Below are 43,945 nucleotides of genomic sequence, written 5' to 3'. Positions count from 1 at the left end.
GCCCGGTGAGGGTGCCGTGCGCCGCCGCCGTCGGGGCGGGCCGGGAGGGCCCGGGCGTCAGTTGACGAAGAGGGCCGGGCTGCCGGCGACCGAGGTGTCGAGGACCGGGCCGTAGGTGGCGCTGAAGTAGCCGGTCGCGAAGCACAGGCTCGGCCCGGAGGCCAGGGCGAACGGCTGGCCGGTGAAGCCGATGGTGTTGCCGGTGTTGGAGGTGGTGCCGTTGATCCCGGTGGTGTTCTGGTAGTTGCAGTTGATGCTGCCCAGGATGGTGTTGAGCACCACCGTGGTGCCCATCACGCCGGCCGCGCCGGGGGTGAGCTTGACCGGGTTGCCGGGGCCGTCGCTGACGGTGTTGGTGAACGGCAGGCTGGTGACCGTGACGCTCTTGACGCCGGTGACGCCGATGACGTTGGAGGTGCAGGATCCGAAGGTCTGGGTGTTGAGCTGCTCGGTGGCGCTGCCCGGCGCGGCCGGGTTGGAGGTCACCGTCGCCGAGAAGGAGGAGGCGGCACACTTGACGCCGGTCGTCCCGGTGGCGCTGTTGTAGAAGGTCGCGGAGGTGCCGGAGACCAGGTTGGCGGTCAGTACGTCGCCGACGGCGACGGCCGGGCCGGTCGGGCTGCCGGTGGTCAGGACCGCGCCGGCAGCCTGGGCGGGGGCGACGGCCGCGCCGGTGAGGGCGAGTGCGGCGAGGGCGGCGGTGGCGAGGGTGCGGCTGATGCGCATGAGGGTGCCTCTCTCCGTCCGACGGACGGGTGGGGGAATCCCCGCGTGCGGGTGTGGTGGTGTGCACGACGGGGGAGGTGCATGGCGTACCGGAGTGCTTCGTACCGGAGGGCTTCGTACCGGTGGTTCGGCGCCGGTGGCCCGGTGCCGGGGCGACGTCCCGCGGGCTCGGCACCGGCCGGCGTGCGGGCGGGCCCGGCGCCACGGGCCCGCCCGCTCGGTACGGCGGTGCGGACGTACGCAAGGGTGGGCGTACGGCGGTGCGGTGGTACGGCATTGCGGTGGCACGGTCCTGCGGTGGTGGTGCGGCGTTGCGGTGGCACGGTCGTGCGTACGGACGGCGGCGTGGAACACCAACGGCACCGCGCCGTTCGGTCGGGGACGTGCGGTGCCGTGGGGCACGTCGACGGCTGCCGCCGTCGCGCCCCGTCTCCGCCGTGGTCCCGTGGCCCGGGCGTCGCCCGGGCTCCCCGGAGCCCCCGGAGGTCCGGCCGGTGGGGGCCTGCTGGCCCACCGGTTGGAAACCTGTCAGTGTTGTAAACCCGGTGTTCCATCAATGTCAATACAGGACACAGGAGTTGGTGATGGATCGGAAGAACCTCCGTGGAGCCGACGTGGTCCTGCTGCCGGGCGCCCGGACCGGCCGCGATCCGGCCCGCTCGATCAAGCCCGGGCCGCGCCGGCTGCCCGCCGGCGTGGTCGCCGCGACCCAGCGCGAGCGGCTGCTGGACGGCCTGGTGCGGACCGTCGCCGAGCGCGGCTACCAGCACGCGACGATCAGCGACATCTGCCGCGCGGCGGGCGTGACCAGGCCGGTCTTCTACGAGCTGTTCAGTGGCAAGGAGGACGCCTTCCTGGCCGCGCACCGGCATGGCACCGGTGTGGTGATCCGGCGGATGGCGGCGGCCTTCACGGCCGAACCCGACTGGTGCCGGGGCATCCGGAAGGCGCTCGGCGCGATGCTCCAACTTCTCGCCGGAACACCGGCGTTCGCCACGATGGCGGTGATCGAGGTCGAGGCGGTCGGCTCGGCGGGCCGACGGGAGCGGGCCCAACTGCTGACCAGGTTCCGGGCGTTCTTCGATGAGGTGCCCCAACTGCCGGGCGGGGTCGACTCGAAGGAGATGGTGGACTCGGTGGTGGGTGGCGTCTACAGCGCGATCTACCGGTGGATCGACTCCGGCCGGACCGAACAACTGATGGAACTGCTACCGGTGTTGAGCATGTTCTGCCTGTCGCCGTTCCTCGGTCCGGCGGAAGCGGCCGAGAGGATGGGGGTGCGGGACTGGCCGAAGCGGGTCGCCGATTGGTGAAGATCCCTTCGTGCACCCGTATTGACCCGGCCAATACCGGGCAGTAGCTTCCCAGTTACTTACCGCGTGCTGACCGGACCCGCCCCGCTGCCGAGGGGCGGACGGCCCGGTCGCGCCCGGGGAACGCTGTCCGCGCCAGGACAACGTGCCAAGTGCCTGCAGACCCATCCACCCACAGGGAGCACACACATGGCCATGTCCGAGGACGCCGCCACGGCGGCCGAGACCCCGCAGACGCCGAGCGGGCCGAGAAGAGGACGGGTCCGGCTGAAGCGCACCGCCCTGATGGCCGTCCCGGCCGTCGCCGCCGGGGGCGTCCTGATGGCGCTCACCGCCCAGGGCGTGCTCGCCGCCCAGTTCTCCATCTCCGGAATGCCGTTCACCATCACCGCGGACAAGCTGGACGGCGAGGGCTTCGCCCAGTTCGGCGCGCTGGACTCGATGATCCCCGACAGCCCCAACGCCGGCTCCACCGGCGGTCAGGTGCTGGTCGCAGTGTCGGCGATCAAGAAGGCCGAGATCACCAACCTGTGCCAGAGCGTCGACCTCGGCGGCATCAACCTGGTGATCCACGCGGGCGACGGCGGCACCCCCGTCACCGCCTCCGACCTCACCACCGACTCCGACCTGCTCTCCGGCGACGCGGAGTTCAAGAACATCGAGATCGGCGGCGACGCCAGCACCTACACCAAGGCCGGCCCGGTCGGCAAGGGCGGCGCCGGTGTCTTCGGCCAGCAGGCCGACCACGTCACCCTGACCCACCTGAACCAGCACAACTACGCGAGCACCGCCGTCGGGTTCAAGCTGCCCAACCTGCGGCTGAGCTTCAGCTCCACGGGCTGCTGACCATGACGGAGTCCGTACCGGAGCCGGCCGGCACCGGCGAGGGCACCGCGGCACGGGCCGAGGGGGTGGCCGCCGAGGGGACGGCGGCCGCGCCCGCCCAGGCCGCGGCGGCCACCGCCGCCGAGCCGACCGCGCGCCCGACCAAGCGCGACTGGCGGGGCAAGCGACCGTTCTGGGGCGGGCTGCTGGTGACGCTCGGCGGCGCCGAGATCCTGTTCACCCTGAAGGCCCCGCTGCCCGTCATCCTGCACATCGGGATGCAGGGGCTGGCCGGGTACCTGGTGCCGGCGGTGATGATGCTGTGCGGCCTGCTGATCCTGTTCAATCCGGCGCAGCGGCTGTTCTACTCCATCCTCGCCGTGCTGGCCTCGCTGGCCAGCTGGCTCACCTCCAACCTGGGCGGCTTCGTGATCGGGATGCTGCTCGGAGTGGTCGGCGCCTGTCTCACCTTCGGGTGGCTGCCCGAACAGCCGCTGCGCCAGGGCCGGCAGCGGCGGCTGGAGCGCCGGGAGACGCACCGGGCAGGGGTCTGACGACGGCGGTGCCCCGGGTCCTGGTGGTGGGAGAGCACCGGGGCGTGGGGCACCCGCCCGTCGCACCCGTTCCTTCGCGGCCGTCCTGCCGCGCGTGTCCTTCGGCGGCTGTCCTTCCGGGGCCGTGCCCGCCCATCCGGGGCTGTCCTTCCGGGGCCGTGCCCGCCCATCCGGGGCTGTCCTTCCGGGGCCGTGCCCGCCCATCCGGGGCTGTCCGGTCCGTGGTGGCCGAAAACCATCCCGGTCCACACGTACCAACGCAAGGGGTCGATGGTCCCGGGTTCCTCCGGGGCGATCGGCCCTTCTCGCGCTCGGCGGCCCGGCAGTTGACTGGGCGGGACATGGACAACAGCAGCATGAGCACTGGCACCGCCACCGCCACCGCCGAGTACGACCGCCTGATCGCCCGCCATCACGCGATGCGCCTGCGACGCCAACTCCTCACCCCCTCCTCCTCGGGCGGCGGCGACTTCGGGTACGGCGCGTACGGCGAGGACGGCGGCTACGACGGCGCCGCCGACCAGCACCTGATCCGGCGCGACCTCGACCTGATCTCCCCGCTCGCGGACCTGATCGACCACCTCTACGCGGTGATGTTCAGCCATCGCCCGTATCTGCGACCGCTCTTCCCCGTCTCGATGGAGTTCCAGCAGTTCCACCTGGAACGGATCTTCCACCACCTGATCGACCACCTCGACCGCCCGGCCGAACTGGAGCAGACACTCCGCCAACTCGGCCGCGACCACCGGAAGCTGGGCGTCCGGCCGGTGCACTACGAGGCCTTCGAGGAGGCCCTGTGCGCGGCCGTCCGGCACCGGGCCGGCGAGCGCTGGACCGAGGACCTGGAGGGCGCCTGGGTGCGGATGCTGCGCTTCGCGGTCGGCGCGATGGTGGCCGGCGCCGACTCCGCGCTCACCGAACCCCCGTACTGGCACGCCGTGGTGACCGGCCACGAACGCCGCCGCCCCGACCTCGCCGTGCTGCGGGTGCGCACCGGCGAGCCGTACCCGTACCGGGCCGGGCAGTACGGCACCGTCGAGCACCCGGCGCTGCCGCACACCTGGCGGCAGTACTCGATGGGCTGCGCCCCGCGCGCCGACAACGAGCTGGAGTTCCACGTCCGCCGCACCGGCCCCGGCGGGGTCAGCGCCGCCCTGGTCGAGCACATCGCCGTCGGCGACCGGCTGCGCCTCGGCCCGCCGCGCGGTAGCCTGCTGCCCGACGACGACGCCCGCGACCTGCTGCTGGTCGCGGGAGGCACCGGCCTCGCCCCGATGAAGGCGATCATCGAGCAGCAGACCACCCGCCGGCCGACCGGCCGCCGGGTCCACCTGTTCGTCGGCGCCCGGGAGCGCGCGGACCTCTACGACTGGCATTCGCTGGCCGAACTCGGCCTGCACAAGCCGTGGTTGACCGTCACCCCGGTCACCGTCGGCGAGCTCGCCGACACGGTCGCCTCGGCCGGCGACTGGCGCGAGCACCTGGCCTGCGTCACCGGGCCGATCGGCATGGTCGGCTCCGTCCGCACCCGGCTGGCGGCGGCCGGGCTGCCGTCCACGCAGGTGCGGTTCGACCAGGCGCTGTACCGGTGACGCCGGCCGGACGGCCGGCGGACCGGCGGCCGCCGACCAGGCGGCCGTCCGCTCCGTCGGCGGGTCAGCGGTAGCAGTAGGAGTCGGAGGAGGCGTCGCCGCCCGCCAGGTGGGTCTGGTGGACGCGCAGGCCCCGGAAGTCGGCGCCGTGCGGGAAGAAGCGCTCGTCGATGCTCAGCCCGCCGGCCTCCGGGTCGGCGTCCAGCTTGACCATCCAGGGCTCGATGCCCTCCGGGTAGAACTGGTCGTCCCAGGCGCCGTAGAGCGAGTTGGTGAGGTACAGCCGCCGACCGTCCCGGCTGATCTCCACCATCTGCGGCGCCCCGCTCAGCGGACGGCCGGGCTCCGCCGGGTGCGGGGTGCGGGCGGCGATCCCGCCGAGCCGCACCGAGCCGGCCAGGCGGGGGTGGAACGGGTCCGAGACGTCGTACTGGAACAGCTCCCCGGTGCCCCACGCCGAGACGTACAGCCAGCGGTCGTCCACCGACAGGTTGATGTCCGTGACCAGCGGCGGCACCGCGCCGAACGGCTGCAGCGCGGGCGGCAGGTCCTCGGCCTTGGCCGGCTCGGCGGGGATCTCGATCACCTTGCGCGCGGTGAACGCCGGCCCGTCCCGGTACCAGAGCCACACCGAGGAGGAGAGGTCCTCGACGTTGGTGACCACGCCGACGAAGCCCCACTCCGCCTGCGGATCGTGCGCCGGGCGCAGCTCCAGCACCATCTGGTACTGGTCGCCGAGGTCCACCCGCTGGAGGTGGCGCCCGGAGTCCAGCTCCCAGAAGTGCAGCGCGTGGCCGTACTTGCGCCCGAGCAGGAGGTCCGGCACCACGCCGTCCTCGACCATCGACGGGGTGCCCCACTCGCTGGTGATGCCCACGTTGGTGCCCAGGTGCCACCAGACGTCGTACGCGAAGTGCTGCGGACCGCGCTCGGTCTCCCAGGGGCGAAGCACCTCGAAGGTGGTGTGGTCGAGCAGCGCCACCCCGCCCGGCCCGTCCTCGCCCTCGGCGCCGCCGAGGCAGGAGAGGAAGACGCCGTCGGGGCCGCAGTGCAGGGTGTGCGGGCGCGAGTAGCCGGCCTTGGCGGCCAGCTCCTCGGCCTCGATCGTCTTCACCAGGCGCGGGCGGACCGGGTCGGGCCGGGTGTCCAGGACGTGCAGCCGGGAGGAGCGCAGCCCGGGCAGCAGCAGGTAGCGCCGCTCGGGGTTCTCATGGCAGGCGTGGGCGAGGGCGCTGGAGCAGGCGTTCCAGCCGAAGTGGTGCAACTCGTCGCCGAGCGTGGGAAGTTCGGCGAAGTTCAGAACCTTCCCGTAGCTCGCCGAGTCCGGATCGGTGTCGACGCTCAGCAGTGCGTCCGGCTGCTGCCCCGACCGGTCGAACCCGGCCACGTACGCCAGCTTCTCCGGCGGAGCGGCGATCGCCTCGGCGGCCGAACGGTAGAGTGACGGATCGGTATGCCCGTGCTGCATGCAAACTCCCCAACTCGCCTGGTCTGTCCGGGAAGCGTTCCACAGAACCACCGGCGCACAGGAGGCGCACGAGAAGCGGCCGGGAGGCGCGGGCGGCTACCCTGACCGGGTGCACAACAGCATTCGCGGGGGCAGCTTCCACGGCCCGGTCGTCCAGGCGGACACCGCGCACGTGACGGAGGGCAGCACCTGGATCGCTCTCCAAGCCGTGTTCAAGGACCTCGGCCGGCACGAGGAAGCCGAGGAGGCCCGTCGGCAGGCCGATCGTGCCACCGACGACGCCCACGCAGCGCTCTCCGAAAGCATTGCGATCATCACATCGCGCCAGGTCGGAGATGTCGGGGTCGACAACGGCTGAGCCAGTACAGTCACCCTCATGGAGTTCCGTGAAGACATCCTGGGTGCCCCCTACGAGGCCGCCGAGCTGACGCTGCGGCCGGACGACGAGGGGGCGGTGTGCGCGACGCTCGTCCGCCGGCCGGTGCCCGGGGCGGACCGGGCCGTGCTGTACATCCACGGGTACAACGACTACTTCTTCCAGACCAACCTCGCGGACCACTACACCGCGCTCGGCTTCTCCTTCTACGCCCTCGACCTGCGCAAGTACGGCCGCTCGCTGCGCCCCCACCAGTCGCCGAACTTCGTCCGCGACCTCACCGAGTACGACGAGGAGATCGACGAGGCCGTCCGGATCATCCGCGAGGTGGACGGGCACCGGCAGCTGCTGCTGAACGGGCACTCCACCGGCGGGCTGATCGGGGCCCTGTGGGCCGGCCGGCGGGCCGGGCGCGGGGTGGTGGACGGGCTGTTCCTCAACAGTCCGTTCCTGTCGATGCCGGTCGGGCCCGCGGTCCGCACACTCGGCGGGCCCGCCGTGACGGCGGTCGGGCGGCTGGCGCCGACCCGCGTCCTGCCGTCCGCGCTCAACCCGCACTACACCCACAGCCTGCACAAGGACCACCAGGGCGAGTGGGACTTCGACCTCACCCTCAAGCGCCCCGAGAGCTTCCCGCTGTACGCGGGCTGGCTGTCGGCGATCCACCAGGGCCACCGGCGGCTGCACCGGGGACTGGGCATCGACGTGCCGGTGCTGCTGATGGCCTCGACCCGGTCCATCTCCACCACCACGTGGCACAACGCGCTGCACCACGCCGACGCCGTGCTGCGCGCCGACGACATCGCCGCGCAGGGGCCGCGGCTGGGCCGGCACGTCACCGTCGTGCGGATCAAGGGCGGCATGCACGACCTGGTGCTGTCCGGTGCGGAGGCCCGCGCCGAGGTGTTCGCCGAACTGGACCGCTGGCTCGCCGCCTACCTCGACGTCGAACCCGTCGGGGAGCACGCGTGACCTTCCCGCAGCACGAGGGTGCCGAGCACATCGAGCAGGCCGAGGCCGACGAGCACGACGAGCACGACGAGCCGGTGCCCGTCGGGCGGCGGACCGACCTGGGCTTCGCCAAGCTCATGCCCGACCTCGACCGGGACGGCGGCTGGCTGCTCACCCTGGACGGCACCCCCCAGTCCTACGTCGACCTCGCCGACCCGACCCACCTGGAGTTCGAGTACACCCGGCGCCTCGGCCACCTCGCCGACGCCCTCGCCCCCGCCGGACAGCCGCTCGACGCGCTGCACCTCGGCGGCGGCGCCCTCACCCTGCCCCGCTACCTGGCCGCCACCCGACCCGGCTCCCGGCAACGGGTGGCGGAGGTGGACGGACCGCTGCTGGAACTGGTCGCCGAACAGCTGCCCTGGCAGGGCCCCGGCGCGGACATCACCGCGACCGTCGGCGACGCCCGGGAGGCCCTCGCCGAGACCCCGGCCGGCTCGCAGGACCTGGTGATCGCCGACGTCTTCCACGGCTCGCGCACCCCCGCCCACCTCACCTCCGTGGAGTTCCTGCGGCTGGCCGCCGCCGCGCTGCGCCCCGGCGGCTGCTACGCGGCGAACCTGGCGGACGGCCCGCCGCTGGCCTTCGCCAAGGCGCAGGCGGCGACGGTGCGGGCGGTGTTCCCGTACGTCTGCCTGGTGGCGGAGGCGCCGGTGCTGCGCGGCCGCCGGTACGGCAACATCCTGCTGGCCGGCTCGACGGCGCCCCTGCCGGTGGCCGAGCTGACCCGGCTGCTCGCCGGCGACATCTTCCCGGCCCGGCTCACCGACGGGGACGACCTGGCGGACCTGGTCGGCCGGACCGCCCCGGTCACCGACGCCGAGGCCACCGACTCCCCACCCCCACCGGACGGCGCGTTCAGCATCGGCTGAGCCCAGGCCCCGCACGCACGGCGGTCGGAAAACCGGTGGGCCTCCTGCTTCCGCCCGGGTAGCGTGCGGGGACGATCCCGGAGGAGGCGAGGCGATGCGGCCGTTGCTGCTGGTGGACGTCGACGGACCGCTGAACCCGTGCGCGGCGAAGCCCTACCGGCGGCCCGAGGGCTACGAGACCCACCGGTTGACGACGCCGCGCTGGGAGGCGGCCGAGCGCCGTCGGCTCACGGCCTGGGGCCTTCCCCACAAGGTGCCGAAGCCCCTGCGGGTCTGGCTCAACCCGGCCCACGGCCCGGCCCTCGCGGCGCTGCCCTTCGACCTGGCGTGGGCGACGACGTGGCAGGAGGAGGCCAACGCCTTCATCGGCCCCTTGCTGGGGTTGCCCGCCCTGCCGTACATCCCCTGGTCCGAGCCGCGGCCCGAGCCGGGCGGCGGGGTGTTCTGGAAGACCCCGCAGATCGTCGCCTGGGCGAAGGGCCGCCCGTTCGCCTGGGTCGACGACCTGATCACGGACGCCGACCGGGCCTGGGTGGAAGCCCACCACCCGGGCCCGGCACTGCTCCACCACGTCGACCCGAAGGCCGGCCTGACGGTCCAGGACTTCGCCCGACTGACGGACTGGTCCAACGCGCTCGGCTGACCGCACGAGCGGCCCGAGCCTTCGAGGTCAGACGGGCGGCGTCAGGTCGCTCTCGCTGATGGTGTACGTGAGCGGGGGGTAGACGAAGTCCGTTTCCGTGTTCTCACGGCGCCGCAGTCGGTAGAACTCGTGCCTCTGCTCGTCGTCGGCCGACACGAGGCGCTCACCCTGGGGGAGGCGCGCCTGTCCGTCGCGAAACCGGACGAGTGTTTTTGACGTTCGAAAGGTTACGCCCAGCCATTGGTTGTCCGCCGTGCGGGCGGGCGGGTCCAGGACGATCTTGTGTCTGAGTCGCCGGTTCGAGTCGACGGAGAACGCGACGATACTGTGGTGGGCGAGGGGGATCTCGAACTTCCCACCATCGGGCCCCTTTGATTCGAAGATCAGCTTCCTCGGCGGGCTCGCGTCGGGATGCTGGTAGCAGGAGAAGACGGCGATGAACGACTCGTCGGCCAGATCGAGGGCCTGGTCGGAGTGGCCGCCCATGGTTGCGTAGGCGTTCGTGTAGCTCTCGATGAGAGCGTTGTTGAAGCCGACCGAAAGCGCCGCCCGTTCTTGAACCTGTCGTGCCAGCCGTTCGTGCACCGCCCGGAAACGCTGCGTCGGGCTGCTGTAGCGAGTGGTGGTCCGTACGAGGGGCGCATCACCCGCCTCGTCGATCCTGGCGAGCACGGCGCCTCGGCGGCCCTTTCCCACGTCTTCCAGGCGGGCCGACGCGGACAGTTCCGCGAAGAGGTTCCCCTCGGTGGGCAGTGTGCACGAGAGGATCTCGTCCGAGATCCTAGATGCGGGGGGCAAGGTAGTCTCCCGTGTTCATGCTGAAGAGGAATTCGTCGCCGTAGTCCATGAAGGACGAAGTCCTGTTCTCCTCGGCGTACAGCCTGCGCAGCTCGTCCATGCCGGCCGGTGTGGGTGGCTCCAGTTCCACCGGTTCTCCGTCCCGTTCGAGGAACGTGCGGCCGTCCTTGTGGACGGCTTCGGTGTTGGAACAGCGCACCACGTAGCCCAGGCGGGTCGGGAGCAGTTCGGCGTCCAGCGACGAGGGCCGGATCTCGTGGGTGTAGAGGCGGTTGGTGGACAGCGGCATGAAGAACACGGAGCCGGGGTGGAGGGTGACGGTGAACTGCGGGGGGAGTGCGACCCCGTCGAGTTCCGCGGTCCGCTCCTTGAGGCGGAAGTGGAGTCTGGTCAGCCCGCTGGCGCCCTTCACCCCGAAGTCGTAGGCGTCCTCGGCCAGGGGCTGCAGCTTGTCGAGCCGGTCGTAGAAGGTGCAGAAGGCCATGATGCCGTTGGCGGGCATGTCCTTGGTCTTGTCGGCATGGGCCGAGATCTTCGCCTTGGACTGCTTGCGCTCGGCCGTGGCAAGGGTGTTGTGGTAGATCTGCGCGAGGACGTGATTCAGCGGTGCCTGGTTCCGGAAGACGGCGGCGGCCTCGCGGTTCAGCGCTTCGACGATGCGCGTGTCGGTCGGGCGGAAGCTCTCGGTCGGCCCCGAGAGATTCGTGGAGCACCGGAGCAGTCGGAAATGCAGTTCGTCACCGTTGCGCGTGACGGGCGTCAGATAGATCCCGCTGCGATGGGCCGCGCCGGGCTTGGTGGACTCCGTCAGGGACTGGAACGCGTGCTCCGTACGGATCCGCCCGAAATGATCGTCGCCGAGTCCGAAAAAGCGGCGGTAGTACACGCCGACGCCGTGTACGCGGACGGGGACCCGGCCGAGGTCGACGAGGCTCCAGGGTTCGTCGACGTCCTCGCGGTAGCCGTGCGACCGCTCCCGGATGACGAATACCCGCGCAGCCGCGGCCAGTTGACGGCCACTGATCCCGGATACGTCGCCACACAGGTAGACCGTCCTCCGGGCGAGGTCGGGCGAGCCGGAAGCAAGCTCCTCCGGCGTGATCGTGGACCCGAAGAAGTCCCTGATCACGTCGTTGTCCTGCGACATCGAAGGTGCGACCAGGATGTTGCCCGCATCCTCGATTCGGGCTTCCGTCGGCTCTGTTGTGTGCATCAAACGGTACCTGTCATTCGCGGATCCTGGTGGATTCTCAAACCGTGGACATGGCCATGGCCCGCACTCATTCATTCAATTCGGGGTAGTGGCCGCGCTGGTACGTCGACAGCTGGGAGACGGCGAGCTCTGCCTCGCCGCGGCAGATGACGCAGACGCGGCGCCGGTGGCACGCGGGGCAGTTGACCCGCCCGCGGGTCTCGTCGGGCAGCCAGCCGCGTCCCCCGCAGTCGTAGCACCAGCCCAGGCCTTCGCACTCGTAGCAGAGCACGAATCCGGCCGTGACGGTCTCGGCCGTGCGCACCGGCTCGGGCCGCTGGAACTCCTCCGGTTCGTACAGGGCCATCGCCGGTGTCTGCCCGCTGAACCACACGGTGGAGGTGTGGTCGACCGTACGGATCTCGATGCTGCAGCCGTCGCGGCGGCCGGTGACCACGATGCGGGGCGTTCCCTTGGCGTCCTCCTGCGAGGTCGCGACCGCCCAGCCCGCGGAGTGGAGCAGCGCGGCCGCGCGAGCGGCGGTGTCGGCGGCGCCGGCATGCGCGGGGCGCTTCCCCGTGCTGCCGCTGGCCGAGTACTGGTAGCGGAGCGGTTCATGCCAGTCGACGACCTGTGGCGTGTCGAGCAGCGGCAGGCCGAGATCGCTGCCGGGGGCCAAGTCGTCGATCAGCTCGACCAGTTGTGACCGCAGGGCCAGGCCCAGCCGGTCCAGCTCTTCCCGCGCACCCGGTACGGGCCCCATGACGCCCCCTCCTCGCCCGGCGGTGCCGTCGCCGGGCGGTCCGTTCGATCCCCGGGAGTCTATGCGGTGTTCGTCTCACCGGGCCCGGGACTGCGAACGGTCGCGGGCCGATGCCGTCCACCGCGTCGGCGACCGCGGCCCGGGTTCGGAGGCGCGGGGACTGCCGCCCGGGCGGCGCGTCATGGACGGTGGGGGCCGAGCCGGGCGAGGAGGTCGTCGGCGCACTCCTCGGCGAGTTCCTCGGCGTGTTCGGGGAGTTGCGCGCCGGCCCGCAGGTGGCGTCGGACCAGCGAGAGCGGCAGCTCGATGAGGGCGAGCACCACGCGTTCGACGGACCGGGGGTCCTCGGTCGGCGACCCGGCCCCCAGCAGTACGGCGAGGGCGGCGAGCGCGCCGTGCACAGTCCGGTTGCCGAGATCCGCGCGCAGCCGGTGTTCCTCCGACCAGTCCGCGCGTCCGAAGTCGTCGGGGCCGTAGAGGAGCAGGGCCGCCTCCTGCGGGTGGGCCCGGGCCCATGCGACCACCTGACGGGCCGCCGCCCGCGCGGTCTGCCGCGCGTCGGTGGTCGTGGCGAGCGGCAGGGGGGTGAGGTCCTGGCCGAGTGCCGTGCCGAAGGCCGCGAGGTAGCCCTGCTGGAACCGGTCGACGGTCCGCAGCCAGAGTTCGGCGAGCAGGGCGCTCCGTCCCGGGAAGCGGTAGTACACCGAGCCGCTCGGGGCTCCGACCTCTCCCGCGACCGCGGCCATGGTCACCGCGGCCGGGCCGGACTCGGCGGCCAGCCGGACGGCGGCGTCGAGAAGCTGGTTGGAGTCGAAGCGGGGTGGTCTCGCCATGAGTTGGAGGGTACTCTCCACAATAATTAGAGAGCAGTCTCTATAACTGCCCGGAAGGTGAGCCGATGGCTGTCCACAACGTGCACGAACGCCTGCTGCCCGCGAAGGAGACCGTGGTGGGGGCGCTGATCGACACCCTGGCCGGCACCGGCGACCTGCTGTGGCCGCAGGACACGTGGCCCTCGATGCGGTTCGACCGTCCACTCGCCGTGGGCGCGGTCGGTGGGCACGGCCCGGTCCGCTACACCGTCGACGCGTACGTCCCCGCGACGTGGGTGCGCTTCGGCTTCACCGGGCCACGCGGCTTCCACGGCTTCCACGAGTTCACCGCCACGGCCGTCGACGAGCGGCACACCCTGCTGCGCCACACGCTCGTCCTGACCGCCCGCGGCCCGGCACGACTCGGCTGGCCGCTCGCCTGGCGGCCGCTCCACGACGCGCTTCTGGAGGACAGTCTGGATCGCGCGGAGAGGGCCTGCACGGGCACGGTGGCCCGCCCGGCGCGGTGGAGCCCGTACGTACGGTTGCTGCGCGCGATCGTTCGCTGATCGCCGGCCCGGGCCGGTCCGCCGAACCCGCCGCCCGGACAGGTGAGTTCCGCGGAGCCGGGGTCGCCGTGAGCCGGCCCCGGCGGGTCGGAGCCCACGGTCGCAGCAGCGGCTCGACGGTCAGGTGGCTGTGGAAGAGCTCGTGACCCGTGCGCGTGGACCCGGACACCTGACGGATCGGCGGGTCCTCACTCGAGGGGAATGACGAGGACGGCCTGCGGTCGTCGGGTGGCGAGCCGGATCGTGCGGCGCCGCACCGGTCGGCGCGTCGACGGGACGGGAGGGACGGACGGGGTGTCAGAATCGGCGGGTTCATGCCCATGACGGGAACGCGGCCGGAACACCGGCCGGAACGTGGCGGGACCACGGCGGAGACGCGACAGGACCAGGTCCGAAGGAGCGAGCGATGAGTGGCGGGGTGCGGCCGGAGCTGGGACAGGTGTCGGAGACGGCGCTGTGGACGCTGTGGCACCGGGCGGTGGAGGCGCGGCGGCCGGACACCGTGCTGCCGGACCCGAAGGCGGTCGAGCTGGTGGGCCGGATCGACTACCCGTTCGCGACGCGGTTCGGGGAGAACGCCTTGGTGAGCCAGCTCCAGGCGCTGCGGGCGGCCTGCTTCGACCGCGAGGTGTCCGACTTCCTGACCCGCTGCCCGCGCGGCACCGTGGTCGGGCTCGGGGACGGCCTGGAGACCCAGGCCTGGCGGGTCGACAACGGCCGGGCGAACTGGCTGTCGGTGGACCTGGCGGAGACCGCCGCGCTGCGTCGGCAGCTGCTGCCGCCGGACGAGCGGCACCGGATCGTCGCCCACTCGGCCACCGACCCGGGCTGGATGGACGGGGTGGACCCGGCGAACGGGGTGCTGATCAGCGCAGAGGGGGTGCTGATGTACCTGCGGCCGCAGGAGGTCCGCGGCCTGATCGCGGCCTGCGCCGAGCGTTTCCCCGGCGGGGCCATGGTGCTGGACGCGGTGCCGCGCTGGTTCAGCCGGCGGGCCGTCGAGGGCAAGCTGCGGGACCGGTACTACCAGGCGCCGCCGATGCCGTTCGGGATGGACGCGGACGAGTGCGGTCTGCTGGCCACCGCGCACCCGGGGGTCGTCGACGTGCGGGAGGTGTACCCGGAGGGCGGACGCCCGCCGCTGAGCACCCTGCTGCCGCTCGTGCGCCGGATCAAGCAGCGCCCGTCCGTGGTCGCCCTGCGTTTTGCCTAATCTTGAAGAAACGCTGGTCAACCTGGAACCATGGTGTCGGGGCGCACGTCGTAACCACGGGTGATCGGCCGGGGGGACAGGCCGCCCGGCACGTTAGGCTCGCTCTGGGGGAGCGGCCTGGGTGCCGCCATCGGACGAATTGCCGGGACGGGCACGCTGCTCCAGGGGGAGGGCGGCCCGTCCCGTCCTGCCACGGAGGGACTGGCCTTGCACATCGACGCCTGGATCGAGGGGATTCCGCCGACGGCGGTGTACGCCGTTGTCGGTCTGATCATCGGGCTGGAGTCGCTGGGCATTCCGCTGCCCGGCGAGATCGCCCTGGTCACGGCGTCCCTCATGGCGGTCAAGGGTGTGGTGAGCCCGTGGGGCGTCGCCATCTGCGCGATCGCCGGCGCGATCATCGGCGACTCGATCGGCTACTCGATCGGGCGCAAGGGGGGCAAGCCGCTCTTCGAGAAGCTGGGACGCAAGTTCCCCAAGCACTTCGGGCCCTCCCACCTGGCCACCGCCGAGCGCTCGTTCCAGAAGTGGGGCATGTGGGCGGTCTTCTTCGGCCGCTTCATCGCCCTGCTGCGCATCTTCGCCGGTCCGCTCGCGGGCGCGCTGAAGATGCCGTACTGGAAGTTCCTGATCGCCAACGTGCTGGGCGGCGTGGTCTGGGCCGGCGGTACGACGCTGCTGGTCTACAAGGTCGGCAAGAGCATCGAGCCCTGGCTGGCCCGGTTCTCGTGGGCGGGCCTGGGGGCGGCGCTGGTGATCGGCCTGCTGTCGGCCTGGATCATGAAGCGCCGCGCCGCCAAGACGCACGCCAGGATCGAGGCGGAGGAGGCGGCCGAGGCCGCCGCCGCGGCGAAGGAGCCGGTCGCCGACTGACCACCCCGCCGGCCGGCCCCCCGGCCGGCCCCCGGCAGGGTCCCGGTCGATCGTCCGACCGGTCCCGGACCGGTCGTCCACCACCACCGTCGTGGTGCCCTCGGGCCCTCGGAGTAGCATCGGTCGGGTACTGCCGATCTTGCACTCCGGAGGGCCCGATGTCTTCGCAGCCGACCTGGGACGCCGTGGACGCCTACTTCTCCGAGCGGCTGGTCGGACACGACCCGGTGCTGGAGCAGGCCACGGCCGCCGCCCGCGCGGCCGGGCTGCCGAACATCGCGGTGGCCCCCAACCAGGGCAAGCTGCTGCACCTGCTGGCGCTGACCCTGGGCGCGAAGCGGATCCTGGAGGTCGGCACGCTCGGCGGCTACAGCGCCATCTGGCTGGCCCGGGCGCTGCCCGCGGACGGCACCCTGATCACCCTGGAGCTGGACCCCCGGCATGCCGAGGTCGCCCGGGGCAACCTGGCGGCCGCCGGGCTGGCGGGGGTCGCCGAGGTGCGGGTGGGCCGGGCCGCGGACTCGCTGGCCGAACTGGTGGAGCAGGGCGCGGACCCCTTCGACCTGGTCTTCATCGACGCCGACAAGCCGAGCAACCCGGAGTACTTCCGCCGGGCGCTCCAACTGACCCGGCCGGGCTCGCTGATCATCGTCGACAACGTGGTGCGCGGCGGTGCGGTCGCCGACCCGGCCGGCACCGACCCGGCGGTGGTCGGCACCCGGGCGCTGCACGACCTGATCGCGGCCGAGCCGAGCGTCACCGCGACCTCGGTGCAGACGGTCGGCAGCAAGGGCTACGACGGCTTCACCCTGGCCCGCGTCCGGGGCTGAAAGTCCAGGGCTGAAAGTCCGGGGCTGAAAGTCCAGGGCCGAGACCCGCGCCGCCAGGGCGTACGCGGGCCCACCCGTACCACCGGCGCTCATGCGCGCCCACCTTCACCACTTACGCCCACCTTCACCACGCGCGCTCACCCGCGCTGACCGGAGAACGGAGACATCGTGCGGATCGGACTGCTGGGGACCGGCCCCTGGGCGGAGCGGGTGCACGCGCCCGTCCTGGCCGAGCACCCCGGGCTGGAGTTCACCGGCGTCTGGGGCCGCCGACCGGAGGCGGCCGAGGCGCTGGGCGCCGCGCACGGCGTGCCCGGGTACGCGGACCTCGACCGGCTGCTGGCCGAGGTGGACGCGGTCTCCATCGCGCTGCCCCCGACCGTGCAGGCGGGTCTCGCGGTACGGGCCGCCGAGGCCGGCTGCCACCTGCTGCTGGACAAGCCGGTCGCGCTGACCGTGCCGGACGCCCGGGCCGTGGCCGAGGCGGTGCGCGAGCACAAGGTCGCCTCGGTGGTCTTCTTCACCGTGCGCTTCGGCGGCGAGCAGATCCCGTGGATCGAGCGGCAGGCGGAGCTGGGCGGCTGGTTCACCGGCCGCTCGGACTGGCTCGGCTCGGTGTTCGCGCCCGGCAGCACCAGCCCGTACGCGGCCTCGCCGTGGCGGGTGGAGAAGGGTGCGCTGTGGGACGTCGGCCCGCACGCGCTGTCCGTGCTGCTGCCGGTGCTGGGCGACGCGACCCAGGTGACGGCGGCGGCCGGCCCGCTGGACACCGTGCACCTGGTGGTGCGGCACGCCGGCGGAGCCTCCAGCACGCTCGCGCTCAGCCTGACCGCGCCGCTCGCGGCGGGCGGGACGGGCATGGAGCTGCGGGGTGAGCACGGCGTGGTGCAGCTGCCCCCGCGCGGCGAGGGCCCGGTCGCGGCCCTGCACCGGGCGCTGGACGCGCTGCGGGCCTCGGCCGCCTCCGGCGAGCCGCACCCCTGCGGGGCGGACTTCGGGCTGCGGGTGGTGGAGATCCTGGTCGGCGCCGAGCGTTCGCTGGCGAGCGGCGGCCCGGTGGAGGTCTGAGCGGTCGACGCGGCCGGGCCCGGGCGAGGACCGGGCGGGGACCGGCGGTTCGGACGGACGTCGGGTAGGGACCGATGGTTCGGAAAGGCGCCGGGCGGGGCACGGGGGTGCCCCCCCCGGCGTCGTCCGTCGGATGCCGAACGGCGCGGCGTAGCGGACGGTGCCTGCGGGCAGCGGGTGGTCGGCGTCCAGGGAGAGGGCCATCAGCGCTTCGTCCGGGACGTCGATGGTCAGGCCGATGCCGTGGGCGCCGGCGCGCAGTGGACCGCTCAGACCGGCGGCACCGGCGGCACCGGCGGCAGCGACGGCCCGGCCGGCGGCGGGGCCGAGGACGGCCGGCGGTCGGCGGGGCGGGCCGGCGGGATGACCGGGGCGCGGAAGTCGCGCGGGCCGGTCCACAGCGCCGGGACGGCGTCGCTGCGGCGGGCCAGTTCGTACGCCAGGGCCTCGTAATTGACCCGCCAGCCGTGGAAGTGCGCCCAGGCCTCCTCGACCGGGCGCTCACGCGGGAAACCGGCCGCGGTGATCATCGCGACGGCGCCCAGGTACTCGGCGTAGGTCAGCCGGATCGGAATGTCCGGGTCCGGGTCCGTGTCGAAGTCGATCCGCAGCGAGCGGGCGATGTCGCGCAGCGCGGTGAAGCCGGCCCGGAGCACCAGCCGGGCCTCGGGCGGGGCCGAACGCGGGCAGAGCGCCAGGTGCAGGGCGGCGGCGTCCATCACGGCGATCAGTCCGACCACCCAGCTGCGGTTGGGCTGCGGGGAGCGGAAGGAGAGCAGCACCGGGTAGTTGGAGTGGCTCTCGCCGATGTCGGCGGCCAGCCGCTCCCAGTCCCGGTAGAGCTGGGGGAGCGCGGTCTCGGTGTCCACCAGGGACTGGCGGGCCAGCAGCTCGGGGCCCCAGGCGGGCTCGCCGGCCCGGGACTGCAGCAGCGTCACCTCGGTCTCGCGGCGCTGGTAGGCGGCGTAGAGGGTCGGCAGGTAGGAGATCTGGAGGGCGATCACCAGCGGGCCGCTGGCGGCGGCCAGGAAGTCGATCGCGGAGAGGTGCAGCCGGTCGCCGCTGGCGAAGCCGAGGGTGAACAGACTGGACCCGGCCTCGCGCACGGCCACCGACCAGCTGAGCTCCGAGGTGCCGTGCAGCAGCAGGGTGTAGGCGGTGAGCATGCAGCTGAGCCACACCCCGAGCATGCCCAGCAGCACCAGCGGCGCCAGCCAGGTGAGCGCCCGGTCCTGCGCGTGGTAGCCGCGGCCCGGTCCGGCGACCAGCCGCAGCAGCCCGCGCAGCATCCGCCAGAGCCGCATCACCAGTGACGAGTAGAGCCCGCGCGGAACGACCAGCGTGCGCAGGATGCTGCCGACGATCAGCAGGAGCAGCATCGCGCCGAGGGCGGTCTGGATCATCCTCATGGCGTCATTCTGGCGGTACGCCGGGGCTGTCGCGGACCGGTGCCCGCGCGGGTCGGCCGTCGGCCGTCCGTCCCCCTGCCGTCCGCCCGCCGTCCGTGGCCCGGGCGCCCCGGTTCACCGCACCGAGTATGACCATGATCACACCAAGGCGAGGCATACGTACTGATGTTCCCACCGCGTCTATGTGTACGGAGGATCACGCCCACGAGCGAATCGGAGACCGGACTGTGCGTGCCCAGCAAGACAGCGCCGCCGAAGAGGAGAAGCCCGGGCGGCGACGGTGGCGCTTCCCACCGCGTCGGAGGCCGTTACGGGCGTGGCGCCCGCTCCGGGGGAGGCGCCCGTCCCCGGGTCCGTCCCCGGACCACTCCCCGAGCCCGTCCCCGGACCACTCCCCGAGCCCGTCCCCGAGCCGGTCAACGGACCCGTGCCGGCCCCCGGACCCGGGCGCCTCCCCGCGTTCACCCCTGCGCCGGTTCCTGCGGATCGACTACCCGCGCCGCGGACGGCGCGGAGTCCGCCGCTGGCTCCCCTCCTGGCGGCAGCAAATGCTGGTGGCCGGGACCGGGGCGGCGGCGCTGACGGGCTGGCTGGCCTGGTTCTACACGAACACCGCCGTCCCGGCGGACCTCAACTCCTTCGCCACCCAGCAGAACAACGTCTACTACTGGGCGGACGGCACCGAGATGGCCCGGATCGGCCCGACCAACCGGCAGGAGGTGCCGCTCGCCCAGGTGCCGGAGCCGGTGCAGTGGGCGGTGCTGGCCGCCGAGAACGAGACCTTCTACACCGACCCCGGCATCTCCGTGACCGGCATCGGCCGTGCCGTCGTCCAGATGGTCACCGGCGGCGACACCCAGGGCGGCTCCACCATCACCCAGCAGTACGTCAAGAACATCTACCTGAACCAGCGTCAGGACATGTCCCGCAAACTCAGCGAGATCGCCATCGCGATCAAGCTGGACGACCGGATGAGCAAGCAGGACATCCTGGCCGGCTACCTGAACACCAGCTGGTTCGGGCGCGGCAGTTACGGCATCGAGCGCGCCGCGGCCGCCTACTACGGCAAGGACGTCTCCCAACTCGACCCGAGCGAAGGCGCCTTTCTGGCCGCCCTGTTGAAGGGCGCCGGGCAGTACGACCCGGCGATCAGCGCGGCGAACCGGGAACGGGCCGAGGAGCGCTGGTCCTGGATCCTGGACCGGATGGTGGAGGTGGGCAAGCTGTCCGCCGCCGAGCGCGCCCGGTACACGGTGTTCCCCGAGCCCAAGCCGCAGCCGAAGTCGGCGGGGCTGAGCGGCCAGATCGGGTACCTGGTGGACACGGCCCGCGCCTACGTGGAGAGCCACAGCGACATCACCCCGGCCCAGTTCGACCTCGGCGGCTACCAGATCCGCACCACCTTCGAGAAGCCGAAGGTCGACGCCCTGGTCGCCGCCGTCCAGCAGGGCACCGCGGGGATCGACCCGGACAACCGCGAGTCCGACAAGCTCCTGAAGGTCGGCGCCGCCTCGCTGGCCCCGGACGGCCGGGTCGTCGCGCTCTACGGCGGCCCCGACTACCTGAAGCAGGGCTTCAACAACGCCAACACCACGACGGTGCCGATCGGTTCGGCCTTCACCCCGGTGGTGTACGCCGCCGGACTCGGCGAGGGAGTGCAGCGCCGGCGCGGCGGCGACCGCACCCCGGTCGCGCCCACCACCACCTACAACGGCGACGACGGGGTGAACGTGATGACCCCGGAAGGGCCGTACTGGGGACGGGACGGGAAGATCGTCAAGACCGCCAACGACGGCAAGCGGAACTGGGGCAGCGTCACCCTGCGGAACGCGGTCGAACAGTCCGTCAACGGGCCGCTGATGCAGCTCGGCATGGACGTCGGCCTGGACAAGGTGCAGAAGACCGCCACCGACCTCGGCCTGCTCCCCAACAGCCTCGGTGAACTCGTACCGGCCCTCGGCGTCGGCAACTCCACCCCCAGTGCCCTGCGCACCGCCGACGCGTACGCCGCCTTCGCGGCCGGCGGCTCCCACACCGACCCGTACTCGGTGCTCAGGATCTCCCGCAACGGCGTCCAGCTCCCCCTGCGCCTGCCCGCCGTCACCCAGGCACTCACCCCGGCGGTCGCGGGCGAGGTGGACGCGGCACTCAAGGGCTCCGTCCGCGACGGGGCCGCCAAGCCGGCGGCGGAGGCCGGCCCGAACCTGGCCGCCAAACCCGGCACCACCGCGGACCGCACGGCGGGCTGGTTCGTCGGCTACAACGGGCAGCTGTCGACGGCGGTCACCGTGTTCCGCGCGGACCTGAAGGACATGAAGCTCCTCTCCCTCGAAGGCCTGGGCGGCGCCACCCCGGACACCTCCGACGCCACCGTGCCGGCCCGGATCTGGACCGCCTACATGAAGACGGCCACCGGGCAGTAGGCCGGGCCGCCGCGGGGACCGTGCTGTACGGTCCCCGCAGCCGACGTCCGGTCGGGCCGGCCCGCGGACCGGGCGAATTCCGGTCGACCGGGCGTCGCGGCAGTGTCCATTCTCCGGACAACGGCTGGGGGCGGGGAGCGGTGGCGGCGGACGGGTACGTCGAGTTGGTCTGTGACGGGGGGCCCATCAGCGTCGTGGTGACCGATGCGGGGCCGCGCGTGCTGGAGGTCGCGAAGGCCGTCAGGCGTCGGACCGGGCTCAGCCTGTGGCACGGCAAGGCCCTGCTCGGTCGGCTGCCCGCGATTGTCCTCGACGACGTGACGTCGGACCTCGCCGAGGCCGTGGCGGCCGAGCTGCGAGCCGCCGGAGCGACCGTCGAGGTGCGGTACTGACGAGGTGCGGTACTGACGAGCTGCGGTACTGACGAGCTGCGGTACCGCCGAGGTGCGGTACCGCCGAGGTGCGGTGCCGGGCGGCGGACCGCAGGGCCGGTGGCCGCTGTTGATCAGTGCCCGGACTAGTGTCAGGGTCGTGCCGAGGTCGGTGGGCGCCACCCGATCGGGCGGCGGGGCGGGCCTCGGTGCGGTCGTGAGCATTGAGGGACTGAAGCGGATGAAGATGACGTTCGGGCTGCTGGGGCCCCTGACGGTCGATGTGGACGCCGTGCCGCAGGCGCTGCCGCGGGCCACCGTGCTGCGGGGGCTGCTGGGGGCCCTGCTGCTCGCGGAGGGGGAACGGCTGCCCGTGGGGCGGCTGCTGGACCTCGTGTGGGCGGAGCAGTCGGACCGGGTCGGCCGGGGCGCGGTGCACACCGGGATGTCGCGGCTGCGCACCTGGCTCGGGCGGTTCGGGGACGAGGCGGTGGCGCTGGAGTCCGACGGGCAGGGCTACCGGCTGGTGACCGGGCCGGACGCGGTGGACCTCGGACGGTTCCGCAGGCTCGCCGCCGACGGGGACCCGGCCGGGGCGATCGGCCTGCGGCGCGGCCCGGTGCTGGCCGGGCTGGAACGGGTGAACCGCGAGGACCCGCTGGTCACGACCGTGGAGCACGAAGTGCGTGCCACCGCCCTGGCGCTGGCCCGGGCCGCGACGGCCGCCGGAGCGTCCCGGACCGCCGTCCCCGCCCTGACGGCGCTCGCCGAGGAGTACCCGTTCGACGAGCCCCTGCAGGCCGCCCTGCTGGAGCTGCTGGCGGCGGACGGCCGGGCGGCCGAGGCGCTGCGCCGCTTCCAGGCACTGCGCCGGCGGCTGTCCGAGGAGCTCGGGATCGAGCCGGGCGAGCAGGTGCGGAACGTCTTCCTGGCGCTGCTGGCGCAGGACCGGGAGGGCGCCCGGCCGGACCCCGGGCCCGCCCGCGTGCCATCCCAACTCCCCCGGGACGTCCCGGACTTCACCGGACGCGACGAGCAGGTGCGGATCGTGCTGGACGCCCTGGCGGCCGGCCGGGTGCCGGTGATCGCGGGCATGGGCGGCATCGGCAAGACCGCGCTGGCCGTCCACACCGCCCACCTCGCCGCCGTCGACTACCCGGACGGCAGGCTCTACGCGGACCTGCGCGGGGCCGACGAGACGCCCGCCGACCCGGCCAGCGTCCTGGCCGCCTTCCTGCGCGCCCTCGGCGCCGACCCCCGGGAGGTCCCGGCCTCCCTGGAGGAGCGTTCCGCGCTGTACCGCACCCTGCTCGCAGGCCGCCGCACGCTCGTCCTCCTCGACAACGCCGCGGGGGAGCAGCAGATCGTCCCGCTGCTCCCGGGCACACCGGCGGCTGCGGACGACCGGCCGGGCGACGGGTCCTGCAACCGGCCCGGTGCCCGACCGGCCGTCCTCGTCACCAGCCGCGCCGCGCTCACCGCCCTGCCCGGCTCCCGGCTCGTCGACCTGCACGAACTCGACGCCCCCCACGCCGGGACGCTGCTGCGCCGCATCCTCGGGGACGAGCGGGTCGCCGCCGAACCGGTGGCCGCCGCCCAGATCGTCGAGCTGTGCGGCGGCATGCCGCTGGCGGTCCGCATCGCCGGGGCCCGCCTCGCCGCCCGGCCGCGCCGGACCCTGGCCCGGCTCGCCCACCTGCTGCGCGACGAACGGCGACGGCTCGACGAGCTGGCCGCGGGGAACCTGGCCGTACGGGCGGGCTTCGCCGTCGGCTACGCCCGGCTGTCGGAGCCGACCCGCCGCACGTTCCGGCTGCTCGGACTGCTCGACGCGCCCGACTTCGCGCCGTGGGCCGCGGCGGCGATGGCCGGCATCCCGCCGGAGCAGGCCGAGTGGCAGCTGGAGGAGCTGATCGACGCCCAACTCCTGCAGGAGACCGGCACGGAGCCGCATCTGCGCTACCGCTTCCACGACCTCGTCCGGCTGTACGCGCGCGAGCACGCCGAGGCCGCGGACGAACCGGCCGCGCGTACCGCCGCGCTCGAACGGGCCTTCGGCGCCTGGCTCTGGCTGGCCGAGCAGGCGGCCGACCAGGTGCCCGGGCCGTGCTTCGCGCCGATCCACGGCACCGCACCCCGCCACCCGATGCCGTCCGGCGTCGCGGCGGCACTGCTGGACGACCCGATGGCCTGGTTCGACGCCGAGCAGCCGGCCCTGAACGCGAGCGCCCGGCAGGCCGCCGCGCTGCGCATGGTGCCGGTGGCGTGGGACCTCGCCGCCTGCCAGGAGAAGTACTGCGACGTGCGGGGCCTGTACGACGACTGGCGCACCACCCACCTGACGGTCCTCCAGGCCTGCCGGACCACCGGCGACGCCCTGGGCGCGGCCGTGCTCACCCGCGGCCTGATCGAGGTGACGACCTGGACCACCCCGGCCGACGACTCCGGGACGACCGTCGACCTGAAGGACGGCACCGAGACGATGGTCGCGCTGGAGGACCGCGCCCGGCACCTGCAGGGGTTGTTCGAGCAGGTCGGGGAGGAACGCGGGACCGCCGACGCCCTCGTCCTGACGGCCTGGAGCCTGGTGGCCCAGGGCCGCGAACAGGAGGCCCTGGAGGCCGGCCACCGCGCCCTGGACCTCGCCACCGCCCACGACCACCCGGGCGGCGAGGCCCGGGCGCACCAGATCATCGCCATCGCCCACGGGGAGACGGACCTCGACCGCACGATCGAGCACCTCACCGAGACGCTGCGGCTGGCCCGGCTGATCGGCAACACCCGCTTCGAGGCGACCGCCATCCAGTTCCTCGGAGCCGCCCACGGCCGGGCCGGCCAGGTGGAGCGGGCCGGCGAGCTGCTCCTCCACTCGCTCGCCATGGCCCGCTGTCTCAAGGACCGCTACGTGGAGGCGTTCTCGCTGCTCTACCTGGCCATGCTGTACGCGGCCACCGGCGACGGCCGCGCCCGGGAGACGGCGGAGGCCGCACTGGCCATCGCCCGCCGGTTCGACCTGGGGCACCACCTCGCCCAGGCCCTCGGCATCCTGGGGGAACTGGACCTGGCGGCGGGGGACCACGCCTCGGCGGTCGCGCATCTGGAGGAGTCGGTGCTGGTGTGGCGGGCCCGCGGCTGGCGCTCCTTCCTGGCGGAGGCGCTGCGCGCGCTCGGCCGGGCGTACCAGGCGGCCGGGCTGCCGGAGTCGGCCGCGCGGGTGCTGGAGGAGGCGCGGGAGCTGAGCGACATCCGGTAGGCGGTGCGGGGTGGCGCGGGGTGGCGATGGCGAGCGGCCGGGGATCGGTAAGCGATCGGTAAGGCCCGGCTGCCTACGATCGATCTCCACGCACAGGACAGACGCACCCGTATCCGGCCGCAGGCCTGGTCGACGCGCCCGTCCCGTACGCGCCGCACGGGCGGCCGGTCGGGTTCGCGCAGGGGACGGACCCGGCCGGAGGCGCATCCGCGGGGGTGTCCCGCGGGCGTGGTCGGTCGGTTGGTTGGCGCGGGGCGGGGCGGGCCGGGTCGGCGCGGAGTGGTCGGCCGGTGGGCGCGCCCGTCAGCTCGCGGGCCCGGCTGCCCGCGCCAGGGTGGTGTCCAGCCAGTCGAAGACCGTCTGGTGGAAGCGGAACATGGCGCCCATGTGGCAGTGTTCGCCCGCGCCCTCGGCCTCGGTCAGGGTGACGAGCGTGTGGGGGCAGGTCAGCGCGGCCTGGACCCGCTGGGGCTGGCCGCGGAAGAACTGGTCGTTCTCGGCGTCCAGGACGAGGGTGGGGCAGTCGATGAGCTGGGCGACGCCGTCGAGGGTGTAGTCGGCGGTGCGGCGGATGTAGTCCGCCACCGATGCGGCGCCGAACGTCCACACCCCGTTGCGCAGGGCCCAGCGCAACTGGGTGCTCGCCTGCATGAGCAGAGCCATGACCGGCTCCACGAGGTCGTCCCGGCCGGCCTCGATCCACTCGCGCAGGAACGGCGGCATGAACCGGTCGTGGGCCTCCCCGAAGCTGTACAGGCCGTCGTCCAGCACCAGGGCGGCCGGGCGGTGTTCGTGGGCGGCGGCGCGTGCGGCCAGGTAGCCGCCGAGGCTGTAGCCGAACAGGACCAGCCCGTCGGCGGCGATCTCGGGGCGGGTCAGCGCGTAGTCGACCACCGGGGTCACCACGGCCTCCCAGTCCGGGCGGAAGGCGAGCCGCTGCTCGCGCAGCGCCGCGCCCTGGCCCGGACCGTCGTAGGCGAGGACGTTGTAGCCGCGGCGCAGCGCGGCCGCGGCGACGGCGAAGTACGCCTCCTCCAGCGTGGAGTCGAAGCCGCTGGTGAACAGGACGGTGGGGCGCCGGGCGCCGGAGTCGTCGACGAGGAACAGGTAGCCGGGCAGGCTGGTGTCCTGGTAGGGGATGGTCACGGCCTCGACGGGGGTGTCCAGCAGGGCCGCCGCGGCGGCGAAGGTCGCCCGGGAGAGTGCGGAGACGCTCTTGGCCTCGGGGTCGTTCGCGGGGTCGTCGCGGCGGTAGAACTCGGCGGTGCGGTAGTAGTTCGACGCGCGAAGCAGGGCCTCGCGGGCGCTGACCCGGTGCCCGGCCGTCAGGGCGCGGGTGCCGATGTCGTGGACGCGCTCGGCGGTGGCCTTCCACTCGCGCAGCCACGCCGCCTCGTCGCCTTCGCCGATGTTCCGGGCGGTGGCCACGACCTCGCCCAGGTCGGCGCCGCCGTAGTTGGCGAATCCGGCCGCCCGGAGCGTTTCGAAGGAGAACGACTCGTCCTCGAAGAGGAATCGCATGGGTACTCCCGAGATTGTTGAGACGGAACGGTTCCGTCTCGTCTAACGCTAGCCCCCGCCTGGTCGAGACGCAAGCGTTCCGCCTGGTGTAGATTTGGGGAATGTCCAAGACGCCCGCGCCCCGGCCCGCGACCCCCGGCCCCTCCGAGCAGCCCGCGCGCCGGACACCCGGCGGGCCGGTGCTCCAGGACTCCGTGACCGAGGCGATCGCGGCCGCCTTCTTCGAGGAACTGGCGGACGTCGGCTACGCCCGGCTCTCCCTGGAAGCGGTCGCCAAGCGGGCCGGGGCGGGCAAAGCCGCCATCTATCGCCGCTGGCCGTCGAAGCTCGACATGACCGTCGCCCTGATCCGGGCGGTGGCCGTGGACGCCTCCGAGATCGAGGACACCGGCACCCTGCGCGGCGACGTCCTCGCCTTCCTCGCCGAGATCGACGGGGCGCTGCGCCACCGGCTCCCGTCGAAGATCATCCCCGATCTGCTCGCCGAAAGCGGTCGTAGCCCCGAGCTGGCGCAGGTGCTGATGACCGCCGTCCGCGACACCCGCCGCAGCAAGGCCACCGGCCTGCTGGAACGGGCGGTCGACCGCGGCGAACTCCCCGCCGATGTGGACCGCGAGCTCGCACTCGACTTCCTCGCCGGCCCGCTGTACTGGCGCCTCGCGGTCGTCCACACGGCGACCGCCCCCGACTACCTCGACCGCCTCACCGACAAGCTCCTCGCCGCCTTCGCCGCCTGACGGTCGAGGCTGTGCCGCGTTGCCGCCGGAGACTGCGTCGCCCCCTGGACCTGAAGGCGTGTTCGGTCTGCTCCGGCCTGCTCCGGCCTGCACCGGCTGGTGCAGGCCGGAGCAGGCGGACTCCTCGGCCGCCGTACGGGTGTGCTCAGATCTTGACGGTGAGCCAGGCGCCGAGGCCGCTGCAGCCGCGGGCGTCGTAGGTGGTGCTGCGGTAGCCGGCCGGGATCGGCGAGTACGGGCAGGTCCAGATGCCGTTGCGGACCTGCTCGTGGAACCAGGCGCCGACGCCGCTGCAGCCCTTGACGTCGTAGTTCGTCAGCACGTAGCCGGAGACGATGGGCGAGCCGGAGCAGGTCCACAGCCGGTTCTGGGCGGGCTGCTGGTACCACGAGCCGTGGTTGTCGCAGCCGCCGGCGTTGTACATGGTGATGACGTAGCCGGCCGGGACGGGCGCCCCGGAGCAGCTCCAGCCGCCGGCCGCGGAGGCCGTGCCGGCGGCCGTCGTGCCGGTGAGCGCGGCCGCGAGGACGGCGACCGTGGCGGCGGCCCGTCCCGTGCGGGTCATCAGCTTGCGGAGGATCCTGGTCACGGCGACACCGTTCCGATCGGTCGTCTCCCCGCCGTGGGCACGGCGCGGGAGGGCGTAACAACGGGGATGCGCCGCACCCTAGTGGCGGTGATCGGGCCGCTGATAGATCCTCATCGGTGGATTTCTATACCTGACCGAAAACGATCGATCGCATTCCGGTGGGCCCGGCCGCCACGGGCAGGTCTCGCCGAACTTCACGGCCGTCACACTGACCGGCTGACCGGTGAGGGCGGCGCCCGGAGCCGGATCCCGGCCGCACACCTGCCAGTTCGACTGCACCAGGACGGCGCGGTTCCTCGGGCCGGCGTCCTTGGTGCCGAGGGACGTGTTGCCCGGCAGCGAATCCCGTACCACCGAGACGGCCTTGCCCTTGAAATCGGGCATGGTGGATCCGGCCTCGGCGGGCCCGTTGGCGCCCTGGTCCTGGGCGGGGCAGTTCTCCTCCGGCTTCACCGCCCCCATGTCGATTTCTGTGCCGGTGGGGTGGCTGCCCGGGGCCGGGTTGTGCGCGCAGACCTTCCAGTTGCGGTCCAGGATCTGGTTGCGGTCGCGACCGAGCGCGTCGTGACTGGTCAGGAGGAAGAACCCGGCGCTCTGCGCGGTGTCCTGGGCGGACTGCAGCCCCATGCCGACGAAGTTCGGGAGCACGGCCGTTCGGGAGCACGGCCGTTCCGGCGGCGGCCGCAGGTGCGCCCGTTGCGGGTGCAGGAGCGGTGACGGAAAGCGCGTTGTGTCCGCGCGGGCCGAACGTCTAGTGTCACGCCCGACGGCGTGTAGCTCAGCAGGAGAGCACCGGGCTTGAGACCCGGAGGGCGCAGGGGCGGAACCTGCCACGTCGGCTTATGGACGACGACGCTGATCAGCAGCACTCCACCGGTGCCGGGGTGTCCGTGCCGTACCCGCAGCACCAGTTGGCCCGGGCGCTGCTCACCGCGCTGACCCACTCCGACGGAGAGACCCGCCGCCGTGCCGCGGCCCGCGCCGACCGCTGGCGCGCCGTGCTCGCCGGTGCCGCTGCCGGGCGGTCGGTCGTCGGCTCGCGCACTCCGCTCCCGGGGCTGCCCGCCTGGGTGACGCCCGAGGTCGTCCGCGGCGGCTTCGCCACCTCCGCCGCGAGCGCCGAGGGGCCGCTCCAGCCGTACGAGCGCGAGGCCGCGGCCCTCGCCGGGGTGCCGGCCGACCGCCGGGCCCTCTTCGCCCACTGCCTCACCGAGCCCGGCCTGGCCCGGCTGAACGAGCTGCTCGACAGCGGCCGCTACGAGGTCGCGGTGCCCGAGGAGGCGGCGCTGCTGACGGTCGCCTGGCTGGTCCGGGCCGGGGACACGGCCGCCGCGCTCGACCTCGTCGACACCCTCGAACCGTTCGCCTCCCGGCTGCGCTTCACTCCCCGGCCCTCCGCGCTGCCCGCACCTGACCCCGAGGCGGTGCACCGGCACACCATCGGCGACGCCGTCGACTCCCTCGTCGGCCGCCGGCCGAACGCCGCCGTGGAGGCGCAGCGCGAGGCCCTCGCCGTCTGGCGGCCCTTCGGCGACCGGCTGCTCGCCCACTGGCTGGAGACCGTCGACCCGGGGGCCACCGGCGTGGAGGCCGTCGACCCGGAGGCCGTCGAGCTGGAGACCACCGACCCGGAGGCCGCCGGTGACACCGGACGGATACCGGCGGGCGTACCCGACGGCCGCTGGCGGGAGCGCGGCGCGCTGCTGCTGCGCCAGTACGGGGAACTCGCCGCGGCCCACACCCGCTGCACCAAGCACCGCGACCCGAAGGAGAACCTCGGCATCCTGCGCGGCGCCCTGGAGGAGGCCGTCGCCGGCCGGCCGCTGGACGCCCGCCGGCTGGGACTGCTGCGGCACGCGGTGGACTCCATGGTGCGCCGCCGCGGCCGGCCGGGATCGGCCGCGCACACCGAACTGCGCGCCCGCCAGGCCGTCCAGGCGGCGCGGCCCTCGTACCACGACCTCGCCCAGCTCGTGCTGCGCCGGCTCGCCGTACAGCCCCAGGAGACGGGCGCCGCCGAGGTCGGACCGCTGGTCGCCGACGTCACCGCCGCCGAGGCGGCGGAGACCGGACTGCTCGCGGGCACCCCGGTTCCCGCGCCGGTCCGCCACCCCGTGGAAGCCACCCTGAGCGCCCCGATCGGCACCCTGGTGGAGCGCGGCGTCGTGCCCTCGGCCGAAGTCCTGGCCGAACTCGTCCCGCAACTCGTCGCCGCCACCAGCGTCGAGGCCTGTCCGGACGCGGCGCTGCGCACCCTCGCCGCCGCGAACTACCGGGCGTTCCGCAACCGCCGCTCGCTGCTCCTGCTGAACCTCGCCGCACAGGTGCGGGTCGAGGAACTGCCCTGGGTACGGGCGGTGGCGGCGCACCGCTCCGACGAGGACGGCCGCGGGCCCGCGCTCACCGCCCTGCGCCGGCTCGGCGAACTGGCCGTCCAGGCGTTCCCCGGCACGCTGCTGCCCAACGCGCTCGTCCGCGAACTCGCGGTGCTCGCCCGCCAGTCGGGGCTCGACGCGCCGCTGGTGGAGGAGTTGGCGGCGGACATCTTCGTCGGCAGGTTCACGCCGAAGTTCCTCGCGGCGGCGGGTGTCGCCGCGGAAGTGCTCGGCGGCACGCTGTACGAGCGCTACTACGGCATCGACTACGCGGCGCTGCGCGGGCTCGCGACGGCGGACGCGGAGATGGACGCGGGACCGGCGCGGTTCGCCGAGCTGTGCACGGGGCGCGCCGGGCCGGGACCGGCCCGGTCGGTCGCCGCCAACGGCAAGGTCGTCGAGCAGGCCCAGATCCTCACCACCCACAACCTCGCCGTCCTGGTGGACCGTGTCGGCATCCGCCCGAGCCCCGGCTGGGACGACCTCGCCCGCCGCGCCTTCACCACCGTCTGCCGCCGGACGGCTCGCGTCCACGGCGACCCGCGCCCGCTCGCCGCGATCAAGGACGCGGCGTACGCGTGGCGGCAGATGGTCTTCCACCTCTCGCTGTGCGCACCGGAGGAGCGGGCCCGGACCATCGCCGGCCTGGACGCGGAGGCCGCCCGCCACCCCGCGCACGTCGCCGCCCGCCTCGCCCCGGCCCTGACCGGCCTGCGCCGGGCCGCCGTCGGGGGCTCGGCGGACGAGGGGGCGGGCCGGGTGCTCCTCGGCTGGACCACGGGCCCGCACTGGCTGCGCGCCGACCCCCGCCTGCCCGTCGGCCACCTGCCGCCGGCCGTCGCCGTCCTCCCGTGACGTCGGGGGCGAACGACCGCCCGCCGGAGCGGGGTTGTGGTACGGCCGTTCGTATCCACCCCCTATGATCCCAGCCCGGGGGGAAGTGCGCCGAGCTGGTACGAAACAGCCGTGTCCGCTCCCTTCGGCGACGCACGCCCGCGCCGCCGATTCGACGACCGGAAGACGAAGACTCGGTGATACTCACTCAACGCCTGCGCCGGAGGCTGCTGGCCGGCGCCTCGGCGCTCGCGCTGGCGCTGCTGCCCGCGGGCCTCGCCCCCACCACGGCAGGCGCCACCACGGCCGGCGCCGCACCGGCCGGTGCCGCACCGGCCGGTGACGGGTCCGGGCCGACGCCGGTGGACCTCGACACCACGCGCGCCTTCGCGGACACCTTCCGGCTGGACCCGTCCCAGGACACCGACCCGATGTACGGGCTGAACGTCGGGATCGACGCCCGGCAGTCGCCCCCGGAGAAGCAGCACGGGATCTCCTACACCCGGGTCTCCGGCCGCTGGGACACCTCGGTCGCGCCCGACCAGTGGTTCGTCCAGACCAGCCACCCGGACCACCCGAACAAGCTGCTGTTCGCCAAGGGCGTCTCCGCGGTCATGCTGGGCGCGCCGGCCGTCGCGGACGGCACCGGCCACTACACCGTCTCGACGGTGATCGACCCGGTCGTCGGCGACACCACCAGCAAGGACTGGGGCTCGATCGTGCTGAGCCGCAGCCACCGCGGCAACGGCTACGTCACCGGCGGCGACGTCGACCTCGGCCTGACCGTCAACTCGCGCGGCGAGCTCGCCCTCTTCCACGGCGGGGGCGGCGAGACGCCCTTCTGGACCGGTTCGGTGGCACCCACGGCGCAGTACGCCGTCGCGCTCACCGTCTCCACCGGCGCCGACCGGGCCGTCACCCTGACGGTGAACGGCACCCCGTTCACCGTCTCCGCGCCGGCCGGGGTGACCCGCTGGCCGGGCAGCGAGTTCCTCTACCTCGGCGCCTACCTCTCCGACCCGAACCGCGTCACCACCTTCGGCGACGGCGCCGGCCACGGCCTGAACGTCAGCCGGATCGACACCAGCGCCACCCGCAGCGCCAAGCCGCTCGTCGACACCTTCGACGGCGCGCCCAACGCCACCGCCGACTTCGGGCTCAACCAGGACCTCAGCGCCCGCCAGCCGAGCCTGATCTCCGCCGACTACACCGCCGTCTCCGGCGTCAAGGGCCTGGCCCTCGACCCGCCGGCGGGCTCGGTGCAGGTCAACAGCCCGGCCCAGCCGAACGTGCTGTCGTTCCCCAAGGGCACCTCGGCGGTGCGCCTGAACAAGCCGGCCACCTCGGACGTCCAGAGCGGCGCCTACACGGTGCACGCCGTCCTGACCCCGGTCGTCGGCGCCACCACCGGCCAGGACTGGGCCTCCCTCGCCGTCAGCAACGCCTCGGGCGGCACGGGCGCCGTGGACGCCGAGGACGTCGCGCTCGGCCTGCGCGTCCAGGCCGACGGCGGGCTGACGCTCTTCCAGGGCGGCACGCCGACCGCCCTGACCGCCGTCCCGGCGGCGGGCTCCTACGAGGTGTCGGTCGCGCTGAGGACCGGCGACAAGCAGCAGGCGACCGTGCGGGTCAACGGCGCGACGGTCTTCTCCGGCCGCACCGCCGCCCAGCTGCCCCGCGACGGCTACGTCTCGCTCGGCGCCCACCACTCGGCGGCCGGCCGGGTCACCACGGTGGACGACCTGCGGGTTTCCATGCTGGGCGGGCTCGGCTACTACGGGTTCTTCGACATCCGGGACCCGAACGAGCCGAACTACGGCGCCAACCACGCGCCGGAGGTGGCGCAGTGGACCAACTTCAACAACTACCTGCGCGACCAGGACCCCCGCCTGGAGTTCCTGGACCAGTGCCTGCCGGCCTCCTGCGTGATCGACCTCAACCAGGAGACGGTGATCCCGCGCTCGCCGGGTGACTGGCAGGTCACCCCGAACCCGAACGCCGCGCAGAACCTGCTCGATCTGGTGCAGCGCATCGGACCGAACATCGACAAGATCGCCGCCGTCGACATGACGGACGAGGCCTACTCCCACGGCCTGCACGAGGACCAGGTCAAGACGCAGGCCCAGCAGATCAGGGCCGCGTTCCCGGACAAGACGCTGATCATGAGCCTCGACCGCTGGAACGCCGAGCAGGGCGCGCCGATCCCGCCCGAGGTCGACATCGTCGGCTTCGACTACTACTGCGTGGGCCGCGGCGAGATCCAGTGGCGGCTGGCGAACCTGAAGACCTTCCTCTCCTCGCCCGACCAGCACCTGATGCTCTTCCCGGAGTCCACCAACGAGCAGGGCGTCGCCGACGGCTGCTACTCCGGCAGGACCGACGCGGACATCGCGGCGTACAACGCCGAGTACCGCGCGATCGCCGCGCAGGACCCCCGGGTCGTCTACCTGCAGAACTTCCGCTGGCTCGGCCCGGACCAGCCGACCAAGGTGCCGCTGACCGTCGCGGCGCAGCAGCGGATCGGCAGCGCGGTGGTCAACGCCACGCCCACGCCGGCACCCGCCTCGGTGGGCGTGTACCGGCCGTCGGACGCCGGCTTCGCCGAGGCCGCCCACAACGGCCGGTACACCGGCCGGACCGGGTTCGGCGCCGGCGGCGACGCCGTCCCGCTGACCGGCCACTGGAACGGTCCCGGCACCGACACCATCGGCGTCTACCACCCCGACACCTCGACCTTCCAGCTGTCGAACGACAACGCCACCGTGGCCGCCACCTTCCCGTTCGGGGTCCCCGGCGACATCCCGCTGGTCGGCGACTGGAGCGGACAGGGACGGACCACGGTCGGCGTCTACCGGCCCAGCGACCAGTACTTCTACCTGTCCGACGACAACTCCACCATCACGTACCGGATCAAGCTGGGCAACGAGGGCTGGAAGCCGCTGGTCGGCGACTGGGACGGCAACGGCACCACCACCGTCGGCGTCTACGACCCGCAGACCCAGACCTTCTACCTGAACGACTCCAACCGGACGGAGCACCCGCGCCCGGGCGTCAGGTTCGGCAACCCCGGCGACATCCCGGTCAAGGGCGACTGGGACGGCACCGGCAAGGAGACCATCGGCGTCTACCGGCCCGGCGACCAGAGCTTCTACGGGGCCGCCGAGAACTCCGACCTGGTGATCTACAGCAAGAAGTTCGGCAACCCGGGCGACGTCCCGCTGGTGGGCAACTGGGGCTGACGCCTCCGCCCCGCCCGCGCGTCCGACAGGGCGCCCTCCCGACCGCCCCGCGGCGACCGGGAGGGCGCCCTCGCGCCGTCCGCGGGGCGCGGGTCGGCCGTGCCCCGCGCCGAGCATGATCCGTGCGATCAGCTCCCGGCGGCCGCCCACGCCGCCCCATCCGGCGAAGCTGACACGCACCCGGCCGGCGCCCCCACGCCCCGAACGGCGGGGGTGCGCCTCTTCCTACCGGCAGCCCGGCGGCCGGGCCGACCCCGGGGAGCGGTCCCGTCCGGTCACTTGACCAGGCGGGACCATTCGGCCGGCTGGGCGGGGTCGAGTTGGCGGAGCTGGTCGAGGACCTTCGGGTCCTGGGCGTCGAGCCAGTCGGCGACCTGGCGGAAGGAGACGCAGCGGACGCCCTCGCGCTTGCAGACGTTCTTCATCACGTCCTCGATGGCCTGCATGTAGATGCCGCCGTTCCAGGACTCGAAGTGGTTGCCGATGAAGAGCGGGGCGCGGCTGCCGTTGTAGACGCGTTCGAAGCCGGCCAGGTAGCTCTCGCGGGTCTCCTTCTCCCAGGTGTCGTACTTCTTGGGGTCGCCGTTGGTGGTGTTCCCGGACTGGTTGGCCAGGAAGTTGAAGTCCATCGAGAGGCTCTGGGTCGACCTGCCGGGGTAGGGGAGCATCTGCAGCGGGAAGTTCCAGATGCCCTCCTTCTTCACCGGCCAGACCTGGAACTCGCCCGGGGAGCTGGCGTCGTAGCGGAAGCCCGCCGCCTTCTCGGCCGGCAGCAGGTTCTTCTGGCCCTCCAGGCAGGGGGCGCGGCCGCCGACCAGTTCCTTGGTGTAGTCGAAGGGGAGGGGCGGGACGTCCTTGAAGCCGGTGTTGGTCTTCCAGTTGGTGACGAAGGAGACGGCCTGGTCCAGCTCGCTCTTCCACTCCTCGGTGCTCCACTCGCCACCGCCCTTGGCGTTGCAGAAGTGCCCGTTGAAGTGGGTGCCGATCTCGTTGCCGTCCTGCCAGGCGAGGCGCAGCTGTTCCAGGGTGTCCTTGATGTGGGGGTCGGTGGCGTAGTCGATGGAGGCGTCGCCGGGCTTGTGCTGCGGTGGCTTGTAGAGCGTGCTCTTGGACTTGGGGAGGGTGTAGAGGCCGCTCAGGAAGAAGGTCATCTGGGCGTTGTTCTCGACGCCGAGTTTGCGGAAGCGGGAGAACATGCGATCGTCGCCCTCCAGCGCGCCGTCCCAGGAGAAGACGACGAACTGCGGCGGCTTCTCGCCGGGCTTGAGCTTCTCGGGCGTGGGCTGCTTGGGCTGCGGGCCGGTGTAGGAGGTGGAGCCGTCGCCGAGCACCTTGACCTGGCCGTCCCAGGTGGGAGTGGGGGTGGGGGCGGGTGGTGGCGGGGCGGGGGTGTCGGTCGTGGCGCTCGGGGCGGGGCTGGACGGGGTGGTGCCGGTGGCGGCCGTGGGTCTGCTCTGCGTGCCGGAGCATCCCGTCGCCAGGGCGGAGGTCCCGAGGACCCCCATCGCCAGCAGGATGGCCGAGCCGCGAGCAGTCCTCACCGGACCCCATTTCTCTGATCTTCGATCAGGCGGTGTTCAGAAGACGATCGATGGAAGTGATCATCAGAACACTTTTGATCGACCTCTGTCGAGGCGGGGCCGGTGCGACCGCGGTGGCGGAGGGGCCGGCGAGCAACTCCCTTGTGTCGCACGGCGGATGCGTGATGAGCAGGCCTCGCCGGCGGCCCCCGCGCCGATCGGACCCCGGAGCCGTGCGGCGCGGGGGTTCGCGGCATTGACAGGGGGCCTCCTGCGGTTGAATGCTAAGCAAGCGCTTAGTCAATGATCCGCTTCCCCGAGGAGCCGCCCGATGGCCGAGACCCCCGTCGACCCGCCAGGCCTGGACCTGGCCCGCCTCCGGGCCCACCTGGACCGCGAGCTGCCCGGCATCCTCCAGGGCCGGGGCCGGGGGCCGCTGCGGGCCGACCTCATCGAAGGGGGCCGCTCGAACCTCACGTACGTGCTGAGCGACGGCGCCTTCCGCGCGGTCCTCCGGCGCCCGCCGCTCGGGCACGTCCTCGCCACCGCGCACGACATGGGCCGCGAGTACCGGGTGATGACCGCGCTGCGCGACACCGGGGTCCCCGTCCCCCGCACCCTGCTGCTCGATCCGGACACCGACACCCTCGGCGCCCCCTGGTACCTGATGGAGTACGTCCCCGGCACCGCCCACCGGGACGCCGCCCCGCTGGCCGCCCTCGGCGAACAGCGGGTGCACGCGCTCGGGCGCAGGCTGGTCGACACCCTCGCCACCCTGCACGGGATCGACCCGGCCGCCGTCGGCCTTGCCGACTTCGGCCGCCCGGAGGGCTACCTGGAGCGCCAGCTGCGCCGCTGGTCGAAGCAGTTGGAAGCCTCCCGCAGCCGCGACCTGCCCGACCTCGACCGCCTGCGCGCCGGGCTCGCCGAGCGGCTGCCGGTCTCGCCCGCGCCCGCGCTGGTGCACGGCGACTACCGGCTCGACAACGTCCTGGTCGACGCGGACGACACCATCGCCGCCGTCCTGGACTGGGAGATGTCCACCCTCGGCGACCCGCTCACCGACGTCGGCCTGCTGGTGATGTACACCGAACTCGCCGGCGTCGGCGGCGGCATCATCCCCTCCGCCATGACCGCCCCCGGCTTCCCGAAGCCCGACGAGATCGTCTCCTCCTACGCCGACGCGACCGGGCGCCGGGCGGAGGACCTCGACTGGTACGTCGCCTTCGCCTCGTTCAAGCTCGCCGCCGTCGCCGAGGGCATCCACTTCCGCTTCCGGCAGGGCCGCACCCTGGGCGCCGGCTTCGAGCGCGCCGGCGAGATGGCCCCGATCCTCGCCCGGTACGGCCTGAGCACCCTCAAGGAGAGCTGAGAACCCGATGGACTTCGCCTACGACGCCCGGACGAACGAGCTCCGCGAGCAGCTGCTCGCCTTCATGGACGAGCACGTGCACCCCGCCGAGCCCGTCCTCGCCGCCCAGCTCGCGGCCCGACTCGCCGACCCGGCCCGCGACCGGTGGGCCGTCCCCCCGGTCGTCGCCGACCTCCAGACCGAGGCCCGCAAGCAGGGGCTCTGGAATCTCTTCCTCCCCGGCGAGCCCGGCGCCGGCCTGACCAACCTCCAGTACGCCCCGCTCGCCGAAATCACCGGCCGCAGCATCCAGTTGGCCCCGCCCGCGCTCAACTGCGCGGCGCCCGACACCGGCAACATGGAGCTGCTCGCCCAGTTCGGCAGCGCCGAGCAGCGCGAGCGCTGGCTGCGCCCGCTGCTGGACGGCGCGATCCGCTCGGCCTTCGCGATGACCGAGCCCGAGGTGGCCTCCTCGGACGCCACCAACATCGCCACCCGGATCGAGCGGGACGGCGAGGAGTACGTCGTCAACGGCCGCAAGTGGTACATCACCGGGGCGATGAACCCCGATTGCCGGATCCTCATCGTGATGGGCAGGACCGACCCGGCGGCCGAACCCCACCGGCAGCAGAGCATGGTGCTCGTCCCGCGCGACACCCCGGGCGTGACCGTGCGGCGCGGCATGACGGTCTTCGGGTACGACGACGCCGACCACGGCGGCCACGCCGAGGTGCTGTTCGAGGACGTCCGCGTCCCGGTGGAGAACCTGATCGGCGAGGAGGGTACGGGCTTCGCCATCGCCCAGGCCCGGCTCGGCCCCGGCCGCATCCACCACTGCATGCGCGCCATCGGCATCGCCGAGCGGGCGCTGGAACTGATGTGCCGCCGGGCCGACGAGCGGGTGGCGTTCGGGAAGCCGCTGGCCGAGCAGGGCGTGGTGCAGGACTGGATCGCCGAGTCCCGGGTGCGGATCGAGCAGTTGCGGCTGCTGGTGCTGAAGACCGCCTGGCTGATGGACACCGTCGGCAACCGCGGTGCGCACACCGAGATCCAGGCGATCAAGATCGCCACCCCGCGCACCGTCGAGTGGATCCTCGACAAGGCCGTCCAGGCCCACGGCGCCGCCGGCGTCAGCCAGGACACCCCGCTCGCCCAGCTCTGGGCCGGCAACCGCACCCTGCGGCTGGCGGACGGCCCCGACGAGGTGCACAAGCGCTCGCTGGCCCGGAGGGAACTGCGCAAGTACCGGCGCTGACCCGTAGGGGTGTCATACCCGGGTATTCAGGGAGGTGTTGGCCCTCTGGTATGACGGCCGCGGCCCGTTCCCGACCGTAGTGTCCTGCGTGTTCGATCGATCGGAGCACGGAGGACATCATGGGCATTCCGGGACGGGCCGTGGCGGCGGTGGTGCTGGCGGCGGCAACGGCGGTGGGCACGATCGGTACGGCCGTGGGAGCGGTCGGGCCGGGGGACGCGAGCCCCGGGCGGCAGGCCCGGGCCTGGCTGCCCGAGCCCAGCGGGCCGTACCCGATCGGGACCACCGCGCTGCACCTCACCGACACCGGACGGGAGGACCCCTGGCACCCCGGGCAGCGGCGCGAGCTGATGATCAGCCTCTGGTACCCGACCTCCCACCCGGCCTCCGGCGACGAGCGGGCCCCGTACATGGAGCCCGCCGCCGGTCGGCACTTCGACGGCCCGGACGGCGTCGGCCTGCTCAACTACGGCACCGAGCCCGGCCGCACCGACTGGTCGGCCATCCGCACCCACGCGCGCAAGGACGCCCCGGCACTGCCCGGCGGCCCGCGCCCGGTCGTGCTGTACTCGCCCGGCCTCGGCGACCCGCGCACCTGGGGGACGGCGCTGGTCGAGGACCTCGCCTCGCGCGGCTACGTGGTGGTCACCGTCGACCACACCTACGAGGCCTCCGAAGTCGCCTTCCCCGGCGGCGACCTGGCCACCTCGGTGCTCCCCGGCATGCTCGGTCGGCCCGGCCTGGACATCGGCGCGGTGCTGCGCAAGGCGATGGACACCCGGGTCGCCGACACCCGCTTCGTCCTGGACCGGCTCGCCGGCCTGGGCGGGCGTCCGGGCCTGCCCGCCGGGGTGGCCGGGGCCCTCGACCTCGGCCGGATCGGCATGGTCGGCCAGTCGGCGGGCGGCTTCACCGCGCTCCAGACCATGCACGACGACCCGCGGATCGCGGCCGGGATCAACATGGACGGGCAGATGCACTTCCCCGGACCCGACGGCCACACCGGCGTCCTCCTGCCCAGCGTCGCCGAGGACGGCCTGAACCGGCCGTTCCTGCTGATGGGCACCGGCGGCGAGGACTCCGGCGGCTACCGCGACCAGCCCGGCTGGAACGCCCTGTGGCAGCACAGCACCGGCTGGCACGCCGACGTCACCCTCACCGGCTCCCGCCACGGCTCGTACACCGACGCCCAGCCGCTGCTGCCGCAGCTCGCCCGCCAGGGCGTGCTCAGCGCCGAGCAACTGCGCAAGGACGTCGGCGACATCCGCCCCGGCCGCGCCGAACTCGCCACCCGCTCCTACGTGGCGTCCTTCTTCGACCGCTGGCTGCGCGGCCAGGACGACCACCTGCTGGACGGGCCCTCGGCCCGCTTCCCCGAGGTGGCGTACGAGCGGTAGCGGGCCGGGGCGGCGGGCGGATTCCCCGCGCCGCCCCCTTCCGGACGCGCCGAGGGGGGAAGGTTCCGCACGGCGCCGAATTGCCGTCAGGGGGCCTCGCCGCACGGCCGCTCACGGATTTCGAAACGGCATTTCCTGTCGTATTCAGTGAATGACTAGGCGCGTTGATCCCCTTTCATCAACGTTGCTTGACCTGCTTGGACGCGCTTCTTAATCGTTCCTTACCCAGCGCCGTTGACCGGTGTTCATCAGCTCTGCTTTCCTTCTTGCCACGCAGGCGGCAAAAGGCCGACGGGCAGTCAATTCCGGGTGTGCGAATGAATTCGACCGGAACCCGACCCGACGGAATCCGCCGCCGGCCCTTCCCCCACAAAGGGATCGTTCCCGGTCCCCGAGGCCGCGGACGATCGGCAGAAGAGAGGCACCCTCACCCATGGGTCACTCCCCCAGGACCGGACGCGCGAGGTACGCGGCGCTCACCGGAATAGCGTCGCTCGCGCTCGCCGCCGCCGGCTTGGCCGGCGCGGCCGGTCCGGCCTCCGCGCAGGACATCTCCGGCTCGCAGGGCAGCACCACCAACGAGTTCAACCCCTGGAGCCCGCAGAACGGCCACCCCTACCGGCACGGCGCGGTCCCCGGCATGTCCCAGCACGAGAACTACAAGAAGTGGCTCGCCGCCCACGACCAGGCCGCGGCGACCGGTCAGCAGACGCTGTCGTACGGCGGCGGCGTCGACGGCATCGGCGTGCAGAGCGGGCACTCCAAGGTCTACCTGGTGTTCTACGGCAACCAGTGGGGCACCCAGACCACCGACGCCAGCGGCAACGCGAAGTTCTCCAACGACTCGGCCGGTGCCGCCGGTGCCACCCAGCAGATGTTCAAGGGCATCGGCACCAACGGCGAGACCTGGTCGGCCGACCTGACCCAGTGGTGCGACGGCCCCACCGTCGCCACCGGTGCCGTGAGCTGCCCGTCCAACGCCAACTTCATCCCGTACCAGAGCGGCGGCGTCCTGTCCGGCGTCTGGTACGACAACGGGGCCGCCTCGCCGAGCCAGGCCAGCGGCAACCAGCTCGCCCAGGAGGCCGTCAAGGCCGCCGGACACTTCGGCAACACCACCGCCGCCGCCAACCGGGACGCGTACTACATCGTCCTGTCGCCGCACGGCACCAACCCGGACGACTACCAGAACCCGACCACCGGGTACTGCGCCTGGCACGACTGGAACGGTGACACCACCCTCACCGGCGGTGCGGCGAGCTCGCCCTACGGCGACATCGCCTTCTCCAACCAGCCGTACAACATCGACGCGGGCTCCAACTGCGGCGTCGGCTTCGTCAACTCGCCCGGCACGCTGGACGGCTGGACGATGACCCTCGGCCACGAGTGGCACGAGATGATGTCCGACCAGAACCCGGCCGGAGGCTGGACCAACCACGTCTCCGGCAGCAGCTACAACGGCCAGGAGAACTCCGACGAGTGCGCCTGGATCCAGCCCGGCAGCACCGGCGGCGCCGCCAACATCTCCTTCGGGGCATTCGGCAGCTACGCCGAGCAGGCCAGCTGGTCCAACGACACCAACTCCTGTGCGATCTCGCACGCCATCCTGACCCACGGCAACACGGTCACCGTCACCAACCCGGGCAACCAGAGCGGCACCGTCGGCACCGCGGTCAGCCTGCAGATCAACGCCACCGACTCGGCCACCGGCCAGACGCTGGGCTACTCGGCCACCGGCCTGCCGGCCGGCCTGTCGATCAACCCCTCGACCGGCCTGATCTCCGGCACCCCGACCGCCGCCGGCACCTCCAGCGTCACGGTCACCGCCACCGACACCACCGGCGCCGCCGGCAGCACCACCTTCACCTGGACCGAGTCCACCGGCGGGGGCGGCGGCAACGCCGTCACCAACGGCGGACTGGAGACCGGCGGCCTGACCGGCTGGACCACCGCCGGCAGCACCTCCGCCACCGCCTCCGCCGCCCACAGCGGCGGCTACGGCGCCATGGTCGGCTCCACCGGCCCGACCGGGGACTCCTCGATCGCCCAGACCTTCACCGCGCCGACCGGCACCAGCAAGCTGTCCTTCTGGTACAGCAACACCTGTGACGACACCGTCACCTACGACTGGGCCACCGCCACCCTGAAGGACAACACCACCGGCACCACCACCACGGTCCTGGCCAAGACCTGCACCACCACCGGTACCTGGACCAACAGGACGGCGACCGTCACCCCGGGCCACTCCTACACCCTCACCCTGAGCAACCACGACGACAACTACCCGGGTGACCCGACCTACACCTACTACGACGACGTGACCGTCTCCTGACCATCGCCGCGCCGAACGCACCGGGGTGGGCCCAGCGCCCGCCCCGGTGCCGTTTCCGGTCCGAGCGCCGTCCGGCGGGATCCGAACCGGCCGCCGGGGCGTCGAACCGGTCCCCCCGGAACACCAGCAGGAGGAACCACCGTGAACCCGAGAAGATCCGCCGCCCCGGTACTCGCCGCCGCCCTGCTCACCCTGGCCGGCTGCGCCTCCACCGGAACGGGCCCGTCGACGCCCGCCGCCGCGTCGACCGCGCCGAGCCCGGCGACGGTCACGGTGGACGAGCACGCCGACCGCACCACCCTGAAGGCCACCGTCGGCACGACCGTCACGCTCGCCCTCCACAGCACCTACTGGTCCGCCGCGACCAGTTCCGCCCCCGACGTCCTCACCCCGGCAGGCTCCCCGGCCACCGCCCCGTCCCCGTCCTGCCGCCCCGGCGGCGGCTGCGGCACCGCCACCGCCTCCTTCACCGCCCGCGCCCCCGGCACCGCCCGCCTCACCGCGACCCGCACCAGCTGCGGCGAGGCCCTCAACTGCCCGCCCGAGCAGCGCGGCTACGAAGTCACCGTCGAGGTCACCGGGTGAGACCCGACTCCTAGCGGATCTCCGAGCCGGGGTTGGCCTCGTCCCACCGCCGCCGGGAGTCGACGATCGCGTCGTGGTGGCCGTACGACCAGTCCGCCATCGCCCGCACCAGGTGGGTCAGGCTGTGCCCGAGCCGCGTCAGCTCGTACTCCACCTGCGGCGGGACGGTCGGGTGGACGGTCCGCGAGACCAGTCCGTCGCGCTCCAGGCGGCGCACGGTCAGGGTGAGCATCCGCTGCGAGATGCCCGGCAGGGCGCGCTGCAGTTCGCGGAACCGCCGTACACCCTGGGCGAGTTCGACGACGGTGAGGACCGACCACTTGTCGCCCAGGCGGTCCAGCAGGTCGCGGATCCCGCAGTCCACGCCGTCCTCGCACCAGACCACCGGACGGGACGTGGTTACCGCGGTGTGCCCTGCTGACATGAATGTGCCTCCTTACGCCGGACGCCCAGGCTATCGAGGATGGTCGTGCAGCCGACGACCGATCACCCCTGGAGGAACCCCATGCTGCTCGTCACCGGAGTCAACGGAGGCCTGGGCGCTCTCGTCCTGGCGCGGCTCGCCGGCCGGGAGGGCGTCGTCGCCGGCTCGCGCACGCCCGGGGAGGTGCCGCACGGCGTCCCGGCCCGGCTGGTGGACTTCGACCGGCCGGACACCCTGGCGGAGGCCTTCGCCGGGGTGCGGACCCTGCTGCTGATCTCGGCCGGCGCCGCCGAGGACGACGTGGTGATCGCCCGGCACGGCGCCGCGATCGAGGCGGCGGAGCAGGCGGGCGTCGAGCACCTCGTCTACACCAGCCTCTCCGGCGACGGCGACCACCTGCCCTACGCCCTCGCGCACCGCTGGACGGAGCGGCGGCTGCGCGCGTCCGCCACCCTGCGCTGGACGGTGCTGCGCAACGGCCTGTACGCCGAGTTGCTGGGGGCGATCACCGCGCCCGGCCCGGACGGGGTGATCGGCGCTCCGCTCGGGGACGGGAAGCTCGCGGCGGTGGCCCGGGCGGACCTCGCGGAGGTGGCGGTGAACGTCGCCCTGGCGCCCGCCGGGCACGCGGGCCGCACCTACGAGCTGGTGGGGGAGCGGGCGGTGGGCGGCGCGGAGGTGGCCGAGGCGCTCGGCGCCGAGTACCGCCCGGGACGGCTGACCGAGGCCCGGGCCGCGGCGGCGGCCTCGGACGCGCGGGACTTCCAGGTGCCGATGGTGGTCGGCACCTACTCGGCGATCGCCCACGGCTTCCTCGCCGGCCCGGGCGGGC

At 73.1% G+C, this 43,945-nt stretch carries 37 protein-coding genes, 1 tRNA gene and 1 pseudogene; 26 read left to right on the top strand and 13 right to left on the bottom strand.

The features are described 5' to 3' along the window. Positions 1-57: 57 nt before the first annotated feature. On the bottom strand, positions 58-726 hold the full coding sequence (locus ACWGKU_RS21155) for a Tat pathway signal sequence domain protein (protein ID WP_359900971.1): 669 nt from the start codon (positions 724-726) through the stop codon (positions 58-60). 584 nt (positions 727-1,310) lie between these two features. On the opposite strand from ACWGKU_RS21155, the gene ACWGKU_RS21150 reads away from it, so the two are divergent. The 4 genes from ACWGKU_RS21150 to ACWGKU_RS21135 all read left to right on the top strand — a co-directional run bounded on the left by ACWGKU_RS21150 (position 1,311) and on the right by ACWGKU_RS21135 (position 5,010). After that, on the top strand, positions 1,311-2,039 hold the full coding sequence (locus ACWGKU_RS21150) for a TetR/AcrR family transcriptional regulator (RefSeq protein WP_401046126.1): 729 nt from the start codon (positions 1,311-1,313) through the stop codon (positions 2,037-2,039). A 189-nt stretch (positions 2,040-2,228) separates the two neighbouring features. Next, complete coding sequence (locus ACWGKU_RS21145) at positions 2,229-2,885, top strand: DUF6230 family protein (protein ID WP_359900974.1); 657 nt, start codon at positions 2,229-2,231, stop codon at positions 2,883-2,885. 2 nt (positions 2,886-2,887) lie between these two features. Further along, a complete protein-coding gene (locus ACWGKU_RS21140; RefSeq protein ID WP_359900976.1) occupies positions 2,888-3,418 on the top strand; it encodes a DUF6114 domain-containing protein in 531 nt (176 codons plus the stop codon). Between the two features lie 356 nt (positions 3,419-3,774). Beyond that, entirely contained in the window at positions 3,775-5,010 is a 1,236-nt protein-coding gene (locus ACWGKU_RS21135; protein ID WP_452179935.1) for a globin domain-containing protein, read from the top strand. 64 nt (positions 5,011-5,074) lie between these two features. Here the strand turns inward: ACWGKU_RS21135 and ACWGKU_RS21130 are convergent, their stop codons facing one another. After that, entirely contained in the window at positions 5,075-6,478 is a 1,404-nt protein-coding gene (locus ACWGKU_RS21130; RefSeq protein ID WP_401046120.1) for a selenium-binding protein SBP56-related protein, read from the bottom strand. 109 nt (positions 6,479-6,587) lie between these two features. Between ACWGKU_RS21130 and ACWGKU_RS21125 the strand changes: the two genes are divergently transcribed. The 4 genes from ACWGKU_RS21125 (at position 6,588) to ACWGKU_RS21110 (ending at position 9,380) form a co-directional block, all read left to right on the top strand. Next, positions 6,588-6,836, top strand: a complete 249-nt coding sequence (locus ACWGKU_RS21125) for a hypothetical protein (protein ID WP_452179934.1) — start codon at positions 6,588-6,590, stop codon at positions 6,834-6,836. A gap of 18 nt (positions 6,837-6,854) precedes the next feature. Continuing rightward, on the top strand, positions 6,855-7,826 hold the full coding sequence (locus ACWGKU_RS21120; protein ID WP_401046114.1) for an alpha/beta hydrolase: 972 nt from the start codon (positions 6,855-6,857) through the stop codon (positions 7,824-7,826). A 116-nt stretch (positions 7,827-7,942) separates the two neighbouring features. After that, entirely contained in the window at positions 7,943-8,737 is a 795-nt protein-coding gene (locus ACWGKU_RS21115) for a spermidine synthase (RefSeq protein ID WP_359901057.1), read from the top strand. A gap of 94 nt (positions 8,738-8,831) precedes the next feature. Then, positions 8,832-9,380 (top strand): hypothetical protein, encoded by a 549-nt coding sequence (locus ACWGKU_RS21110; protein ID WP_452179933.1) that lies wholly within the window; start codon positions 8,832-8,834, stop codon positions 9,378-9,380. A gap of 27 nt (positions 9,381-9,407) precedes the next feature. Here the strand turns inward: ACWGKU_RS21110 and ACWGKU_RS21105 are convergent, their stop codons facing one another. The 4 genes from ACWGKU_RS21105 to ACWGKU_RS21090 all read right to left on the bottom strand — a co-directional run bounded on the left by ACWGKU_RS21105 (position 9,408) and on the right by ACWGKU_RS21090 (position 12,966). Continuing rightward, on the bottom strand, positions 9,408-10,178 hold the full coding sequence (locus ACWGKU_RS21105) for a hypothetical protein (protein WP_452179932.1): 771 nt from the start codon (positions 10,176-10,178) through the stop codon (positions 9,408-9,410). Then, positions 10,162-11,391 carry a hypothetical protein gene (locus ACWGKU_RS21100; RefSeq protein WP_452179931.1) on the bottom strand — a complete coding sequence of 410 codons (1,230 nt, stop codon included), beginning with the start codon at positions 11,389-11,391 and terminating at the stop codon, positions 10,162-10,164. The genes ACWGKU_RS21105 and ACWGKU_RS21100 overlap by 17 nt, the downstream gene beginning before the upstream one ends. 67 nt (positions 11,392-11,458) lie before the next feature. Then, positions 11,459-12,133 (bottom strand): hypothetical protein, encoded by a 675-nt coding sequence (locus ACWGKU_RS21095; protein WP_452179929.1) that lies wholly within the window; start codon positions 12,131-12,133, stop codon positions 11,459-11,461. A gap of 179 nt (positions 12,134-12,312) precedes the next feature. Continuing rightward, positions 12,313-12,966: a helix-turn-helix domain-containing protein gene (locus ACWGKU_RS21090; RefSeq protein WP_452179928.1), complete on the bottom strand. Its 654-nt coding sequence runs from the start codon at positions 12,964-12,966 to the stop codon at positions 12,313-12,315. 65 nt (positions 12,967-13,031) lie between these two features. On the opposite strand from ACWGKU_RS21090, the gene ACWGKU_RS21085 reads away from it, so the two are divergent. The 5 genes from ACWGKU_RS21085 (at position 13,032) to ACWGKU_RS21065 (ending at position 17,498) form a co-directional block, all read left to right on the top strand. After that, on the top strand, positions 13,032-13,514 hold the full coding sequence (locus ACWGKU_RS21085) for an SRPBCC family protein (protein WP_452179927.1): 483 nt from the start codon (positions 13,032-13,034) through the stop codon (positions 13,512-13,514). Between the two features lie 406 nt (positions 13,515-13,920). Beyond that, positions 13,921-14,727, top strand: coding sequence for a class I SAM-dependent methyltransferase (locus ACWGKU_RS21080; RefSeq protein WP_452179926.1), 807 nt, complete (start codon positions 13,921-13,923; stop codon positions 14,725-14,727). Positions 14,728-14,934: 207 nt separating this feature from the next. Further along, positions 14,935-15,600: a DedA family protein gene (locus ACWGKU_RS21075; protein ID WP_401054443.1), complete on the top strand. Its 666-nt coding sequence runs from the start codon at positions 14,935-14,937 to the stop codon at positions 15,598-15,600. Positions 15,601-15,758: 158 nt separating this feature from the next. Next, complete coding sequence (locus tag ACWGKU_RS21070) at positions 15,759-16,430, top strand: O-methyltransferase (RefSeq protein ID WP_401054280.1); 672 nt, start codon at positions 15,759-15,761, stop codon at positions 16,428-16,430. 168 nt (positions 16,431-16,598) lie between these two features. After that, positions 16,599-17,498, top strand: a complete 900-nt coding sequence (locus ACWGKU_RS21065; RefSeq protein WP_359901043.1) for a Gfo/Idh/MocA family protein — start codon at positions 16,599-16,601, stop codon at positions 17,496-17,498. 132 nt (positions 17,499-17,630) lie between these two features. Here the strand turns inward: ACWGKU_RS21065 and ACWGKU_RS21060 are convergent. Continuing rightward, positions 17,631-17,765 (bottom strand): annotated as a pseudogene (locus ACWGKU_RS21060) (GNAT family N-acetyltransferase); the annotation flags it as partial. Between the two features lie 2 nt (positions 17,766-17,767). Next, on the bottom strand, positions 17,768-18,907 hold the full coding sequence (locus ACWGKU_RS21055) for a hypothetical protein (protein ID WP_401054278.1): 1,140 nt from the start codon (positions 18,905-18,907) through the stop codon (positions 17,768-17,770). A gap of 548 nt (positions 18,908-19,455) precedes the next feature. Between ACWGKU_RS21055 and ACWGKU_RS21050 the strand changes: the two genes are divergently transcribed. The 3 genes from ACWGKU_RS21050 to ACWGKU_RS21040 all read left to right on the top strand — a co-directional run bounded on the left by ACWGKU_RS21050 (position 19,456) and on the right by ACWGKU_RS21040 (position 24,954). After that, the gene (locus tag ACWGKU_RS21050; protein WP_452180859.1) at positions 19,456-21,330 is read left to right on the top strand and encodes a transglycosylase domain-containing protein; all 1,875 of its coding nucleotides are present in this window, start codon (positions 19,456-19,458) and stop codon (positions 21,328-21,330) included. Between the two features lie 197 nt (positions 21,331-21,527). Next, complete coding sequence (locus ACWGKU_RS21045) at positions 21,528-21,722, top strand: ribosomal protein L7/L12 (RefSeq protein WP_452180858.1); 195 nt, start codon at positions 21,528-21,530, stop codon at positions 21,720-21,722. Between the two features lie 196 nt (positions 21,723-21,918). Next, a complete protein-coding gene (locus ACWGKU_RS21040; RefSeq protein ID WP_452180857.1) occupies positions 21,919-24,954 on the top strand; it encodes an ATP-binding protein in 3,036 nt (1,011 codons plus the stop codon). Positions 24,955-25,257: 303 nt separating this feature from the next. Here ACWGKU_RS21040 and ACWGKU_RS21035 read toward each other — a convergent pair whose 3' ends face one another. Next, complete coding sequence (locus ACWGKU_RS21035; protein ID WP_452180856.1) at positions 25,258-26,475, bottom strand: alpha/beta hydrolase family protein; 1,218 nt, start codon at positions 26,473-26,475, stop codon at positions 25,258-25,260. Positions 26,476-26,576: 101 nt separating this feature from the next. Here ACWGKU_RS21035 and ACWGKU_RS21030 point away from each other — a divergent pair, with 101 nt between their 5' ends. Then, positions 26,577-27,212, top strand: coding sequence for a TetR-like C-terminal domain-containing protein (locus ACWGKU_RS21030; protein ID WP_452180855.1), 636 nt, complete (start codon positions 26,577-26,579; stop codon positions 27,210-27,212). Positions 27,213-27,357: 145 nt separating this feature from the next. Here ACWGKU_RS21030 and ACWGKU_RS21025 read toward each other — a convergent pair whose 3' ends face one another. Both ACWGKU_RS21025 and ACWGKU_RS21020 read right to left on the bottom strand, forming a co-directional pair. Continuing rightward, entirely contained in the window at positions 27,358-27,801 is a 444-nt protein-coding gene (locus ACWGKU_RS21025; RefSeq protein ID WP_401048768.1) for a hypothetical protein, read from the bottom strand. A gap of 78 nt (positions 27,802-27,879) precedes the next feature. Further along, positions 27,880-28,428 (bottom strand): hypothetical protein, encoded by a 549-nt coding sequence (locus tag ACWGKU_RS21020; protein WP_401048769.1) that lies wholly within the window; start codon positions 28,426-28,428, stop codon positions 27,880-27,882. A gap of 140 nt (positions 28,429-28,568) precedes the next feature. On the opposite strand from ACWGKU_RS21020, the gene ACWGKU_RS21015 reads away from it, so the two are divergent. The 3 genes from ACWGKU_RS21015 (at position 28,569) to ACWGKU_RS21005 (ending at position 34,249) form a co-directional block, all read left to right on the top strand. Continuing rightward, positions 28,569-28,640: transfer RNA gene (locus tag ACWGKU_RS21015), tRNA-Ser, on the top strand. 3 nt (positions 28,641-28,643) lie between these two features. Next, positions 28,644-31,031 carry a hypothetical protein gene (locus ACWGKU_RS21010; protein WP_452180595.1) on the top strand — a complete coding sequence of 796 codons (2,388 nt, stop codon included), beginning with the start codon at positions 28,644-28,646 and terminating at the stop codon, positions 31,029-31,031. A 176-nt stretch (positions 31,032-31,207) separates the two neighbouring features. After that, positions 31,208-34,249 (top strand): hypothetical protein, encoded by a 3,042-nt coding sequence (locus ACWGKU_RS21005; protein ID WP_452180596.1) that lies wholly within the window; start codon positions 31,208-31,210, stop codon positions 34,247-34,249. A gap of 275 nt (positions 34,250-34,524) precedes the next feature. Here ACWGKU_RS21005 and ACWGKU_RS21000 read toward each other — a convergent pair whose 3' ends face one another. Further along, the gene (locus tag ACWGKU_RS21000; protein ID WP_452180597.1) at positions 34,525-35,790 is read right to left on the bottom strand and encodes a hypothetical protein; all 1,266 of its coding nucleotides are present in this window, start codon (positions 35,788-35,790) and stop codon (positions 34,525-34,527) included. Positions 35,791-36,100: 310 nt separating this feature from the next. Here ACWGKU_RS21000 and ACWGKU_RS20995 point away from each other — a divergent pair, with 310 nt between their 5' ends. From ACWGKU_RS20995 to ACWGKU_RS20975, 5 genes are all read left to right on the top strand, one after another. Beyond that, positions 36,101-37,141, top strand: a complete 1,041-nt coding sequence (locus tag ACWGKU_RS20995; RefSeq protein ID WP_452180598.1) for a phosphotransferase family protein — start codon at positions 36,101-36,103, stop codon at positions 37,139-37,141. 7 nt (positions 37,142-37,148) lie between these two features. After that, positions 37,149-38,375 carry an acyl-CoA dehydrogenase family protein gene (locus ACWGKU_RS20990; RefSeq protein ID WP_401055649.1) on the top strand — a complete coding sequence of 409 codons (1,227 nt, stop codon included), beginning with the start codon at positions 37,149-37,151 and terminating at the stop codon, positions 38,373-38,375. A 119-nt stretch (positions 38,376-38,494) separates the two neighbouring features. After that, entirely contained in the window at positions 38,495-39,772 is a 1,278-nt protein-coding gene (locus ACWGKU_RS20985) for an alpha/beta hydrolase family protein (protein ID WP_452180599.1), read from the top strand. Between the two features lie 433 nt (positions 39,773-40,205). Next, positions 40,206-42,104 carry an Ig domain-containing protein gene (locus ACWGKU_RS20980; protein WP_401051914.1) on the top strand — a complete coding sequence of 633 codons (1,899 nt, stop codon included), beginning with the start codon at positions 40,206-40,208 and terminating at the stop codon, positions 42,102-42,104. A 141-nt stretch (positions 42,105-42,245) separates the two neighbouring features. Beyond that, positions 42,246-42,689 carry a hypothetical protein gene (locus tag ACWGKU_RS20975; RefSeq protein ID WP_401051917.1) on the top strand — a complete coding sequence of 148 codons (444 nt, stop codon included), beginning with the start codon at positions 42,246-42,248 and terminating at the stop codon, positions 42,687-42,689. Between the two features lie 10 nt (positions 42,690-42,699). On the opposite strand, the gene ACWGKU_RS20970 is transcribed toward ACWGKU_RS20975, so the two are convergent. After that, positions 42,700-43,113, bottom strand: a complete 414-nt coding sequence (locus ACWGKU_RS20970; RefSeq protein ID WP_401051919.1) for a winged helix-turn-helix transcriptional regulator — start codon at positions 43,111-43,113, stop codon at positions 42,700-42,702. Between the two features lie 81 nt (positions 43,114-43,194). Between ACWGKU_RS20970 and ACWGKU_RS20965 the strand changes: the two genes are divergently transcribed. Beyond that, the coding region (locus ACWGKU_RS20965; RefSeq protein ID WP_452191513.1) for an NAD(P)H-binding protein at positions 43,195-43,945 on the top strand (751 nt) is incomplete at its 3' end.

This window comes from Kitasatospora sp. NPDC054768 (assembly GCF_053612025.1).
The sequence above is the reverse complement of the archived record's forward strand: the minus strand, read 5'-3'. Positions and strand labels throughout refer to the sequence as shown.

Coding starts and splice junctions, on each gene's coding strand:
- ACWGKU_RS21155 (WP_359900971.1), bottom strand. CDS start 726: ATGCGCATCAGCCGCACCCTCGCCACCGCCGCCCTCGCCGCACTCGCC.
- ACWGKU_RS21010 (WP_452180595.1), top strand. CDS start 28,644: ATGGACGACGACGCTGATCAGCAGCACTCCACCGGTGCCGGGGTGTCC.
- ACWGKU_RS21150 (WP_401046126.1), top strand. CDS start 1,311: ATGGATCGGAAGAACCTCCGTGGAGCCGACGTGGTCCTGCTGCCGGGC.
- ACWGKU_RS21055 (WP_401054278.1), bottom strand. CDS start 18,907: ATGAGGATGATCCAGACCGCCCTCGGCGCGATGCTGCTCCTGCTGATC.
- ACWGKU_RS20980 (WP_401051914.1), top strand. CDS start 40,206: ATGGGTCACTCCCCCAGGACCGGACGCGCGAGGTACGCGGCGCTCACC.
- ACWGKU_RS21035 (WP_452180856.1), bottom strand. CDS start 26,475: ATGCGATTCCTCTTCGAGGACGAGTCGTTCTCCTTCGAAACGCTCCGG.
- ACWGKU_RS21135 (WP_452179935.1), top strand. CDS start 3,775: ATGAGCACTGGCACCGCCACCGCCACCGCCGAGTACGACCGCCTGATC.
- ACWGKU_RS21115 (WP_359901057.1), top strand. CDS start 7,943: ATGCCCGACCTCGACCGGGACGGCGGCTGGCTGCTCACCCTGGACGGC.
- ACWGKU_RS21085 (WP_452179927.1), top strand. CDS start 13,032: ATGGCTGTCCACAACGTGCACGAACGCCTGCTGCCCGCGAAGGAGACC.
- ACWGKU_RS20990 (WP_401055649.1), top strand. CDS start 37,149: ATGGACTTCGCCTACGACGCCCGGACGAACGAGCTCCGCGAGCAGCTG.
- ACWGKU_RS21130 (WP_401046120.1), bottom strand. CDS start 6,478: ATGCAGCACGGGCATACCGATCCGTCACTCTACCGTTCGGCCGCCGAG.
- ACWGKU_RS21050 (WP_452180859.1), top strand. CDS start 19,456: ATGCTGGTGGCCGGGACCGGGGCGGCGGCGCTGACGGGCTGGCTGGCC.
- ACWGKU_RS21095 (WP_452179929.1), bottom strand. CDS start 12,133: ATGGGGCCCGTACCGGGTGCGCGGGAAGAGCTGGACCGGCTGGGCCTG.
- ACWGKU_RS21080 (WP_452179926.1), top strand. CDS start 13,921: ATGAGTGGCGGGGTGCGGCCGGAGCTGGGACAGGTGTCGGAGACGGCG.
- ACWGKU_RS21070 (WP_401054280.1), top strand. CDS start 15,759: ATGTCTTCGCAGCCGACCTGGGACGCCGTGGACGCCTACTTCTCCGAG.
- ACWGKU_RS20995 (WP_452180598.1), top strand. CDS start 36,101: ATGGCCGAGACCCCCGTCGACCCGCCAGGCCTGGACCTGGCCCGCCTC.
- ACWGKU_RS21140 (WP_359900976.1), top strand. CDS start 2,888: ATGACGGAGTCCGTACCGGAGCCGGCCGGCACCGGCGAGGGCACCGCG.
- ACWGKU_RS20970 (WP_401051919.1), bottom strand. CDS start 43,113: ATGTCAGCAGGGCACACCGCGGTAACCACGTCCCGTCCGGTGGTCTGG.
- ACWGKU_RS21120 (WP_401046114.1), top strand. CDS start 6,855: ATGGAGTTCCGTGAAGACATCCTGGGTGCCCCCTACGAGGCCGCCGAG.
- ACWGKU_RS21090 (WP_452179928.1), bottom strand. CDS start 12,966: ATGGCGAGACCACCCCGCTTCGACTCCAACCAGCTTCTCGACGCCGCC.
- ACWGKU_RS21100 (WP_452179931.1), bottom strand. CDS start 11,391: ATGCACACAACAGAGCCGACGGAAGCCCGAATCGAGGATGCGGGCAAC.
- ACWGKU_RS20985 (WP_452180599.1), top strand. CDS start 38,495: ATGGGCATTCCGGGACGGGCCGTGGCGGCGGTGGTGCTGGCGGCGGCA.
- ACWGKU_RS21145 (WP_359900974.1), top strand. CDS start 2,229: ATGGCCATGTCCGAGGACGCCGCCACGGCGGCCGAGACCCCGCAGACG.
- ACWGKU_RS21030 (WP_452180855.1), top strand. CDS start 26,577: ATGTCCAAGACGCCCGCGCCCCGGCCCGCGACCCCCGGCCCCTCCGAG.
- ACWGKU_RS21020 (WP_401048769.1), bottom strand. CDS start 28,428: ATGGGGCTGCAGTCCGCCCAGGACACCGCGCAGAGCGCCGGGTTCTTC.
- ACWGKU_RS21110 (WP_452179933.1), top strand. CDS start 8,832: ATGCGGCCGTTGCTGCTGGTGGACGTCGACGGACCGCTGAACCCGTGC.